Source organism: Streptomyces sp. NRRL F-5755 (genome assembly GCF_001279365.1).
Lineage (GTDB): Bacteria > Actinomycetota > Actinomycetes > Streptomycetales > Streptomycetaceae > Streptomyces > Streptomyces rimosus.
Map to the genome: position 1 here is coordinate 1 of NZ_LGCW01000218.1, position 57,671 is coordinate 57,671.

Annotated in this window: 43 protein-coding genes and 1 pseudogene (1 of these 44 running past the window's edge); 24 read left to right on the forward strand and 20 right to left on the reverse strand. The window is 73.8% G+C overall.

Translation table 11 applies throughout. From position 1 onward, the window contains the following. Positions 1-70 precede the first annotated feature (70 nt). From ADK86_RS17980 to ADK86_RS18000, 5 genes are all read right to left on the reverse strand, one after another. Positions 71-820, reverse strand: a complete 750-nt coding sequence (locus ADK86_RS17980) for a leucine-rich repeat domain-containing protein (RefSeq protein WP_053697494.1) — start codon at positions 818-820, stop codon at positions 71-73. 68 nt (positions 821-888) lie between these two features. Next, positions 889-2,103 carry an RICIN domain-containing protein gene (locus ADK86_RS17985; RefSeq protein WP_050507065.1) on the reverse strand — a complete coding sequence of 405 codons (1,215 nt, stop codon included), beginning with the start codon at positions 2,101-2,103 and terminating at the stop codon, positions 889-891. A 249-nt stretch (positions 2,104-2,352) separates the two neighbouring features. After that, positions 2,353-3,036 carry a hypothetical protein gene (locus ADK86_RS17990; protein ID WP_030651077.1) on the reverse strand — a complete coding sequence of 228 codons (684 nt, stop codon included), beginning with the start codon at positions 3,034-3,036 and terminating at the stop codon, positions 2,353-2,355. A gap of 438 nt (positions 3,037-3,474) precedes the next feature. Beyond that, entirely contained in the window at positions 3,475-4,266 is a 792-nt protein-coding gene (locus ADK86_RS17995) for a DUF2637 domain-containing protein (protein ID WP_030651080.1), read from the reverse strand. A gap of 65 nt (positions 4,267-4,331) precedes the next feature. Beyond that, complete coding sequence (locus ADK86_RS18000) at positions 4,332-4,610, reverse strand: hypothetical protein (RefSeq protein WP_158712160.1); 279 nt, start codon at positions 4,608-4,610, stop codon at positions 4,332-4,334. Between the two features lie 559 nt (positions 4,611-5,169). Between ADK86_RS18000 and ADK86_RS18005 the strand changes: the two genes are divergently transcribed. From ADK86_RS18005 to ADK86_RS18030, 6 genes are all read left to right on the forward strand, one after another. Next, positions 5,170-6,687 carry a cytochrome P450 gene (locus ADK86_RS18005; protein WP_053697495.1) on the forward strand — a complete coding sequence of 506 codons (1,518 nt, stop codon included), beginning with the start codon at positions 5,170-5,172 and terminating at the stop codon, positions 6,685-6,687. Between the two features lie 16 nt (positions 6,688-6,703). Next, positions 6,704-7,891, forward strand: coding sequence for a terpene synthase family protein (locus ADK86_RS18010; protein ID WP_159393879.1), 1,188 nt, complete (start codon positions 6,704-6,706; stop codon positions 7,889-7,891). Positions 7,892-8,041: 150 nt separating this feature from the next. After that, the gene (locus tag ADK86_RS18015; RefSeq protein ID WP_053697497.1) at positions 8,042-9,418 is read left to right on the forward strand and encodes a protoporphyrinogen/coproporphyrinogen oxidase; all 1,377 of its coding nucleotides are present in this window, start codon (positions 8,042-8,044) and stop codon (positions 9,416-9,418) included. A 262-nt stretch (positions 9,419-9,680) separates the two neighbouring features. Then, positions 9,681-12,611 carry an ATP-binding protein gene (locus tag ADK86_RS18020; RefSeq protein WP_053697498.1) on the forward strand — a complete coding sequence of 977 codons (2,931 nt, stop codon included), beginning with the start codon at positions 9,681-9,683 and terminating at the stop codon, positions 12,609-12,611. A 42-nt stretch (positions 12,612-12,653) separates the two neighbouring features. Then, positions 12,654-13,154: a hypothetical protein gene (locus ADK86_RS18025; protein ID WP_003982045.1), complete on the forward strand. Its 501-nt coding sequence runs from the start codon at positions 12,654-12,656 to the stop codon at positions 13,152-13,154. A 16-nt stretch (positions 13,155-13,170) separates the two neighbouring features. Continuing rightward, the gene (locus ADK86_RS18030) at positions 13,171-13,647 is read left to right on the forward strand and encodes a hypothetical protein (RefSeq protein ID WP_053697499.1); all 477 of its coding nucleotides are present in this window, start codon (positions 13,171-13,173) and stop codon (positions 13,645-13,647) included. Positions 13,648-13,698: 51 nt separating this feature from the next. Here the strand turns inward: ADK86_RS18030 and ADK86_RS18035 are convergent, their stop codons facing one another. Both ADK86_RS18035 and ADK86_RS18040 read right to left on the reverse strand, forming a co-directional pair. After that, positions 13,699-15,696: an N-acetylmuramoyl-L-alanine amidase gene (locus tag ADK86_RS18035; protein ID WP_053697500.1), complete on the reverse strand. Its 1,998-nt coding sequence runs from the start codon at positions 15,694-15,696 to the stop codon at positions 13,699-13,701. Positions 15,697-15,953: 257 nt separating this feature from the next. Further along, positions 15,954-17,087 carry an aminoglycoside phosphotransferase family protein gene (locus tag ADK86_RS18040; RefSeq protein ID WP_030373569.1) on the reverse strand — a complete coding sequence of 378 codons (1,134 nt, stop codon included), beginning with the start codon at positions 17,085-17,087 and terminating at the stop codon, positions 15,954-15,956. Between the two features lie 258 nt (positions 17,088-17,345). Between ADK86_RS18040 and ADK86_RS18045 the strand changes: the two genes are divergently transcribed. Then, positions 17,346-18,854, forward strand: a complete 1,509-nt coding sequence (locus ADK86_RS18045) for a hypothetical protein (protein ID WP_053697501.1) — start codon at positions 17,346-17,348, stop codon at positions 18,852-18,854. A gap of 156 nt (positions 18,855-19,010) precedes the next feature. Here the strand turns inward: ADK86_RS18045 and ADK86_RS18050 are convergent, their stop codons facing one another. Further along, positions 19,011-20,471 carry a PP2C family protein-serine/threonine phosphatase gene (locus ADK86_RS18050; protein WP_053697502.1) on the reverse strand — a complete coding sequence of 487 codons (1,461 nt, stop codon included), beginning with the start codon at positions 20,469-20,471 and terminating at the stop codon, positions 19,011-19,013. A gap of 323 nt (positions 20,472-20,794) precedes the next feature. On the opposite strand from ADK86_RS18050, the gene ADK86_RS18055 reads away from it, so the two are divergent. The 3 genes from ADK86_RS18055 (at position 20,795) to ADK86_RS42355 (ending at position 24,746) form a co-directional block, all read left to right on the forward strand. Next, a complete protein-coding gene (locus ADK86_RS18055) occupies positions 20,795-22,219 on the forward strand; it encodes a hypothetical protein (protein ID WP_053697503.1) in 1,425 nt (474 codons plus the stop codon). 101 nt (positions 22,220-22,320) lie between these two features. After that, positions 22,321-23,448, forward strand: a complete 1,128-nt coding sequence (locus ADK86_RS18060; RefSeq protein ID WP_053697504.1) for a glycosyltransferase family 4 protein — start codon at positions 22,321-22,323, stop codon at positions 23,446-23,448. Next, the gene (locus tag ADK86_RS42355; protein ID WP_053697505.1) at positions 23,445-24,746 is read left to right on the forward strand and encodes a glycosyltransferase; all 1,302 of its coding nucleotides are present in this window, start codon (positions 23,445-23,447) and stop codon (positions 24,744-24,746) included. The genes ADK86_RS18060 and ADK86_RS42355 overlap by 4 nt, the downstream gene beginning before the upstream one ends. Here the strand turns inward: ADK86_RS42355 and ADK86_RS42360 are convergent. The 3 genes from ADK86_RS42360 to ADK86_RS18080 are packed head-to-tail and all read right to left on the reverse strand — an operon-like array spanning position 24,643 to position 27,012. Then, positions 24,643-25,701, reverse strand: a complete 1,059-nt coding sequence (locus ADK86_RS42360; protein WP_053697506.1) for a bile acid:sodium symporter family protein — start codon at positions 25,699-25,701, stop codon at positions 24,643-24,645. The two genes, ADK86_RS42355 and ADK86_RS42360, sit on opposite strands and share 104 nt — an antisense overlap. Further along, positions 25,694-26,134, reverse strand: coding sequence for a hypothetical protein (locus tag ADK86_RS18075; RefSeq protein ID WP_053697507.1), 441 nt, complete (start codon positions 26,132-26,134; stop codon positions 25,694-25,696). Before ADK86_RS18075 ends, ADK86_RS42360 begins: the two co-directional genes overlap by 8 nt. A gap of 14 nt (positions 26,135-26,148) precedes the next feature. Further along, the gene (locus ADK86_RS18080) at positions 26,149-27,012 is read right to left on the reverse strand and encodes an isocitrate lyase/PEP mutase family protein (RefSeq protein ID WP_053697508.1); all 864 of its coding nucleotides are present in this window, start codon (positions 27,010-27,012) and stop codon (positions 26,149-26,151) included. Positions 27,013-27,347: 335 nt separating this feature from the next. On the opposite strand from ADK86_RS18080, the gene ADK86_RS18085 reads away from it, so the two are divergent. Further along, the gene (locus ADK86_RS18085) at positions 27,348-31,010 is read left to right on the forward strand and encodes a hydantoinase B/oxoprolinase family protein (RefSeq protein WP_053697509.1); all 3,663 of its coding nucleotides are present in this window, start codon (positions 27,348-27,350) and stop codon (positions 31,008-31,010) included. Here the strand turns inward: ADK86_RS18085 and ADK86_RS18090 are convergent. From ADK86_RS18090 to ADK86_RS18100, 3 genes are read right to left on the reverse strand one after another with little or no spacing between them, the layout of a single operon-like run. Next, positions 30,987-31,874: a biotin-dependent carboxyltransferase family protein gene (locus ADK86_RS18090; protein WP_053697510.1), complete on the reverse strand. Its 888-nt coding sequence runs from the start codon at positions 31,872-31,874 to the stop codon at positions 30,987-30,989. The two genes, ADK86_RS18085 and ADK86_RS18090, sit on opposite strands and share 24 nt — an antisense overlap. Beyond that, positions 31,871-32,506, reverse strand: a complete 636-nt coding sequence (gene pxpB, locus ADK86_RS18095; RefSeq protein WP_053697535.1) for a 5-oxoprolinase subunit PxpB — start codon at positions 32,504-32,506, stop codon at positions 31,871-31,873. Before pxpB ends, ADK86_RS18090 begins: the two co-directional genes overlap by 4 nt. Before the next feature lie 41 nt (positions 32,507-32,547). Beyond that, the gene (locus ADK86_RS18100) at positions 32,548-33,324 is read right to left on the reverse strand and encodes a LamB/YcsF family protein (RefSeq protein ID WP_053697511.1); all 777 of its coding nucleotides are present in this window, start codon (positions 33,322-33,324) and stop codon (positions 32,548-32,550) included. A 253-nt stretch (positions 33,325-33,577) separates the two neighbouring features. Here ADK86_RS18100 and ADK86_RS18105 point away from each other — a divergent pair, with 253 nt between their 5' ends. From ADK86_RS18105 to ADK86_RS18135, 7 genes are all read left to right on the forward strand, one after another. Further along, positions 33,578-34,303, forward strand: coding sequence for a GntR family transcriptional regulator (locus ADK86_RS18105; protein WP_053697512.1), 726 nt, complete (start codon positions 33,578-33,580; stop codon positions 34,301-34,303). A gap of 121 nt (positions 34,304-34,424) precedes the next feature. Then, entirely contained in the window at positions 34,425-35,132 is a 708-nt protein-coding gene (locus ADK86_RS18110; protein ID WP_053697513.1) for a DUF969 domain-containing protein, read from the forward strand. After that, the gene (locus ADK86_RS18115; protein WP_003985617.1) at positions 35,129-36,097 is read left to right on the forward strand and encodes a DUF979 domain-containing protein; all 969 of its coding nucleotides are present in this window, start codon (positions 35,129-35,131) and stop codon (positions 36,095-36,097) included. Before ADK86_RS18110 ends, ADK86_RS18115 begins: the two co-directional genes overlap by 4 nt. A 73-nt stretch (positions 36,098-36,170) precedes the next feature. Further along, positions 36,171-36,824 carry a pyroglutamyl-peptidase I gene (gene pcp / locus ADK86_RS18120; protein ID WP_053697514.1) on the forward strand — a complete coding sequence of 218 codons (654 nt, stop codon included), beginning with the start codon at positions 36,171-36,173 and terminating at the stop codon, positions 36,822-36,824. A gap of 56 nt (positions 36,825-36,880) precedes the next feature. Next, positions 36,881-38,422 carry a hypothetical protein gene (locus ADK86_RS18125; protein ID WP_053697515.1) on the forward strand — a complete coding sequence of 514 codons (1,542 nt, stop codon included), beginning with the start codon at positions 36,881-36,883 and terminating at the stop codon, positions 38,420-38,422. 130 nt (positions 38,423-38,552) lie between these two features. Continuing rightward, positions 38,553-39,449, forward strand: coding sequence for a hypothetical protein (locus ADK86_RS18130; protein WP_053697536.1), 897 nt, complete (start codon positions 38,553-38,555; stop codon positions 39,447-39,449). Positions 39,450-39,530: 81 nt separating this feature from the next. After that, complete coding sequence (locus ADK86_RS18135) at positions 39,531-44,270, forward strand: hypothetical protein (RefSeq protein WP_053697516.1); 4,740 nt, start codon at positions 39,531-39,533, stop codon at positions 44,268-44,270. On the opposite strand, the pseudogene ADK86_RS40965 reads toward ADK86_RS18135, so the two are convergent. From ADK86_RS40965 to ADK86_RS18155, 5 genes and pseudogenes are all read right to left on the reverse strand, one after another. Continuing rightward, positions 44,251-45,387 (reverse strand): annotated as a pseudogene (locus tag ADK86_RS40965) (aromatic ring-hydroxylating oxygenase subunit alpha); the annotation flags it as partial. The gene ADK86_RS18135 and the pseudogene ADK86_RS40965 sit on opposite strands and share 20 nt — an antisense overlap. Continuing rightward, positions 45,384-46,589: an N-methyl-L-tryptophan oxidase gene (solA, locus tag ADK86_RS18140; RefSeq protein WP_053697517.1), complete on the reverse strand. Its 1,206-nt coding sequence runs from the start codon at positions 46,587-46,589 to the stop codon at positions 45,384-45,386. The pseudogene ADK86_RS40965 and the gene solA, both read right to left, overlap by 4 nt. Before the next feature lie 63 nt (positions 46,590-46,652). Then, entirely contained in the window at positions 46,653-49,088 is a 2,436-nt protein-coding gene (locus ADK86_RS18145; RefSeq protein WP_324611400.1) for an FAD-dependent oxidoreductase, read from the reverse strand. Positions 49,089-49,105: 17 nt separating this feature from the next. Further along, positions 49,106-50,191: an S-(hydroxymethyl)mycothiol dehydrogenase gene (locus tag ADK86_RS18150; RefSeq protein ID WP_053697519.1), complete on the reverse strand. Its 1,086-nt coding sequence runs from the start codon at positions 50,189-50,191 to the stop codon at positions 49,106-49,108. Between the two features lie 318 nt (positions 50,192-50,509). After that, on the reverse strand, positions 50,510-51,316 hold the full coding sequence (locus ADK86_RS18155; RefSeq protein WP_030602524.1) for an IclR family transcriptional regulator: 807 nt from the start codon (positions 51,314-51,316) through the stop codon (positions 50,510-50,512). Between the two features lie 173 nt (positions 51,317-51,489). Here ADK86_RS18155 and ADK86_RS18160 point away from each other — a divergent pair, with 173 nt between their 5' ends. Both ADK86_RS18160 and ADK86_RS18165 read left to right on the forward strand, forming a co-directional pair. Next, positions 51,490-51,834, forward strand: coding sequence for a bifunctional 3-phenylpropionate/cinnamic acid dioxygenase ferredoxin subunit (locus ADK86_RS18160; RefSeq protein WP_053697520.1), 345 nt, complete (start codon positions 51,490-51,492; stop codon positions 51,832-51,834). Continuing rightward, a complete protein-coding gene (locus ADK86_RS18165) occupies positions 51,831-53,066 on the forward strand; it encodes an NAD(P)/FAD-dependent oxidoreductase (RefSeq protein WP_078952099.1) in 1,236 nt (411 codons plus the stop codon). The genes ADK86_RS18160 and ADK86_RS18165 overlap by 4 nt, the downstream gene beginning before the upstream one ends. On the opposite strand, the gene ADK86_RS44560 is transcribed toward ADK86_RS18165, so the two are convergent. Next, positions 52,966-53,484, reverse strand: a complete 519-nt coding sequence (locus ADK86_RS44560; protein ID WP_420718861.1) for a hypothetical protein — start codon at positions 53,482-53,484, stop codon at positions 52,966-52,968. The two genes, ADK86_RS18165 and ADK86_RS44560, sit on opposite strands and share 101 nt — an antisense overlap. Positions 53,485-53,777: 293 nt before the next feature. On the opposite strand from ADK86_RS44560, the gene ADK86_RS18170 reads away from it, so the two are divergent. The 4 genes from ADK86_RS18170 to ADK86_RS18185 all read left to right on the forward strand — a co-directional run. Beyond that, the gene (locus tag ADK86_RS18170; protein ID WP_053697521.1) at positions 53,778-56,468 is read left to right on the forward strand and encodes a nitrate- and nitrite sensing domain-containing protein; all 2,691 of its coding nucleotides are present in this window, start codon (positions 53,778-53,780) and stop codon (positions 56,466-56,468) included. Continuing rightward, positions 56,465-56,914, forward strand: a complete 450-nt coding sequence (locus ADK86_RS18175) for a roadblock/LC7 domain-containing protein (protein ID WP_003986094.1) — start codon at positions 56,465-56,467, stop codon at positions 56,912-56,914. The genes ADK86_RS18170 and ADK86_RS18175 overlap by 4 nt, the downstream gene beginning before the upstream one ends. 26 nt (positions 56,915-56,940) lie before the next feature. Next, entirely contained in the window at positions 56,941-57,351 is a 411-nt protein-coding gene (locus ADK86_RS18180; RefSeq protein ID WP_003986093.1) for a DUF742 domain-containing protein, read from the forward strand. A 120-nt stretch (positions 57,352-57,471) separates the two neighbouring features. Next, positions 57,472-57,671, forward strand: partial view of a GTP-binding protein gene (locus tag ADK86_RS18185; protein ID WP_053697522.1) — the 5' portion only. Its footprint extends 412 nt past the window's final position; only the first 200 of its 612 coding nucleotides appear in the window; the start codon lies at positions 57,472-57,474; its stop codon lies beyond the right edge, outside the window.

Consider the following 57,671-nt stretch of genomic DNA (forward strand, 5'->3'; position numbering starts at 1 on the left):
GAGGGGGGGGGGTTCGTCCTCGGGGCGCGTGACGGGGAGTTCGACCTCACCTGAGGTCGCCCCCGGAGCCTCACGCCAGGACGACGCAGCCGCGTTCCCGCAGCGCTCGTAGCGGTGCCGCGTCGTGGTCCACGGTGTTCCAGCGCAGATCCAGCTTCTCCAGGGCCGGCAGGTCGGCCAGCCAGTGCGGTACGTCGCGCAGCTTGTTGCCGCGCAGGTCGAGCCGGCGCAGCAGGGGGAGGCCGCGCAGGGCGTCCGGTATCTCGGGCAGGGCGTTCTCCCGTAGCTCCAGCTCCCGTAGGGCGTGGAGGCCGCTTACGGTCGCGGGCAGCCCGGTCAGCTGGTTGCCGCGCAGCCACAGCTCCCGCAGGCCCGCGAGGCGGCCGAGGGAAGCCGGGAGGCCGGTCAGGGCGGCGTGCTGGGCTCGGAGTTCGTGCAGCCCGGACAGGGTGCCGAGGGAATCGGGCAGTTGGCCCAGCGGGTTCTCGCCGATGTTGAGGTAGCCGAGGCGGTTCAGTCTGCCGAGTGTGGTGGGGAGTTCGGTGAGGCGGTTGTCGTGGAGGTAGAGGCAGCGGGTGAGTCCGGTGAGGTCTCCGATCTGTTCGGGAAGCCGGGTCAGGGCGTTGTGGCCGAGGTCGAGGGTGTGCAGATTCCGCAGACGGGCGATGGCGGGCGGTACGGAGGTCAGGTCGTTGTCGGCGAGGATCAGTGTCCGTAGCCCGGTCCTCGTCCAGGTCTCGGCAGGGACCGAACGCAGCCCGGCCTTCCAGAGGTTGAGTGTGGCGGGCGATGCCGCTGAGGTTCCGGTGCCGGTGGTCATGGACGCAGGTTACGGCGCCGGGTGGCCGGCGGAGACGGCCGCCGGCCACCCGGCCGCGCGCGGCCCCGTTACGCCCACAGCCCCAGCAGGAACGGGTAGGCGTTCAGCACCGGCGCGGGTCCCTGGACGAGATCGCGCAGGGTGAAGACGGTGTACTCGGTGCCCTTGACGGCGAAGAAGTGCACCTCGTCGCCCACCGTCGCGGAGGCGACCGCGTCCGGCTTCTCCCAGCCCTTGGGCAGCTGGCCCAGCGGCATCGGCTGCACCTCGCGCAGGTCCGGCGCGCGGAACCGGCCGTCGATCAGCACCGTGGCCTGTTCGCAGAAGAGCAGGTACTGCGAGTCGTCGGGGCGGGCGGGCGCCGCCTCCAGGACCCGCCCGTACGGCTCCAGTTCGCGGGACGGGAAGTACTCCTCGGTCCGGTCGATGCCACCGTTGCCCTTGTCGGAGAAGGCGATGGTCAGATCGCCCTTCACACCGAGGTAGGTGTGGTCGCGGTGCCGCGGGGCCCGGGTGACGAAGTCGAAGCCGCCGTGGAACTCCTTGGGCAGGTGCGGGAACTGCGTACTGATCTTGCGCGGCCCCGCCTCGACCCGGTTGCGCGAGGAGAACCGGATGACCTCGTCGCCGCGGAAGCCCTCGAACCGTACGAAGGGCGTGGTGTCGCCCGGCACGTACTTGGCGAACGTGCCGAAGACTCCGCCGGCGGCCTCCAGCGACGCCTTGAAGACATGGGTGACCGTGGAGACGATGCCGCCGCCCGGCTCCACCAGGAGTCCGGACAGCGCGTCGAAGACCGGGTCGCCGCCGCGCGGTTCGACCGGCTCGAAGGTCCACTGCTCGGCGGTGCGGTAGACGCCGGTGCTCTCCGTCGACTGCTCGACCACCGCGCCCGTGGCGGCGGAGTGGTCCTGGACGTTCACCCACAGACCGCTGTGCACGTTGGCGATGCGGTACGGGTCCTCGTCGGTGAGCTGCCACGACTGGCTCCGGTACGCCGGGGTGTTCTCCTCCAGGTGCTCCTGGACCAGGTGTGCGCCCTTGTCCTTGCTCCACCTGCGGACCTGGAGGTACCCGCCGCTGTGCTGGTTCTGGATCCGGAAGGTGCGCTCACCGCCCGGCGCCGACTCCAGCCGCCACGCCTGGGCCGCCCGCTGCGGCCAGTCCTGCAGCCGGTCCTGGACGATGTCCGCGGGGGACTGTTTGGCGTGGCCCTTGACGGTCAGGTACAGACCGCTGTTCACGTTCTTGATCAGGTACGTGCCCTTGGCGCTGACGCTCACGGGAACCTCCTGGGAACGGTCGGAAGAATTTCCGATTCCGGCGTTCTCACCCTATGAGCCCGTTCCCGAGGGCGCGACGGTACGGCCATCAGACCCGGCCAAGGTCAGCTCCCGGCCGCGGCCCGCGTGCGCACCGCCCACAAGGCCGGATCCCCGGCGGGCGTCCTCCGCCGATCCGGCCGCCCGCATCAGCAACGACCGGAACAGCACGCCGGGACGGCGGCCGTCACCCGCGCGGCAGGCCGCGCCTCACTGCTGATTGGGGATGGTCGGCGCCCGCTCCAGGGAGGTCGACAGCGGGACGCCGTGCTCGGCGCGCAGCCCCGCGTCGGCGGCACGGGTCGCGTACGCGGTGGCGGGCTCGGCGGGCTGGCCCTGCCGGGGATCGGCCAGGACGGTGGTCGCCAGGTGCCGCAGGACGTCCGCGTGCGCGTGGAGCATCTGGTGGGTGCGGGTGTCCGCCGGGTCGGCCAGCAGGATGCGGGCGGCGGTGTTCACGGCGCGCAGCCGGGGCTTCTGGGCCGCGCGGTGCGCCCGGGGCAGCGAGCGCCAGGCGGTGTTGGCGACGGTGATGCTCCGCCACAGGTCGTTGGTGGCCGGGTCGGTGTCGTAGAACCGCAGGCCGTACCGGCCGACGAGCCAGTACGAGAGGGACAGCGCAACGGCCGCCACGAGGTCGAACGTCAGCCAGGTGCGCGCCATGTGGTCGCGCTCCACGGCCGCGCCGACCAGCAGCGCCACGGCCGCGCCGCCCGCGCCGAAGAGAACCGTGGCGAGTACGCCGAAGAACGCGACCGCCGGAACGATGCCGATGCCGTTCTCACTGTCCACCCGGAGCAGCCCCTGCCAGTGGGGCGCCAGATAGCGGGCGTAGCGGACGGGTTTCGGGGCGGGTTCCGTGACGGCGATCCTTTTCGCCCAGCTCACGGCCATCGCTACTCACTCCTTCGTCGGGGGCACGGACGCAAGGCCACATCACCTCCACCAACGAACAAGGGAATTGCCGGATACGCTCGGCAAGGACAAGCAACGTTTCTGCTGAAGAAATTCCGTCGGACGGCCGGGCGCATTCGGGGGATACCCCGACGGGGCCGCGGCACACCTCCGTGCGCCGCCGCGGAAAAATGCCGCCGAATGCGCCCGGCGGCGCCGGTAAAACCCCCGGGCGGTACACCTGCGCGGCGATCAACGGCTCTTACGGAAATGGCACTTCCGGAAAAACGGCGGCCATGGTGCGGGGATATTCGTCCGCCGCCCGGGGAAATGGCCCCCGGGAAACGGGCCGGGTGCGGAATGCGGGAACGGGGCCGACGGGGCCCGGCGGCCCCCCTGTGGGGCCGGCCGCCGGAGCCCCAGGGAGGCCGCCGGATCTCAGCGGCCGGAACGGTGGCGGTGCGCGCCGCGGTTCGAGTACGCGTGCCGGGTGGCGGGCGTCACCGAAGGGCCGGGTTCGAGCTGGCGGATGAGCTGGTGGAAGCAGAGCAGCGCGGTGACCGGCGGCAGGCCCGCCACCGTGATGCCCGCCGGGGTGGTGGGGGCCTTGGCGATGCACAGCACCGTGGCCACGGCGGCGAAGAAGATCACCACGCACCAGGAGTGGGCGGTGCGCCGCCGGTGGGTGCGGGCCCGCAGGATGGACAGGATGGCGGCCATCCACGGCCCGTAGACCAGCAGCGGCCACAGCTGCGCGATGCGCGGCGACGTGGCCTCCCCGGCCAGTGCCCGCAGCGGCGGGTAGGACGCCACCGCGGCGAGCAGGCCGACCGCCACCACGATCACGGACGTGAGGGCGACGGTGACCACGCTGAGGGTGCGGCGCCAGGACCGGGTGCCGCCCTCCTTGGCGGCGCGGGCGGGGTGCAGGAGGGTCGGCTTGCGATGGCTGTGCGGCCCGTCGGCCGGCAGCTCCTCGACGACGGCGGGCTGTTCGGCGGTGTCCAGCAGCTGCGCCAGCTCGGCGTCGAGGTCGTCGGGGACCCGCATCGGCGCGTCGTGGCCGTAGGCGTCGGCCAGGCTCTCGTGGGCCGGCTGGTCGCGGAAGAGCGGTCCGTCGGCGAGGCCGAAGGCGGCCGTCAGGTCGGGCTCGGTGGTGACTTGGGCGGGGATCCGGTACCCGTCAGCGGTGGACGGCATCAGCAGGTGGAGGGTGGGGGGATCGTACACGGCAACTTCCCTGCGGGCTGGGCGGCGGCGTCGGGGCCCTGGCGGTCAGGCTGCGCTGGCCGCCTTCAGCACCGCCGGGGCCCCGCGCCGCATTCGGCGTCGCCGTGCTGCTGCGACCACAACGTCGCCTTGATCCGGTCGAGTTCCGCGCCGAGCCGGTCCAGCAGGTCTGCGGAGAGTTCCGGGCGGAAGTATTCCCTTTCGCATTCCGGTGCGGCCTGCGGCCGGTCGGTCGCGGGGGAGTCGGGGATGCCAACGGGCTTGAAGAAGCGCCGGCCGATGCGTCGTACCGGCTGTTCCACAGGAGAGTCAGGCATACATTGCGGAACGAACAGGCCGGACACAAGGGGACGGGTACCCGGTGCGAATGAACTCAAGAAGAGGTGGAGGGTACGAAGAGGCGGTGATCGGAAAGGTGGAAAAATCAGCCCGGTTCCGCGGGCCGTTCCCGCGGCGCGGCGCGGGGCGCCGGTGAGCCCCCGCGGACGCCGCCGGGCGGGCCTGCCGGGGCCGGCCGCCGGGGCGCGGGCCCGTGTCACTTGCACGGGGGCCTATACCACCGGCACCCGCCACGCGTCACCACGGCACCGAGCGGCGAGTTTGCCGGGGACGGGTCCGGCCCGCCACCTCCGTCGCGCGAACGGTTGTCCGTCCCAGGGCGCTCACCTCGGAGGCAAATCGTTACTGCCGCCATGGGAGCGGCTCCGGCGCGCGACGGACCGTTTCAGCGTATGCGCACCGGTGAGCTGAATCCCACTCCGACGCGCCCCCTCAAGAAGGTGTGACCACGGGACCTCCAGGGTGGCCCGGGTAGGTAATGGTGCGATTCACCTACCTGTCCTTTCCGGTATCCGGACGCCGTTCGGCGGCGGCCGGAACCCCGGCCCGACGAGGGGATTCCCGATGGGTATACGTGGTGCGGCGGGCGTCCGCACGGCCCGCGGTCCCGCCCCGCACGCCTGGACCGTGTCGACGGCGCCCGGCGGCGTACCGCTGCTGGGACACGCGCTCCCGCTGTGGCGGCGCCCGCTCGACTTCCTCGCCTCGCTGCCCGCGCACGGCGACCTGGTCGCGATCCGCCTCGGACCGCAGCGCGTATGGCTGGCCTGCGACCCGGCGCTGGTGCAGCAGATCCTCATGGACCCGCGCACGTACGACAAGGGCGGCCCGCTCTACGACACCATGCGCATGGTGCTCGGCAACGGGCTGGTCACCTGCACCCAGGACGTGCACCGCAGACAGCGCCGGCTGGCCCAGCCCTGCTTCCGCCCGTCCCGGATCGCCGACTACGCCCAGGTGATGAGCGCCGAGATCGACGCCGCCGTCGGGAAGTGGCGGCCCGGACAGACGCTGGACGTCACCGACGCGATGATGGACCTCTCGGCCCGGGTCACCACCGGCGTGCTGATGTCCACCTCCCTCGACCCGGGCCTCGCCGCCGAGGTACGCGCCTGCCTGTCGACCGTCATGCGCGGCGTCCTGCTGCGCGCGGTCGTCCCGCTCGGCCCGCTCTACAAACTCCCCACGCCCGGCAACCGCCGCTTCGACCGTGCTCTCGCCCGGCTGCACCACATCATCGACGGGATCATCGCCGAACGCCGCGCCAGTACCGCCCGGCACGGCGACCTGCTGGACACCCTCCTGAGTACCACGGACGACGCCTCCGGACCGGACGGCCGTCCCGTACCCGGAGGCAGTGCCCAGGAGTGCCCCCACGCCACCACCGCGCCCACCTCCCAGGAGGCACCCCACGACCAGGAACCGCTCACCGACCAAGAGGCGCACGACCAGTTGATGACCTTCCTCGTGGCCGGCATCGAGACCACCGCGCTGGCCCTCGCCTGGACGCTCCACCTCCTGGCGGCCCATCCCGAGGAAGAACGCCGGCTGCACGCCGAGGTGGACTCCGTGCTCGCCGGCCGGCCGCCCGCGCCGGACGACCTGCCCCGGCTCGGCCACGCCCGGCGCGTGGTCACCGAAGCCCTGCGCATGTACCCGCCCGGCTGGGCCCTGACCCGGGTGACCACCACCGAGACCACGCTGGCCGGCCACCGGCTGGCACCCGGAAGCACCGTCCTGTACAGCGCGTACGTGCTCCACCAGGACCCGGTGGCCTTCCCCGATCCCCAGCGTTTCGACCCCGACCGATGGTTGCCGGAACGGGCAGGGGGCGTTCCGGGCGGTGCGATGCTCCCGTTCGCCGCCGGCAACCGCAAGTGCATCGGCGACCACTTCGCGATGACCGAAGCCGTGCTCGTCCTTGCCGCCATCGCCGCGCGCTGGCGCCTGCGCCCGCCGTCCCCCAGAACCGTACGACCGGTTCCGGCGGCCGTGCTGAGCCCGGGCCCGCTGCCCATGGTCTGCGCCTCGCGCCGCGGACCGGACGGCACAGCGCCGGCCGTGCCATCTGAAGCACCGTGACCATGGAGAGAGAACCATGCAGGCAACAGGCTACGGCGTCCCCGAATCCGAGCTACCGGCCGACCGCTGGGGTCGTGACCCGTTAACGGGCGCCGGCCCGGGGCGCGACGCGGACGACGCCATGGCGGTGCGCGCCACCGTCGTCATCCCCCAGCTGTACTGCCCCATCCCGGCGGCGCGTCACCACGAGACCGCCGGCATCGAGCGGCGCGTCGTGGAGTGGATGGCGCGGTTCGGCTTCTGCGACAACGACTTCCACCACGCCCAGGTCCTGGCCAACCGCACCGCCGAGTGGGCGTGCCGGATCGCGCCCGACGGCAGCAGTCGGCTGCTGCAGATCGGCGCCGACTGGTCCTGCCTGGGCCTGCTGCTGGACGACGTCTATCTGGACGGCGGTCTCTTCAGCCGGCACCCGGAACGTTTCCTCCCGATGGCCGTCCAGGTGATCCACGGCGCCGACCACCCCGAGACCACCGACGGCGGCAAGACCGACCCCTACACCGTGGCGTTCGGCGAGGTCTCGTACCGCTACCGGCGGCACGCCACCGGCACGGTCGTACGGCGCTGGGTCGACGGCGTTGCCGAATGGTTTCTCGCCGCGTGCGTCGGCATGGGCCAGCGGGCGTCGGGCACCGTGCCGAGCCTGGAGGAGTACTTCGTCATCGGCCCGCGGGACCGCGGCACCAAGGCGTCCATCGCCGTCATCGAGATGGCGGAGGGCACCTCACTGCCCAACGAGGAGGCGGAGACACCCCGAATACGAGCGCTGACCCAGGTCGCCTCCGCCCTGGTCACCTTCGCCAACGACGTCTACTCCTACCACCGCGAGGTCAAGGAGCAGTCGCTGGAGTCGAACCTCGTCGGCATCCTGGAACACGGACTGCGCGTGCCGCCCCAGGAGGCCATGACCCGGGCGGCGGCGCTGCACGACCGGCTGATGTGCCTCTATCTCGCGCTGCGGGAGCGGATCGCGGTGCGGGCCACCCCCGAGGTGCGCTGCTACCTCGGGCAGCTCGACCACTTCATCCGCGGCAACCTGGACTACAGCGCCGTCAGCCCCCGCTACCGGGACGACCCGGGCGCCGCCCCCGATCCGGCGCCCGCGTTCGGCGTCTGGGCGGACTCGCCCAGCGATGGGAGCCTCGAACCGCTGCCGCTGCGCACGGTGGCGTGGTGGTGGGACCAGCTGAGCCCCGCGGCGTGAGGCGGCGGTGACGCCTCCCCGTCCGCGGTCACCGAGGGGCCCGTTCCCGGCGGGCCCCTCGGCCTCTCGCTCTTGTCGCAACGTTCCGGTACCGGCGCCGGGCCGCCCCGTGACGGCCCGCTCCGGTACCGGCAGGAAGGGTGAACCGGTGTGAGTGCACAGCCCCGTGTCGTCGTGGTGGGCGGCGGTATCGCCGGCCTGTCCGCGGCCTTCCGGCTCCAGGAGGCCGGCTGCGACGCCGTCGTCCTGGAGAGTGCCGGACCGGAGATGATCGGCGGCCGGATGGCCACCGTCGACGTCTCCGGATTCGCCGTCAACCGGGCGGCGACCATCCTCATCCACAGTTACCGCGAACTGATACGCCTGATCGCCGCGGCCGGCCTGGCGGGCGAGGTCGTGCCCGGCTCCGACCTCTTCGGGCTGGTACGCGACGGGCAGGTCCGCCGGGTGCGCCTGGGATCGCGCCGGCAGCTGGCCACCGGCGGCCTGCTGACCAGCTTCCCCCTCGGCGACGTCGGCAAGCTGCTGCGCGACTACCGGCGGGTGCGCCCGCTGCTGACGCCGCACGACATGTCGCCCATGGCCACCGCCGACTTCGAATCCGTGACCCAGTACGCCACCCGCCGCGGTCTGCGGCCCGAGACGCTGGAGTACCTGCTCGACCCGCTCGTCTCGGGGCTCTGCCTGGGCGAGCCCGAGGAGGTCTCCGCCGCGATGCCGTTCGTCTTCATCGACGTCATCCTGTGCGGCGGCGGCTTCTTCACGTCCAAGGAGGGCGTCGGCTTCCTGCCCAAGGGGCTGGCCCGGCAGCTGACCGTCGAATACCGCGCCCACGTCACCTCGGTCGAGGACCGCGGGGACGAGGTGGCCGTCACCTGGCAGCGGCCGGGCGAGCCGGAGCGCGTCGAGACGGCGGCGGCCTGCGTCCTGGCCGTACCGCCACCGCAAGTACCTCCGCTGTACGCACAACTTACGCCCGAGCAACGGGAGTTCCTGGACGACGCGCCCTACGCCCGCAGCATCCACGTCGCCTTCGGTCTCGACCGGCCCACGCGGGAGCAGGCGATGCTGGTGCAGGCGTCCCGCGTCGAACACCCCGACCTCTGCGCGTTCGTACTGGAGCACAACCTCTCCCCGCAGCGCGTACCGGACGGGACCGGGCTGGTGATGACGCATCTGCGCGGCGCGTGGTCGGACCGCAACTGGGACCTGGGCGACGACAAGGTGGTGGACCACGTCCTGGCGGGCGTCCGGCGGCTGGGCGTCCTGCCCGAGCTGGAGCGCCACACCACGATGACGCACATCTGGCGCGTCTCGCCGTGCCTGATCGGCCGGCGGCCGGGGGACTACCGCGCCATCGCCCGGTTCGCGGCCGGATTCGACCCCCGCGGCCGCGTCCAGCTCGCCGGTGGCGACCACCTGGGGCACTCGACCACCAACAGCAGTGTGTGCTCGGGCGAACGGGCCGCCCGCAATCTGCTGGCCCGGCTGCGCGGCGAAGGAGCGCTCGCGCCGGTGCGCCACTGACCCGCACCCCGGCGGCGCAACTGCCCGCGCTCACAACCGATTCACCCGTAAGAGTGGCTGCTTACGGGTGGATCGGGCGCGCCGCAATGGCTATACACGGGCGCGCTTAGCACACTCCGGCCCGCGGCGCGCGACAAGTCACTCATCCTGGTTACCGCGGGTCCGTATGGGCGTACGCTCTGCGCTATCGCAGGCAGAGTGCGGCCGGACGGGCCCGCACTCGCGGCGGGCGGGAGAAGCAGCGCGGCGAACGGATTCGGTCATGACCCACGGCTGGGAGCACGTACGCGACGTACGGCGGGAGTTGCTGGAGCGCAACGCCGAACTGGACGCGGCGGAACGGGCGTTGTCCCGGCTCCGCGGCACCGCCGGCGGCCCGGTGGCCGCCCAGCGCGGCGGCCTGCTCTCCTTCGCCGGATCGGCCGGGATGGGCAAGACCGCGCTGCTCGCCGAGGTGCGCGCCCGCGCCGCGGCCCGCGGCTGCACCGTGCTCTCCGCACGCGGCAACGAGCAGGAACACGGCATGGCCTTCCACGTCGTACGCCAGCTCGTGCAGCCGGTCCTGGCCGGATACGACGAGGCCACCTGCCGCACTGTCCTGGGCAGCTGGTACGACATCGTCGCCCCGGCCCTCGGCCTGGTGGCCGACGCGGGCGGCAGCTCCCCCGACCCCACCGGCGTACGCGACGGCCTGGACTGGCTGGTGACCCGCCTGGCCGTACAGCAGGCACCCACCGTACTGGTGATGGACGACGCGCAGTGGGCCGACCAGGAGTCGCTGAGCTGGCTGACCGCCTTCGCGCCACGCGCCGAGGACCTGCCGATGCTCGTGGTGGTCGCCTACCGGCCCGACGAACTGCCGCGCAGCGCCGCCGCCTTCCGCAAGCTCGCCGAACGCCACGCCTCCCGGCCCTACGTCCTCACCCCGCTCACCTGCGAAGCGGTCAGCAGCATCATCCGCGACGCGGTGGGCGACGAGGCCGAGGACAAGTTCTGCACCGAATGCTGGGCGGTCACCGACGGCAACCCCTTCGAAGCCGTGGAACTCGCCGCCGGACTGCGCGAGCGCGGCCTCAAGGGCTGCCGGGACGACCTGCCGGCGCTGCGCGAACTGGGCTCGGCCGTCAAGGGCAAGGGCCTGGTCGAGCGGCTGGACCGGCTCGGCGGCGCCGCCGTCCGCCTCGCCTGGGCCGTCGCCGTCCTGGGCACCTCCGCCACCCCCGAAGTCACCGCCGGAGTCGCCGCGCTCGGCAGCGAGTCCGGGGAGGACGTCGTCGCCCAGCTGCGCGAGGCACGCATCCTGGCACCGGACGAGGGCCCGGACGGCATCCTGCAGTTCGCCCACCCGCTGATCGCCACCGCCGTCCACCGCGCGATCCCGACAGCACTGCGCGTCGGCATGCACAACGTCGCCGCCGAAGCCGTGGTGGAAGCCGGCCTCGGACCGACGGTCGCCGCGCGGCACCTGCTGGAGGTGCCCTGCGAGGGCGACGACTGGGTCGTCCAGCGGCTGCGCCAGGCCGCGCAGGAATACGTACGCGCCGGAGCCCCCGACGCCGCCCGCCGCTTCCTGGCCCGCGCCCTGCGCGAACCGCCCTCGCCGGAGGACCGCGCCGCCGTCCTGTTCGAACTGGGCGCCGCCACCTTCCTCGCCGCGCCCGAGGTCACCGTCAACTACCTGCGCGAGGCGCTGGCCGAACCGGACGTCGAGCCCGATCTGCGCGAGGCCATCACCTACCGGCTGGCCCAGGCCCTCGCCCACACCGACCAGGTGGCCGAGGCCGCTGCGGTGGCCGCCGAGGAGGCCCGGCGCACCAGCCTCCCCGCCACCCGGCTGCGCATGCAGGCCGAGAACTTCGTATGGAGCGCCTTCCGGGCCGACGAACCGGACTCCGCCGCCCGCTCCCGCAGGCTGGCCCGGCTCGCCGACCACCTGACCGGCGACGGTCCCGCCGAGCGCTACATCCTCGGCCTGCGTGCCTGGGACTGCGTGGTGCACGGCGAGCCCGCCGCCACCGCCCTGCGCTACGCCGAAGCCGCCCTGATCGGCGGGCTGAGCTGGACGGAGGACAACCGCGGCTTCGAGGTCCCGGTCGCCGTCGCCATGACGTTCATGTACTGCGACCAGCCCGGCCGCGCCGAGGAACTGTTCACCCGCGGCATGGCCGAGTGCGAACGCAAGGGCTGGCGCGGCGCCCACCTGGCCTTCGGCCACGCCCTGCTCGGCTACATCCGCTACCGCCGCGGTGCGCTCGCCGAGGCCGAGGCGCTGGTCCGCGAAGGGCTGCGGATCGCCGAGCGGGTCGGCGGCGCGGTGCCCGCCCAGTGGTACGCCATCGGCATCCTCATCGAGATCCTGCTCGCCCGCGGCCGCGTCGAAGAGGCCCAGCAGATCGCCGACCACTTCGGCTACGGCGAAGTGGTGCCCAACGCCGTGGTCTACCCCGACTCCCGTACGGTCTACAGCGAACTGCTGCTGGCCCGCGGCCTGCACCGGCACGCCGAACACCACCTCAAGGCCGTCGGCAGGCGGCTGGAGGCCCGCGGCATGCGCAACCCCGCCTGGTGCCCCTGGCAGCTGCACCTCGCCCGCGCCACCGCGCTCACCGACAGCCCGCACGCCGTCGAGCTGGCCGAGGAAGGCGTACGCCGCGCCCGCAGGTTCGGTACCGCCACGGCGATCGGCGAGGCGCTGCACTGCGCCGCCAACGTGATCGGCGGCGGCCGGGCCCTGAAGCTGCTCGCCGAGGCCGTACGGGAACTGGAGCACTCACCCGCCGGGTACGCACTCGCCGAAGCCCTGGTCGACCACGGCGCCGCTCTGCGCCGGGCCGGCCTGCCGCAGGACGCCGCCGAGCGCCTGTACCGCGGGCTGGAGGGTGCCGTCCACTGCGGCGCCGACGCGCTGGCGGAGCGCGCCCGCGACGAACTGTCCGCGGCCGGCCTGCGCCCGCTCCAGCTCCACAGCACCGGCACCGACGCGCTCACCTCCCAGGAGCGGGTGGCCGCCGAACGGCTCGCCCTGGGCTGGTCCCCCGGCCGTATCGCCGAGGAGCTGGCCACCCCGGAGACGGTCGTCACCCGCCTGCTGTCCAGCGTCTGCCGCAAGATGGGCACGGACTACGCGGGGCTGCCGCGGCTCCTGGAGACGGCCGACCCGGCCACCGTGGCGGACGGGCCGCCGCGGCGTTGACGCCGGGCCCGCCGGCCTCCGGCGGCCACGTACGATGGCGGTATGTCCTTCCTCCGCCGCCGCAGCGCAGCCACGCCCGCCGGGCCTGACTTCGACGTCCTCGCCATGGACCCCGGGGACTGGCCCGGCAACCTCGGGGCCGGGCTGCTGCCCGCCCCCGACGGCAGCTGCCAGGGGGTCTTCCTGCGCTACGACCTGTTCGGCGGGCGCGGCCCCGCGATGATCATCGGCAACCTCCCGGAGGGCTCACCGGCCCGCGACCTCGCGGACGACCAGGTCCCCTTCGAGGTGGCCCAGCTGCTCGCCGCCCTCGGCAACGACGAGCCGGTCACCGTCGTCGAGACCGAGGACACCCCGGTCATGCACGACGACAACCTGCTGATCGTCAAGCGCATCAAGTGCTCCGAGGGCCGCATCTCCTGCGCCCAGTTCGACCGCAGCGACGGCGTCCTGGTCACCATCGCCAGCTGGGACCGCCCGATCACGGACGACCTCTACGCCCTGCTGAAGCCGCTGCCGGCGGAGATGTTCCAGCAGGGGTGAAGGGCCGGCGCGCATCGTGTTCCTCCACGGCGACAACGGCCTGACGCTGCCACGCGGGGCGACGGGCTTTTTCCGGCGCGAGGACGGACCGCTCCCGGAGACCGATCTCCGCGCGTTCCGTTCCGCTGTGCACACCGCCGCCCGCCTCGCCGGGGGCAGCGTGGACGAGGTCCGGGAACGGGCGTATCCGTCGACCTTCCACTCCGCGACGGTCACCGACCGCGCAGGTGAGCACGCCGTCCGGTGCCACGCCCACCACCCCTGGATCGCCTTCTCGCCGAAGCCCCGGCACGGGGACGGCGAGGAGTTCCACGCGCCACCGGCCTGGGCCCGCGCCTTCGCCGGCGCGGGCTTCGAGGTCCTGGGCATCGAGCAGCTTGCCACCCCGCTCTCCGGCCTGGACGCCTCGGTGCTCACCGAGGACGAATGGCGCGAGGCGCGCTACCACGGCGTCACCACGGTGGGCGAGGTCCTCTTCAACGCGTGGGACTGATGGGCAAGCGGCGCGCGGCGCCCGGCCGTACGCAGGGCGTCACCGCCCCCGCTACCCGTCCGAGGCCCGCATCTCCACATCCGCCGCCCGCACATACCCCACCCGGTGCCCCACCTGGATCTCGTAGTACACGTCCTTGCCGCGGACGACCGCGTGCTTGGACACGTCGTACGTCGGGGCGTAGAAGTACTCGCCGCGCACCCGGTTGCCGACCGCGTAGCGCTGGCCCGCCAGGAGTTTGTACGGGAGCGGGGTGACGGCCTGTACGGGGACGCCTGCCGGGTAGGCCGACTGCTCCGGGTAGGCGCGGCCGTAGACCGGGATGTCCGTCCGGCCCGCCTTCGGGGTGATCACCAAGCCCTTCGCGTCGACCGCGGTGGGCCGTTTCGCCGGGTTGTGGAACCACGCCTTCTGGCCGAGGTACCAGATGGCGGTCCACTCGCCGCGGCGCTCCGCGACCGCGTACCGCTGGCCGGTGGTGGCGCGGGCGCCGGTGTCGTTCACGCCGGTCGTCGAGGGGCTGCCGTCCGGCCGCAGGCCGATGTCCTGGACCAGCGGCGCGCTCCCGCTCGGCCCGGTGTGCAGGCGGACCGCCGTGGAGCCGTGCGGCGCGCACGGCCGGCCGGGCTTGACGCAGTCCGTGTAGACGGGCCGGTGGCGGTCGTAGTCGGGGCGGATGGTGACCAGCCCGCCCCGGGGGCCCGCCGTACGGACGAACGGGCTGCCCAGCAGCCGGAAGTAGTGCGCCCAGTCCCAGTACGGGCCGGGGTCGGTGTGCATGCCCTTGATGGTGGCCGGTGTCGTGCCGGGCACGTTGTCGTGGCCGATGATGTGCTGCCGGTCCAGCGGCAGGCCGTACTTGTGCGCCAGATAGCGCACCAGCCGCGCCGAGGCCCGGTACATCGCCTCGGTGTACCAGGCGTCCGGAGCCGCGAGGAAACCTTCGTGCTCGATCCCTACGGAGTGCGCGTTCACATACCAGTTCCCCGCATGCCAGGCGACGTCCTTCGTCGGCACGTGCTGGGCGATCAGCCCGTCCGCCGACCGGATCGTGTAGTGCCAGGACACATACGTCGGGTCCTTGATGAGCTTCAGCGTCGTCTCCCACGACCCCTCGGTGTCATGGATGACGATGGCGTCCACCCGCTGGTCCCGCGGACGGTCCGCCTTGTCGTGGTTGCCGTAGTCACCGTCGCCGAACTCCTCGTACGGCGCCGGTACGGACACGCAGGAGACCGTGTACGGGCATTCGAGCCGGGACCCGGCGGGCGCGGCGGCGGACCGCAGCCCCAGGCGGCCGAGCTGCGCCCGGTCGGCCGTCAGCCCGGGGGAGGCGGGCAGCGTCACCCGCTGGCCCGAGTCGGTCGTACGGGACTGGCCCTGCCGCAGGACGTCGTACACATCGTCGGCGAAGCCCGCCGCGGTACGGGCGTCGTCCGCGCCCGAATAGCGCGCCACGGAGCCGTACCACTGCGCCGGGTCGGCGGAGAGCGGGCCGAGGCGGCGCTGCTCCGCGGCCAGCAGCGCCGCACCGCCGCGGATGTTCGCCGCCGGATCGCGCCGCAGCCGCTCGGCGGGCAGTCCCGTCAGCCGCGCCGCCCGGTCCAGGGTCCGCAGCCGGGCCGGGAGCGCGGCGGGGGCGGGCGGCTGGGCGCGCACCCGCTTGCGGGCCCGGGAATCGTCGCCGCGCGGGTCCTCGTCGCCCTCGCCGTGGTGCGGCCGCTCGGCCAGCGCCGTACGGGCGTCGGTCAGGTGCATCGGGCCGTAGCCGCCGGAGACGCTGGGCGCGCCGCCGTGACCGTCCCAGCGCGACTCCAGGTAGGCGACGGCCAGCAGCACGTTCGGCGGCACGCCGTACTGTACGGCGGCGTCGGCGAAGGCCCGCTGGAGGGCGCCGGCGGCGGGCTGTGCCGCCGAGGCGCGCGGCTGCCCGGCCGTGCCGGACGGCGCGGCGGAGACCAGGGGCACCAGCAAGGCCGCCGCCGCGACGGCGGTGGCGGCCCTGCGCGCTCTGGAGCGGGGGAGTCTCTTCTCGTCGGATCCTCGCAATGCAGCCTCCTGGGGCCGACCGGGCGAGCCGGGGCGTCTGGCGGATGGTGTGCATACGGTGCGCGTACGGGCGTGCGCGGGAGGGGACCCGAATACAGCTATCGCCTGGCCGACGATCCGTCAATCACCGTGGACCCCACGGGTTTCGCATGTCAGCACGTGTGCCGCAACCCCGTACGAGCGGACGCGACGGAGCCCGCACACACGTGAGCGGCACGCCCGGTGCGGCGTGCCGCTCACATACCCCCCTTGACGGATCAGCGGGTGCCGACCGCCGCCCGCACCGCGCGCCGTGCCATCTGGCAGTCGTCGTGCAGCCGGCGCAGCAGCAGCCGCTGCTCCTCACCCGCCGCCAGCGCACCGGGGTGTCCCGGCCCCGGCGTGCCCGTCGGCGTGGGCTCGCGCATCGTGCGCTGCACGGCGGTCTCGTAACGCCGTATTTCGCGGGTGAGCACCAGCATCAGATTCACCAGGAAGGCGTCCCGCGCGGCCGGCCCGGCGGCCTGCGCGAGCTGGCTGATCTGGCGGCGCGCCACGGGGGCGTCACCGAGCACCGACCACAGGGTGGCGAGGTCGTAGCCCGGCAGGTACCAGCCGGCGTGGTCCCAGTCGAGCAGCACCGGCCCGGCGGGCGACAGCAGGACGTTGTTCAGCAGCGCGTCACCGTGGCAGAACTGGCCCTGGGTGTGGGACAGGCCGTGCAAGAGCTTTTGCAGGTCGCCCAGGTCCCGGTCGGTCAGCAGGCCGAGGCCGTGGAAGTGCGCGATACGCTTGCCGTACTCCAGCGGCATGTCGAACATCCCGGCCGGCGGCCGCCAGAGGTTGACCCGGCAGATCGCGCCGAGCGCGGCCCGGACGTCCGCACGGGGCGGTGCTTCGGTGGGATGCCGTTGGATGCAGGCGATCCGGCCGGGCATCCGCTCGACGACCAGAGTGCAGTTGTCCGGGTCCGCGGCGATGAGCCTCGGTACGCGTACCGGCGGGCGGTGGCGTACGAAGGCCCGGTAAGCAGCTATTTCGTGCCGGAACCGCTCGGCCCACGCGGGGGAGTGGTCCAGTAAACACTTGGCGACCGCGGTCGTGCGGCCAGTGGTGCCCACCAGCAGGACGGACTTGCCGCTGCGGCGGAGCACCTGGACCGGATGGAACTCGGGGCAGATGCGGTGCACGGAGGCGACCGCGGCGCGCAGCTGGGCGCCCTGGGGGCCGGACAAGTCGAGTCTCCCGCTGAGCGGTTGGGGGCCTCCCCCTTGCGTCCGCCGGTTTCTTCCGCCGGCCAGGCCGGACACCGCCCCCGGAGACTGGGAGGGGTCCAGATACGGCCCGCTTCCCGGAGGCTGCGGGCGGTACGGCCGGTTCGGGGCGCTCACGGCGGACGATGCTGCGTACATGGGTGAGGCTGATCCCTTCGTGCGCCGACGAGTTGCGGTGCGGCTCCCGGCCCGATGACCGGGCCCGAGGGCCCGGATCCGGTGTCCGCACCCTGGGGAATGCGGTACCGACACCGGGCCGGGGGCTGCACTCCTAACGGAACACGCGGGCGCGGGTGGCAGACCATCTGGCGCACCCTGGCGAACCCTGGCGAATGCTCGCGGGTGTCCCGGACGGGCCGTTACTGTCAAGCCAGTCGAGGAACCTGGGGGCTTGACGTGGACAGGGAGCCGAACACCCGTCTCGCGGACCTTTTCGGCCTGGCCGGCTGGTCCAAGGGCGAACTCGCGAGACTGGTCAACCGGCAGGCGGCCGCCATGGGGCATCCGCAGCTGGCGACCGACACCTCGCGGGTACGGCGCTGGATCGACACGGGGGAGACCCCGCGGGACCCGGTGCCCAAGGTGCTCGCCGCCCTGTTCACCGAGCGTCTCGGCCGTGTCGTAACCATCGAGGACCTAGGGTTCGATCGTTCCGGGCGCGCGGGGCGGAAACAGGCCACGGACGGCCTCCCGTGGCCGCCCGAGCGGACGGCGGCGGTCCTCACGGAATTCACGGGAATGGACCTCATGCTCAACCGACGCGGCTTGGTGGGCGCGGGCGCGGCGCTCGCCGCGGGCTCCGCACTCAGCAGCGCCATGCACGACTGGCTGCACACCGACCCGGCGCTGGCAGCCGACGCCCCCCGATTCGACGACCCCTTCGCCGACCACACCATCGACCAGATCGGCTTCGACCGCTACGAGGCGGCCCCTGTGGGGTCGCAGGAGATCGACGCGCTGGAGCGCTCGGTCGAGGTCTTCCGCGCCTGGGACGCGGCCCGCGGCGGCGGGCTCCAGCGCAAGGCCGTGGTGGGCCAGCTCAACGAGGTGGGCGGGATGCTCGCCTACCGCCACCCCGAGCATCTCCAGCGCAGGCTGTGGGGCGTGGCGGCGAACCTCGCCGTGCTGGCCGGCTGGATGTCCCACGACGTGGGCCTGGAGCCCACCGCCCAGAAGTACTTCGTGATCGCGGCCCACGCGGCACGAGAGGGCGGCGACCGGCCCCGCGCGGGCGAGGCGCTCTCCAGGGCGGCCCGCCAGATGGTGCACCTCGGGCGTCCGGACGACGCCCTGGACCTGATGAAGCTGGCCAAGTCCGGCTCCGGCGGCGAGACCCTGCCGCGCACCCGCGCCATGCTCTACACGATCGAGGCGTGGGCCCAGGCGGCCAAGGGCCAGGGCCAGGCCATGCGCCGCACGCTGGGCGAGGCGGAGGAACTGTTCGTCTCCGACCGGGGTGACGTTCCGCCGCCGAGCTGGATGCAGATGTTCGACGAGGCGGATCTGCACGGCATGCAGGCGCTGGCCTTCCGTACGCTCGCCGAGCACGACCCGAAGGCGGCGAAGATCGCGCAGGTGCACGCCAAGCAGGCGCTGCGGCTGCGGGACGCCGGCCGGCAGCGGTCGACGATCTTCGACTACCTCTCGATGGCCTCGGCCTGCTTTATCGGCAACGACCCCGAACAGGCCGACCGCTACGCCCGGCTGGCGCTGGTGTCCATCAAGGAGAACTCCTCCCACCGCACCTGGGACCGGCTGCGCGAGATGTACCGGCTCACCAACCAGTATTCCGACTACGCCAAGATCCAGGATCTGCGGGAGGAGATCCAGCGGGTGATGCCCAGGGCCAAGGGCCAGGGGCTGGGACCGGGGCTGGGCCCGGCGGGCAGGAGCCTGCGGATCTGATCCCGGTGTGACGTTCACGGGCCGCCCGGACCCCGCGGTGCCCGTGTAAGCGAACGGAACGCTCCTGAACCGTAACGCTCCTGAACCGTATTGCCCACGCCCAGGGGCCCTGGCGGGCGTCCGGTGCCCCGTGCTCCGTACGGTGCCGCCGCTCCGCTAGCCGCTCACCCTGGCGATCAGCACACACGCGTCGTCCTCGCGCTCGGCGCCGCCGAACTCCTCCGCGATGATGCGGACGCAGTCCTGCGCGTCACGGGCCGCGGCGAACCGTGGTGCCAGCGACAGGAGGCGCTCGGAGCCCTCGTGGGAGGCCAGCGGGCCGTGCGAGCGGCGCGGTACCAGTCCGTCGGTGTGCAGGACCAGCAGATCGCCGGGCGCCAGCTGTTCGCACCGCTGGGTGTAGTGGGCGCCCGTCGTGGCGCCGAGCAGCACGCCCTCCGGCGGGCTCAGCGGGCTGCCGGTGCCGTCGCGGAACAGCAGCGGCGCCGGATGCCCGGCCTGCGCCCAGACCAGTTGGCGGGTGGCCGGGTCGAAGCGGCAGCACACCGCGCTGCCCAGGGCGGGCTGTGCGGAGGTGTCCAGCAGCTGGTTCAGATAGCCCATCAGCGGGCCCGGCTCCTGACCGGACACCGCCATGCCGCGCAGCGCGCCGAGCACCATGGCCATGCCGGAGGTGGCGGTGGCGCCGTGGCCGGTGAGGTCGCCGACGCTCAACAGCGTCTTGCCGTCCGGGAGTTGCAGGGCGTCGTACCAGTCGCCGCCGATCAGGGCGCTGGTGCCGGAAGGGAGGTAGCGGGCGGCCAGGTCGAGGGCGACCGGCCCGCCCTGCGGGAACCGCAGGGAGCCGCGCCACGGCGGCAGCACGGCTTCCTGCAGTTCGACCGCAAGCCGGTGTTCGGTCTGCGCCCGGTGCCGTTGGCGCTGCAGCGAGTCACGGGTCTCGCGCACCGCACGCTGGCTCCGGCGCAGCTCGCTGACGTCCCGCAGCACGGCCCACATGCATGCGGTGCTTCCGTCCGCGTCGAGCACCGGCTCGCCCACCATGTGCACCGTACGCACGCACTGGTCGGCGCGTACGATGCGGAACTCGCCGTCGATCGGCCGGCCGTCCACCAGGCAGTCCGTGACCATCGTGGTCAGCAGCTGCTGGTCCTCGGCGAAGACCAGGGAGGGCAGCTCGTCCAGGGTCAGCGGTCCCTCGGCCGGGTCCCGGCCGAAGATCCCGAACAGCTCGTCCGACCAGCTCACCCCGTCGGTGAGCAGATTCCACTCGGCGCTGCCGACCCGGCTGAGCAGTGAGCCCGGGTGGTCCGCCGGCTCGGGCGGGGCCGCGGGCAGCGGCTCCTCGTCCGGCAGGACGTCGGGGTCGGCGGGCAGGCCCTCCCGGAGCTGGTCCAGGTGCCCGCCGAGGTCGTCGAGGTGGTGGACGGCCAGGTCGCACAGCGCCCGCTGCCAGCGCAGCCGCGGGTCCGGGTGCTCCTCGCCGTCCCCCGAGGTCTCCCGGCGTACGGCGTCCAGTCCGCCGCGCAGCCGGCGTGCTTGCGTGATCAGCGCTTCGACCACGTCGCGCTCGGGTGGCTGGGCGGCTGAACGGTCCGCGAAGAGGTGGGACGGCATACGTACTCCGATATCAGGCGGCGCCGGGGCCAGGTCTGACGGAAGGGCCGGTAACGACTGTTGCACAGGCAGCGACCGCCCGTAAGGGATTTGGCATTACCCGATACGGTGGTGCACTCGGCATATGCCCCCGGCCGCCCTGGAGCAACCCTCCGCCGAATCGGCGGAATGGAGCGTTCCAGGCTAGGCTTCCGCCGCCGTAGCGCGCTCGGGCTCCACCGATCCATGGTGGGAACGACGCATACGACCCGTGGTCACCGGCAAGAATGCCGGTCAGCGGAAATCCCGTTGCCAGCCTGTCCCCCGCACCGGATGCTGACCTCATGTTCGATCCAGACATAGCGCCCAGTGGCACCCTGCTCGGCCTCCTGCAGCGAGGCCGCGGCGACGGGACCCTGCATGCCCTCGCGGCGCCGCGGGCCGAGGCGCTCGCGGCACTGAACGACAGTGTGCTGCGCGACCCCCGCCGCGACTGGCAGGTCGAGAACCGCTCCCTGTACTACGCACGCCTGTACATGCAGCTCGACGGCGGCCTCGAAGAGATCGAACGGCATCTTTTCCACCCCGACGACCTCACCGACCCCGGCGAGGAGCGCACCGGGCTCGCCCTCGCCGTGCTCGGCCACCTCGCCGCGTACGGCCGGGGCGCCGCCCTCCTGCTGCTGCGCAGCTACGCCGCGGCCGGTACGAACTGGCGCTGGGCCCTGGACGAGCTGGCGCTGCGCGACGACGACGCGGGCCTGGCGACCCTCGCCCCCGCCGTCCTCGCCCGCTTCCCGCTGACCCCCGAGGGCGACGCCGAGCTGGCCGCCGCCGTCCGGGACGCCTTCGAGCCCCGCCCGTGGCGGCTGTGGGCCGACGACCCCCGCTACGGCGAGCGCATCCGCGCCGCCCAGGAGCAGGGCTGCTTCGACCGCTGGCAGCGCCAGCTGCGGCCCGGCGGACCGCGCCCCGGCTGGAGCGTCACCGAGATCCTGGACTGGGCCCAGCAGGGCCTGGAGCTGCACCCCGAGGAGTGGCGGCAGGTGCCGGCCGCGCGCTGCCTGGCGGCCGTCGCGGGCCCCGAGGATCGCCCCGAACTGCTGCGCGCCGCGCGTACGGGACCGGACGCCGCCCGCGCCGCCGCCCTGCGCCACCTCGCCGAACGCGGCGACCCCGAGGCCCTCGACCTCATCGAGGCCGCGGCCGCCGACCCCCTCTCCAGCAGGCCGCTCGCCGAGGCCGCGGTCGCCGCCTTCGAGCGGATGCGCGCCGTGGCCGCCATCGAGCGGGCCCGCCGGTGGGCCCCCCGCCCGGACCGCCTGGGCGCCGCCGGCGCCACGATGCTGGCCCGCCGCGGCGGGCGCGCCGACGCCGATCTGGTCCTGGCCGCGCTGCGCCGTACGGTCCGCATGGAGGGCCCGGACGCGGACGGGCTGTGGGAGCTGGTCGACGGGGCGGGCCGCCTGGGCGTGGTCTGCGCGGCGCCGGTATTGCGCCATATTTACCGCGAGACCTCCTCGTCCCACCTCAGGGGCCGCGCCGCTGCCGCGCTGGCCGTCACCGACCCCGGCTTCCCGGCGGGCTTCGCCGTCGAGTGCCTGTGGGACTGCGAGGAGACGACCAGAGAGCTGGCCGCCCGCCACGCGGCGACCGGTGACGACCGGGTCGTGGAGCAGCTGCGCCGGCTGGCCGCCGATCCGGCCGAGGAGGCCGAGGTGCAGACGGCGGTACGGGCCCGGTTCGGGCCGGACGCGCCGGCGGTCTGAGCGGGCGCCGCCCCGGCGCGCGCTCCAACGCTCATGGGACGTTCCCCGGCTGGACAGATCCACGTGGCCGGGGCCACGCCCGGCGGGCCGACAAAAGGTCCATGCGTGTTGTCATCGTCACCGAGTCCTTCCCGCCCGACGTCAACGGCGTCGCGCACTGCGCCCTGGAAACCACCCGGTATCTGGTGCGGCGCGGCCACGATCTGCTCGTCGTGGCCCCGCTCGGGGCCGACGGGGCGCCGGACGGCGGGCGGGGCGGCCCCTGCCCGGTGGTGCGCGTGCCCTCGGTGCCGCTGCCCGGCTATCCGCAGGTCCGGGTGGCGCTGCCCGGCCGCCGGCTGGCCGCCGCGCTGGACGGGCACGGCCCGGATGTCGTGCACCTGGCGAGCCCCTTCATCCTCGGCGCGCGCGGCATGACGGCCGCCGCCCGGCGCGGCGTGCCCGTCGTCGCCGTCTATCAGACCGATCTCGCCCGCTTCGCCCGCGCCTACCTGGGCACCGGCAGCGGCGCGGCCTGGCGGCGCCTGCGGGCCGTGCACGCCGCCGCCGACCGCACCCTGGCACCGTCCAGCTCAGCCCTGCGCGACCTCGCCGCGCACGGCGTACCCCGGCTGCGGCTGTGGCCGCGCGGGGTGGACTCCGCGCGGTTCCACCCCGCCCGGCGCGACGAGGTGCTGCGCAGTTCGCTCGCCGCCGGCCGGGAGCTGCTGGTCGGGTACGTCGGGCGGCTCGCGCCGGAGAAGGAGGTGCGCCTGCTGGCCCCGGTCTCGCGGCTGCCCGGCGTACGGACCGTGGTGATCGGGGACGGGCCCAGCGGCCCCGGCCTGCGCACCGCGCTGCCCGGGGTGCGCTTCCTCGGGCGCCGTACGGGTGACGAGCTGGCCCGCCTGATGGCCTCGCTGGACGTCTTCGTGCACACGGGCCGCCACGACACGTTCTGCCAGACCGTCCAGGAGGCGATGGCGGCCGGGGTGCCCGTCGTGGCCCCGGCCGCGGGCGGCCCGCTGGACCTCGTCGAGCACGGCCGTACGGGCCTGCTGGTGCCGCCGGGCGACGGCGAGGCGGTGCGCGACGCCGTCGGGCGGCTGGCCGGGAACCCGGCGGCACGGGCACGGCTGGGCGCCGCGGGCCGTGCGGCGGTCGAGCACCGCACGTGGGAAGCGGTCGGCGACGAGCTGCTGGGCCACTACGAAGACGTGCTCGCGCGCCGGACGGCGGTGGCCGTATGACGGCGCGACCGGGCACGTCCGCGGTGTACGTCCCCGACCAGGCCCGCTACACGGGCGCCGGGCTGCGCATCGTACGGCTCGCGAACTTCGTGACCCCGGAGTCGGGCGGGCTGCGCACCGCTCTGCGCGCCCTGGGGGCCGGGTACCGCGCCGCGGGCCACGAACCGGTCCTGGTCGTCCCGGGCCCCGCCGTACGCGACGAGACCACCGACCAGGGGCGCGTGATCACCCTGCCCGGCCCGGTGCTGCCCGGGACGGGCGGCTACCGCGTACTGGCCGACCGGCGCCGCGTCCAGCGAGTCCTGGAGGCGCTGGCCCCCGACCGCCTGGAGGTCTCGGACCGTACGACGCTGCGCTGGACCGGCGAGTGGGCGCGGCGGGCCCGGGTCCCGGCAGTGATGGTGTCCCACGAAAGTGTGGACGGCGTGCTGCGGGCCTGGGGCGTCCCGAGCGGACCGGCGCGCGCCGCCGCGGACCGGGTCAACCTCCGGACCGCGCACGCCTACAGCCGGGTGGTGTGCACGACGGAGTGGGCGGCGGCCGAGTTCACCCGGCTCGGTGCGCGCAATGTCGTACGTGCCCCGCTCGGTGTCGACCTGACGGCACGTCACCCCGGCCTGCGCAGCCCGCAGTTGCGGCATAGGTGCGCGGGCGGGGCCGATGTGCTCCTGCTGCTGTGCTCGCGGCTGTCACCGGAGAAGCGGCCGGGACGCGCGCTGGACGCCCTGGCGGAGCTGCGGTGGCGGGGTGTGGACGCGGCGCTGGTGGTGGCGGGGGACGGGCCGCTGCGGCCCCGTCTGGCGGCCCGCGCGCGGGCCGAGCGGCTGCCCGTGGTGTTCCTGGGGCACCTCGCCGATCCGGCCGAACTCGCCGCCCTCCAGGCCGCCGCGGATGTGGCGCTGGCGCCCGGACCGGCGGAAACGTTCGGTCTGGCGGCCTTGGAGGCCCTGGCCTGCGGCACTCCGGTCGTCGCCGGTGCCGCTTCGGCCCTCGCCGGCCTGGTCGGCCGCGGCGGCGACACCGCCCTCGACGACGGCGCCTCGTACGCCGACGCGGTGCTGCGCGTCCTCGCCCGCCCCGAGGCGCACCGCCGGGCGGCGGCCCGGCAGCGCGCGGAAGGGTACGGATGGCAGCCCGCGGTCGCGGCCTTCCTCGCGGCGCACGACGCGGCCGCGGAGCCCGTACAGCCCCTCGTCAGCCCAGCGACTCCTCCGGGCCGAACGGACGGGCCGGAAGCCGCGGGGACGGTTCCGGTACGGCCGGTGCCTCCGGCCGTCGGGCCCAGCGGGCGGCGATGACCGCGCAGACCATCAGCTGGAGCTGGTGGTAGAGCATCAGCGGCAGGATCACCGGGCCCGCCGCGCCGCCGAACAGCACCGCCGCCATGGGCAGCCCGGTGGCCAGGCTCTTGTTCGAGCCGCAGAAGACGATGGTGATCCGGTCCTCCCGGCAGAACCCCAGCCGGCGCGCGGCGTACGAGGTCGTGACGAGCGCCGTGCCCAGCAGGCCCGCCGCCAGGAGCAGCAGGGCCAGCAGCCGGACGGGGGTGACCTGGTGCCAGATGCCCTGGGTCATGCCCTTGCTGAACGCGGTGTAGACGACGAGCAGGATCGAGGCGCGGTCCAGAAGACCGAGCGGTTTGCGGTGCCGGGCGAGGAAGCCGCCGACCCAGCGGCGCAGCACCTGGCCGGCGGCGAACGGCAGCAGGAGCTGGGTGGCGATGGCCGCCAGCCCGGCCGCCGAGAAGCTGAGCGCCGAGCCGATCAGCCAGGCCGCGAGCAGCGGGGTGGCGGCCATGCCGGCCAGGCTGGAGTACGTGCCGGCGCAGATGGCGGCCGGGACGTTGCCCCGGGCCGTGGAGGTCAGCGCGATCGAGGACTGGACGGTGGAGGGGACGACGCACAGGAAGAGCAGTCCCACGTACAGCCGGTCGGTGAGGAGGAACGGGACGAGGCCGTGGGCGGCCAGACCGAGCAGCGGGAACAGGACGAAGGTGCTCGCCCCGGTCAGCAGGTGCAGCCGCCACTGCCGAAGCCCGCGCACCGCCTCCCGGGTGGACAGCCGTGCTCCGTAGAGGAAGAACAGCAGCCCGATGGCGAGGTCGGCGGCGCTGCCGGCGGCCTCGGCGCCGCGTCCGGTCGCGGGCAGCACGGTGGCGAGCAGGACCGTGCCGAGGAGGGCGGCGACATACGGGTCGACCGCCCGCCGCAGCCGGTCCGCCCGCCCCGGACGGGCTCGCGCCCCCTTACTCATCGTCACCGGTCTGCCAGGGCGGGTGCCCGACACGAGCGGGGTCGGCGCCGGGGCCGGTCGCGTCCCGGGTCCGTACGTCGATGGCGCCGCCGCCACCGTCGTGGTCGCTGCCCGCCGTGCCCTTGCCGGCGAGCAGGGTGTTGAGGGTCCGGTCGACCTCCAGCCAGGAGTCCGCCGAGGAGTTGTCGACCACCAGCAGGCCGACGGACGTGCCGCCGCGGGGCTGCGGAGGCGGCTCGTCCTCGTCATCGTCGGGGGAGGCGCACGGCTGCTCGGGCGGGGGCTGCGGGGCGGCCTGGGCGGCGGCGCCGCCCCACAGCACGCCCGTGACCACCGCGACGGCGAGGGCCAGTGTGGACGGGCGCACGGCCCGGGACCGCTGGGCACGGTCCCGGAGCCGTCCGGCGCCGCCCCGGATGGGGTTCGGTGCCATTCGGGAACCTCGTCTCAGACGGGAGTCGGTTCGCGGTGCGTCCGCCGCCTGCTGATGTTGCGCTCCAACAGCTCGGTGGCCGCCGTCAGTTCGACGCTGCCGGTGTGGCCCGTGTCCGGCAGCCGTCCGTCGGCCGCTTTCAGGTCGATCAGCGCGCCTTCGACGGCGCCGTGCGCGGCGAACAGGCACGGGGTGCTGTAGATCGCCACGTCCACGCCGAGTTCGGTCAGTTCGGTGAGCGAGAGGCGGGGTGATTTGCCGCCCGCGATCTGGTTGAACAGCAGGGGTTTGCCGCCCACCACGGACCGGATCTTCTCGATCCACTCCACGCTGCGCACCCCGTCCACGAGGACCACGTCCGCGTCGGTCTCGGCGAGCGCCGCCGCCCGCCGGACGATCTCCGACTCCTCCGTGGCGTCCGTACGCGCCACCACGACCAGGTCCTTGCGGCTGCTGAGCACCAGGTTGAGCTTGTCCAGGTACTCCTCCAGGGGGAGGATCAGCTTGCCTTCCGCGTGACCGCACCGGCGCGGTCTGCGCTGGTCCTCCAGGATCACCCCGGAGGCGCCGCAGCGCTCCAGGCGCTGGACCACGTGGCAGGCGACCTCGTGGTCCACATAGCCGTCGTCGATGTCCACGAGCAGGTGGTGGGCCGGAAAGGCCAGGCGCAGCCGTTCCACGAACTGCACCATGTCCGGCCAGGCGATGAACCCGATGTCGGGCAGACCGTAATGGGACGCGGCGAAGCCGAACCCCGAGACGAACATCCCGTCGTAGTGCTGTGCCGCGATGGAAGCCGAATACATGTCGTAGATGCCGATGAGCGGTGTCGTACGAGGCGATCGGACCGCCTCGCGCAAGGCGCTGCCGTACTGCATGCTTCTCCCGCCTCCCGGACTCGCCGGTCGCGAGCCGTTGGGGTGTCGTGGAACCGACGGTCCCAGGAAACCAAGAGCGAGTAAAAGGATTCCGGGCAGCGGCACTCTTTCGAGGAAACGCGGCAGGTCACAGCGGTATTTGTGGAATTAATATGGAGTGATGGAAGCACTGCTGAAGTGACGTTTCCTCTGAAAGTCAAGGGGGCGTAAAAGAGAAGAGATGAATTACGCCGGAGGGTGCCGCCGGTGCCGGGCGCGCCACCGCGCCGGACCGGGCGGGCACGCGGGCGGGCGGAAATCGCCGGGCCCGCCAACTCCGCTGCCACAATGGCGGTATGACGGGACGCTGGGAGTTCTGGATCGACCGGGGCGGCACGTTCACGGATGTGGTGGGCCGGCGGCCCGACGGGAGGCTGGTCACCGGCAAACTGCTCTCGCACCGCCCGGGCGACGCCGAGGACGCCGCCGTGGCCGGCATCCGGATGATGCTGGGCCTGGCGCCCGGCGCACCGGTGCCCGCCGAGCGGATCGCCGTGGTCAAGATGGGTACCACCGTGGCGACCAACGCCCTGCTGGAGCGCACGGGCGAGCCGACCGTGCTGGTGACCACCGAGGGCTTCCGGGATGCCCTGCGCATCGCCTACCAGAACCGGCCGCGGATCTTCGACCGCCGCATCGTGCTGCCCGAGGCGCTGTACGAGCGGGTGATCGAGGTTCCGGAGCGGGTGGACGCGCGGGGCGCGGTGGTACGGCCGCTGGAGACGGACGCGGTACGCGCGGAGCTGGCCCGGGCGTATGCGGACGGGCTGCGCAGCGCGGCGGTGGTGCTCCTGCACGGCTACCGCCACGCGGACCACGAGAAGGCGGTGGCCGCCCTCGCCAAGGAGGCGGGCTTCGCCCAGGTCAGCTGCTCCCACGAGGTCAGCCCGCTGATGAAGCTGGTGCCGCGCGGCGACACCACGGTGGTGGACGCCTATCTGTCGCCGATCCTCGGCCGGTACGTGGACGGCATCGCGCACCAACTCCCGGGCGTGCGGCTGATGTTCATGCAGTCCAACGGCGGACTGCGGGAGGCGGCGCACTTCCGCGGCAAGGACGCGGTGCTCTCCGGCCCCGCGGGCGGCGTGGTCGGGATGGCCCGCTCCTCCGCCGAGGCCGACGACGGCTACGACCGGGTGATCGGCTTCGACATGGGCGGCACCTCCACCGACGTGTCGCACTACGCGGGTTCCTTCGAGCGGATCTTCGGCAGCGAGGTGGCGGGCGTACGGATGCGGGCGCCCATGATGAACATCCACACCGTCGCGGCGGGCGGCGGCTCCGTCCTGCACTTCGACGGGCGGCGCTACCGGGTCGGCCCGGACTCCGCCGGCGCGGTGCCGGGGCCCGCCTGCTACCGCCGCGGCGGCCCGCTGACCGTCACGGACGCCAATGTGATGCTCGGCCGCGTCCAGCCCGCGCACTTCCCCGCGGTGTTCGGCCCGGACGGCGACCAGCCGCTGGACGCCGCGACGGTACGGGAGCGTTTCGTCCGCCTGGCCGAGGAGGCGGCCGAGGCCACCGGCGACCGGCGCGGCCCCGAGGAGGTCGCCGCCGGGTTCCTGGACATCGCCGTGCTGAACATGGCCAACGCGGTCAAGAAGATCTCCGTACAGCGCGGTTACGACGTCACGCGCTACGTCCTCACCAGCTTCGGCGGCGCGGGCGGCCAGCATGCCTGCGCGGTCGCCGACGCGCTGGGCATCGGCACGGTCGTCGTACCGCCGCTGGCCGGGGTGCTGTCCGCGTACGGCATCGGGGTCGCCGACGCGACGGCCATGCGCGAGCAGGCCGTCGAGGTGGAGATCGACCCGGAGTCGGACGCCACGGCCGTCGCGGAGGTGCACGGCGTGTGCGACCGGCTCGCCGGGCAGACGCGCCGCGACCTGCTCGCCGACGGCGTGCCGGAGGAGAGCATCACCACCCGGGCCCGCGTCATGCTGCGCTACGCGGGCACGGACTCCGCCCTGGCCGTGGCGCTGGACACGCCGCGGGCGATGGCTGCCGAGTTCGTCGGGGCGCACCGCGCGCGCTACGCCTTCACCATGGACAAGCCGCTGATCGCCGAGGCGGTCTCGGTCGAGGCGGTCGGCGCGCCGGGCGGCACGGCCGGGCACGAGATGCCGACGGGGGAGCGGGCCGGGAAGCTGGCGCCGGTCGCGCGGGTCCGGATGTTCGCGCAGGGGCGCCGGCAGGACACCGGGCTGTACGCCCGCGACGACCTGCGCCCCGGCGACACGCTCACCGGCCCCGCGATCATCGCCGAGGACGACGCGACGACGGTCCTCGACCCGGGCTGGCAGGCGCGCGCGGGGGAGCGCGGCCATCTGCTGCTGACCCGGACCCGGCCGCGCGCGGGCGGCCCCGCGGTCGGCACCGATGCCGACCCGGTCATGCTGGAGGTCTTCAACAGCCTCTTCATGGCGATCGCCGAGCAGATGGGCGTGCGCCTGGAGAACACCGCCCACTCGGTCAACATCAAGGAGCGGCTGGACTTCTCCTGTGCCCTCTTCGACCACGAGGGCAACCTCATCGCCAACGCCCCGCACATTCCCGTGCATCTCGGGTCGATGGGCGAGTCCATCAAGGAGGTGCTCAAGCGGCGGCGGGGCGCGGGGGACCTGCGGCCGGGCGATGTGTACGCGGTCAACGACCCGTACCACGGCGGCACCCACCTGCCGGACGTCACCGTCGTCACCCCCGTCTTCGACGAGGCGGGGCGGGAGCTGCTGTTCCTGGTCGCCTCGCGCGGCCACCACGCCGAGATCGGCGGCATCACCCCGGGCTCCATGCCCGCCTTCAGCCGCACCATCCAGGAGGAGGGCGTCCTCTTCGACAACTGGCTGCTGGTACGGGACGGGAAGCTGCGCGAGGAGGAGACGCGCGCCCTGCTCGCCGCCGGGCCGTACCCCTCGCGGGCCCCGGACGCCAACATCGCCGACCTGCGCGCCCAGATCGCCGCCAACGAGAAGGGCATCCGCGAGCTGCGCAAGATGATCGGCGAGTTCGGGCTCGACGTGGTGCGCGCCTACATGGGACACGTCCAGGACAACGCCGAGGAATCGGTACGCCGCATCATCGCGCGCCTGGAGGACGGCGCGTACCGCTACGAGACCGACGGCGGCGCGGTGATCCAGGTCGCGCTCACCGTGGACCGGGAGGCGCGCAGCGCGGTGCTGGACTTCGCCGGGACCTCGCCGCAGCTGCCCGGCAACGCGAACGCGCCCAGCTCGGTGGTGATGGCCGCGGTGCTCTACGTCTTCCGCACGCTCGTCGCCGAGGACATCCCGCTCAACAGCGGCTGCCTGAAGCCGGTGGAGGTCCGCATCCCGCCCGGCTCGATGCTGGCCCCCGAATATCCCGCGGCCACCGTCGCGGGCAACGTGGAGACCTCGCAGGCGGTCACCGGCGCGCTCTACGCCGCGCTCGGCGTCCAGGCCGAGGGCTCGGGCACGATGAACAACCTCACCTTCGGCAACGACCGGGTGCAGTACTACGAGACCGTCGCCAGCGGCTCGGGCGCGGGCGACGGCTTCGACGGCGCGGACGCCGTGCAGACCCACATGACCAACTCCCGGCTGACCGACCCCGAGGTACTGGAGTGGCGCTATCCCGTACGGGTCGAGAGCTTCGCCGTACGGGAGGACAGCGGCGGTAACGGGCGCTGGCGCGGCGGCCGGGGCGCCGAACGGCGGCTGCGCTTCCTGGAGCCGGTGACGGTGGCGCTGCTGACCAACCACCGGCGGGTGCCGCCGTACGGCATGGCGGGCGGCGGACCGGGCGCGACCGGCGCCAACCTGATCCGGCGGGCGGACGGCACGGAGGAAGCACTCCAGGGCTGCGACGTGGCGGAGATCGGCGCCGGGGACGTGCTGGTGATCCGGACGCCGGGAGGCGGAGGATACGGGGAGCCGGACGGCTCCTGGCCGCCCGGCTCAGCCGCGGACGGAGGCGCGTGACGGCCGGGGCACGAACCGCACCGGCGTCCCCGGCACCGCCTGGGCCGCCGCCGCGAGGAACCGCTCCGGCACCACTCCGACGACCGGGTAACCGCCGGTCGTGGGATGGTCGTTGAGGAACAGCACCGGCAGGCCGTTCGGCGGCACCTGGAGCGCCCCCAGCGGCATGCCCTCGCTGGGCAGCTCGCCGTCCTTGCGCCGCTCCAGGGGCGAACCCTCCGTACGCAGCCCGATGCGGTTGCTCGCCGAGGACACCCGGAAGCGCCCGGTGGCCAGCGTGCGCAGGCCCGCCTCGGTGAACCAGTCGTCGCGCGGCCCCAGGACGCACGGCAGTACCAGCTCCCGGGTCGGCAGGCCCGCGCGTACGACGGGGTCCACGCGCGCGGGCGGGCCGTACGGGTCGCCGAGCGGCAGCACACAGCCGTCGGACAGCGGCGCGGGCCCGAGCCCGGACAGCAGGTCGGCGGCGCGGCTGCCGAGGACCGGCTCCGCCGCGACGCCGCCGGCGAAGGCGAGGTACGAGCGGAGTCCGGCGGTGGCGGGGCCGGCGTCGATCACCGCGCCCGCCGGGACCGGGACCGGCGCGCCCCAGGGGGCGGGGCGGCCGTCCACCGTGACGGGGCACGGGGCGCCGGTCACCGCGACGACGGTGGCCGTGCGGACCCGTACGGCACAGCCGGTCAGGGTCGTCTCCAGAGTCGCGGCAGTTTCGGGGTTGCCCACGAGGCGGTTGGCCAGCCGGTGGGCCGGCTCGTCCAGGGCGCCCGCGCGCGGCACGCCGAGGTGGGCGTGCCCGGCGCGGCCGAGATCCTGGACGGTGGTCAGGGCGCCGGCGCGGACGACGCAGAAGGCGCGGTCGGTCATCGGGCCTCCTGGGGTTCCGTCGAAACCGGGATGAAGCGGACGCGGGTGCCGGGGGAGAACAGCGCCGCCGGTTCGCGGTCCGGGTCCCACAGCTCGACATCGCTGGTGCCGATGAGCTGCCAGCCGCCGGGGGAGGAGCGCGGATAGACGCCGGTGTACGGGCCCGCCAGCGCGACCGAGCCGACCGGGACCTTGGTGCGCGGCGTGGCCCGGCGCGGCACGTGGTGGCGCTCGGGCAGCCCCGTCAGATAGCCGAAGCCGGGCGCGAAGCCGCAGAAGGCCACATGGAACTCCGTGCCGGAGTGGATGCGCACCACGTCCTCGGGAGTGGTGCCCCACAGGGCGGCCACGTCGGCGAGGTCCGGTCCGTCGTAGCGCACCGGGATCTCGACGGCCGGGCGGTCGTCGGCGGTCGCCGGCGGGACGTCCCAGCCGGGCAGTTCGGCGGCCAGCCGCCCGGGGTCGGCCAGGCCGTCGAGCAGGACCGTGCGCGCGGCCGGGACGATCTCGCGGACCGCGGGCAGGGTGCCGGCGGCGGCGCGGCGCAGCAGCTCGGCGTGGAACGCCTCGACGGCCGCCGCGTCGTCCAGCTCGACCAGCAGCCCGTGGTCGCCGACCGGCAGCGGGCGCAGCGGCAGCCGGGTACGGCCGGTGCCGTTGGTGCTGTTGGTGCTCACGCGAAGCTGCCGATCCGCACGCCGGCCGCGGTCAGCTCGTCGCGCACCCGCCGGGCGAGGTCCGCAGCGCCGGGAGTGTCGCCGTGCAGGCACAGGGAGCGCGCTTCGATCCGTACGGTGCTGCCGTCGATGGCCGTTACCGTGCCCGCCGTCGCCATGCCCAGCGCGCGCTTGACGACCTCGTCGGGGTCGTGGACGACGGCGCCCGGTTCGCGGCGCGAGACCAGCGTCCCCTCAGGGGTGTAGGCACGGTCGGCGAACGCCTCGCCGATGACGGGCAGGCCGACGCGGCGGGCCGCCTCGTGCAGCTGGGAGCCGGGCAGGCCGAGGATCGGCAGGGGGGTGCCGGCGGTGCGTACGCCCTCCAGGACGGCGGCGGACTGCGCCTCGTCGTGCACACAGCGGTTGTAGAGCGCGCCGTGCGGCTTGACGTAGCCGACCCGGGTTCCGGCGGCGCGCGCGAAGACCTCCAACGCGCCGATCTGGTACGCGATCTCGTCGGCCAGCTCGCGCGGCGGTACGTCCATGGCGCGCCGCCCGAAGCCCGCGAGGTCGCGGTAGGAGACCTGGGCGCCGACGACGACGCCGCGCTCGGCGGCCAGCTCGCAGACCCGGCGCATGGTGCTCGGGTCCCCGGCGTGGAAGCCGCAGGCCACGTTGGCGCTGGTGACGACGGACAGCAGCGCCTCGTCGTCGGTGAGCTGCCAGCGTCCGAAGCCTTCCCCGAGGTCGGCGTTGAGGTCGACGAGGGGGGCGGTCACCGGGTCGCTCATATAAGTCGTACGTCCGTTCCGGAAGCGGCCGCGCGCTGGCGCACGGGCGGCGGGTCACTGACTGCGGGGACCGGTCGGCCCGTATCCGTAGTGGCTCTCCCCCTGAGGGCACTTCGGGCCGACCGGTGATGGGGCCAACGTAGGCGATTGTTCAACGATCCGACAAGAGGTGTGTTGTCTCGTTCTGCCATCTGGGATTGACTGCCGCTCACGGCACACGGGGTGCACACCGGGGCGGAAGGCGGGGTCGGCGATGGCGGGCAAGGTGGCGAAGGACGATCGGCGGCGGCTCGCCGAGGTCTCGGAACTGGCGGGGGACCGGGTGCTGCTGGGGCGCTCCAGCACCGCGGAGCGGGTCGCCGACATTCTCCGGGACCGCATCACCGAGGGCTACTTCCCGCCCGGCGCGCGGCTGTCCGAGGAGAGCATCGGCGGGGCCCTGGGGGTCTCCCGCAACACCCTGCGCGAGGCGTTCCGGCTGCTCACGCACGAACGCCTGCTGGTGCACCAGCTCAACCGCGGGGTCTTCGTGCGCATCGTGACGGTGGCCGACCTGGACGACATCTACCGCGTCCGTACGCTCGTGGAGTGCGCCGCGGTCCGCAGCCTGGGCGAGCCGCCGTACCCGGTGGGCGCGATGGAGGCCGCCGTGCGGGCCGGCGAGACCGCCTTCGAGGAGCGCGCCTGGCGCGACCTGGGCACCGCGAACCTGCGCTTCCACCAGGCGGTGGTGGGACTGGCGGGCAGCCCGCGGATGGACGAGCTGATGCGCGGCGTGCTCGCGGAACTGCGTCTGGTCTTCCACGTCATGGACGATCCGCGCCGCTTCCACGCGCCGTACCTGACCCGCAACCGGCAGATCATCGAAGCGCTCCAGGCGGGGGAAGCGGCGGAGGCGGAGCGGCTGCTGGAGTCCTATCTGGAGGATTCGCGGGCCCAGTTGTCAGGGGCGTACGCCCAGCGCATCGCCGCTCGGTAGGGCGCTCGGAGCGCTCGTATTTCGCTCCTGTCAACCCCTTGTCGGATCGTTGAACAATAACCTAGCCTCCTCGCATCCTCCTCACGGTCCGCGTGAGGTCCCGTATGCGGAAGGCGGACCCATGATCGTGCTTCTCGGCGTGCTCGTGGTCGTGGTCGGCTTCGCCACCAAACGCAATGCCCTGCTCGTCGTGGGCGTGGCGGGCATCGTCACCGGCCTGCTCGGCGGCCTGTCGCCGCGGGAGGTCCTGGCGGCCTTCGGCTCCGGCTTCGCGAGCAGCCGGGCGGTGACGATCTTCGCGATCACGCTGCCGGTGATCGGCCTCCTGGAGCGCTACGGCCTCCAGGAGCAGGCCCGCCGGCTGATCGCCCGCTTCGCCAAGCTCACCACCGGCCGCTTCCTCGCCCTGTACCTGGGCATGCGGCAGGTCGGCGCGGCCGTCGGCCTGACCCATGTCTTTGGGCACGCGCAGACCGTGCGCCCGCTGGCCGTGCCGATGGCCGAGGGCGCCGCCGAGCGCAAGCACGGGCGGCTGACCGAGAAGTCCCGGGAGAAGGTCCGCTCGTTCTCCGCCAGCGCGGACAACGTGGGGCTGTTCTTCGGCGAGGACGTCTTCCTCGCGGTCGGCTCGATCCTGCTGATCACCAGCTTCGTCAACACCACGTACAACACCCACCTGGAGCCGCTGCACCTGGCACTGTGGGCCATCCCGACCGCGCTGTGCGCCCTGGCCGTGCACGGCTGGCGGCTGCTGCGCCTGGACCGGCACCTGGAACGCGAGCTGGTCGCCGCCAACATCGAACCCGTCGCCCAGGGAGCAGCCAAGTGATCAAGGCAGAGTGGTTCTACTGGCTGGTCGGCCTGAGCTTCCTGGTGATGGCCTCCCAGATGCTCACCGACCGCAGCAACCCCAAGCGCTTCGGCACCACCGCCTTCTGGGGCCTGCTCGGCGCCGGCTTCATCTACAGCAGCTGGGTGGTCGAGAAGAAGGCCCCCGCCGAACCGCTGGGCGCGGCCGTACTGGTCATGATCGTGCTGGCCGGCTTCGGGTTCACCGGGCGCGGCACGCCGCGCACCACCACGCCCGAGCAGCGCGAGGCGAGCGCCCTGAAGCTGGGCAACAAGCTGTTCGTGCCCGCGCTGGCCATCCCGGTCGTCGCGCTGCTGTGCGCGGTCGTCGTCAAGAAGCTCTCGATCGGCGGTGAGCCGATCCTCCAGGAGGGCAGCGAGACCATCCTCGGGCTCGGCATCGGCGCCGTCGTCGCCCTCGTCGTCGGCATGATCATGCTGCGCGAGAAGCGGATAGCGGTGCCCGTGCAGGCCGGGCGCTCCATGCTGGAGGCGATGGGCTGGGCGATGCTGCTGCCGCAGCTGCTCGCCACCCTCGGCACCATCTTCCAGCTCTCCGGCGTCGGCACCCAGGTCGGCAAGGTGACCACCTCGATCCTGCCGAAGGACTCCCTGTACGTCGCGGTCATCGTCTACTGCGTCGGCATGGCCCTGTTCACCGTGATCATGGGCAACGCGTTCGCCGCCTTCCCGGTGATGACCGCGGCCGTCGGCTGGCCGGTGCTCATCGAGCACTTCCACGGCAGCGCGCCCGCCGTCCTGGCCATCGGCATGCTCGCCGGTTTCTGCGGCACGCTGGTGACCCCGATGGCGGCCAACTTCAACATCGTCCCGGCGGCCCTGCTGGAACTGAAGGACCAGTACGGCCCGATCAAGGCCCAACTCCCCACCGCGGGCATCCTGCTCGGCTGCAACATCGTGGTCATGGCCCTGTTCGCCTTCTGAGGTCCGCCTGCCGCCCCGCCCGTACCGCGCGCACCTCCTGACAGGTGCGCCGCACGAACCACAGGAACAGCCCATGACGCGGACGACCCGAGTCCTGCTCACCGGATTCGAACCCTTCGAGGGCGAGCGCACCAACCCCTCCTGGGAGGCGGTGCGCGACGCCGCCGCCACCCCGCCCGACGGGCTGGAGATGACCGCCGTCGAACTGCCCTGCGTCTTCGGGCGCTCGCGCACCGCGCTCCGCGAGGCCGTCGCGGCGCACGACCCGGACCTGGTGCTGTGCGTCGGACAGGCGGGCGGGCGCCCCGACCTGACCGTGGAACGGATCGCCGTCAACATCGACGACGCCCGCATCCCCGACGTCTCCGGCGCCCAGCCCATCGACGAGCCGGTCGTCACCGGCGGCCCCGCCGCCTACTTCGCGGCGCTGCCCGTCAAGGCGTGCGTGGCCGCCGTGCGCGAGGCGGGACTGCCCGCCTCCGTCTCGAACACCGCCGGCACCTTCGTCTGCAACCACGTCTTCTACGACCTGATGCACCTGATCGCCACCGAGCGGCCCGCGCTGCGCGGCGGCTTCGTGCACGTGCCGTACGCTCCCGGACAGGTCACCGACCGGTCGCTGCCCTCACTCCCGGTGAGCGCTGTCGCCGAGGGGCTGCGTGTGATCGCTGCCACCGCCGCGCGCACAAATACGGACATCAAGGTCGTCGGCGGCGCCACGCACTGACGTCGGAGCCCGTGCCGTTTCGTCCGTTGTCAGTGTGAGCGCCTACTCTGTGCGACGTGACTTTTCCTGCCCCGGGGACCGCTGCGTCCCAGCTCAACGGCCCGGCCCGGCCCGAAGGCGGCGCCCGGCCCGCGCCGGGCCCGGCCGCCGACGAGGGCCTGGCCCGCCGGCTGCGCGCCCTCGCGTGCACGGCCCCGCTGCACGACCTGGACACGCGCAAGGCCAACCTCGCCGGCGAGTACGGGGTGTATGCGATGGCGGAGGTGGCGCTCGCCGCCATCGACCTGGTCACCCTGCACATGGACTTCGACACCGGCGCCGACCACGAGCAGATAGTGGCCAGGCTGCTGCCGCGCGTCGCCGCGCAGACCCCGCACCGCCCCGCCGCCGAGCACGAGCGCGTCGCCCGCTGGGTGCTGGAGAACCTCATCAACGTCGGCAGCGTCGACCGCGGCTTCCGCGCCGTGTACGGCACCTTCGGCCCCGAGGGCGAGTACATCCGCCGCGACTACGACTTCAAGCTCATCGAGGAGGTCCCCGGGCCCGGCGGCGGTGTCTACCTCCGTACGACCGACGAGGCCGTCAACGTCCTGGTCGGCGCGCTGGACACGGACGTGACGAGCGCCCAGATCGCCGCCGAGGTCAAGCTGGAGGTGCTCATCAGCCGCGGCCGGCTGGCGGACGCCCAGCTCGCCGCCGAGCAGGCCCGCTACCGCACCGTGCAGTACGCCGAAACGCTGCGCCGCACCCTCGACGCCACCCGGCGCAACGTCCGCGCGGTGGACTGGCTGCGCGCCGTCCCCGACATGATCACCGAAGCCCTCGACCACGTCGCCGAGCGCTACCGCCACGAGAACGCCATCCTCACCAACATCCGCAAGGCCCGCGACGAGGCCGAGGACCCGGAGCACAAGCGCCGCGCCGCCGAACTGGTCGACATCGTCAAGGACTGCATCCGCCGGCACACCCAGCTCCAGTCCCGGCTGCTGGAGGCCGGTCCCCTCTTCCGCGCCGAGCAGGACCGCCAGGCGTTCGCGCCGCCCGCCGGGCGCTCCGGCCTCGACCTGTACGGCCAGCTGGTCGCCCCGGTGCTGCCGCTGCCCGTGGAGCAGGCGATCCGGGTCACCGACGCCTTCTTCGCGCGCGGCACCGGCTTCCGTACGGGCACGTCCGTACGGCTCGGCGACCTCGTCGGCCTGCTGTTCCAGCCGCCCGTCGAGCGCGAGCACCTGGGCGCCGAGATGCCCGAGCCCGACCTGATCGCCACCCCGGACGACAGCCGCTTCTCCGAGGAGCAGCTCGAAGCGGCCACCGCGCTGCTCGACCTGCCCGCCGACGCGCCGCGCCGGCTGTCCGGCCTGCTGGCCGAGGCCCGCCGCAGCGACCCCGACCTGCCGTATCTGGTCGCCCTGATGGCGGTGCACGCGGCCAGCCCGCCGGTCGGCACCGCCTACCGCCAGGGCGAACAGCAGCTGCTCTTCGCCGTCGACGACGGCACCGTGCTCGACGACCCGGAGTTCGGCGGCGCCGACCTGATCGTCGGCAAGGCCCTGCTGGACGCGGCGGGCATGGCGGCGGACCGGTCGGAGGTGGCGTGATGCCGGCCGGGCGGAGCGCGCACAGGACGCCAAAGGCAGGGCGTCACAAGGAAGTTGTCATGGAGGTGCGGGCGTGAGTGAGTACGGAACCGGCGCTGGGGACGGCGCCGAGGCCCCGGCGCAGGGGGACCTGACCGGCGCGGCGGACCACCCGGCCTGGTCCGCGCCCGGGCCGGGCCCGGCCGAGCCCGCGGGCCCCGCGCCCGTGACGCCCGCCGACGCCGCGGACGCCGCCCGCCTCGTCTCCTTCGGGCTCCAGCCCAAGCTGCTGCCCGCCCGCGACGCCGAGTACGGCGAACTGCTCCGCAGGTACCGCGACGAGCCCGCCTTCGCGCGCCTGGCCGACGCCGTCGCCACCGGCCTCGGCCTGGTCGTCCTGGAGGTGTCCCCGCGCGCCGGCATGGCCGTCACCGCCGACGAGGACTCCGTCTTCGCCGTACGGATGGGCGACTACGCCCGCCGCGCCTCCGCCGACTCCGCCGACCGCTTCCTGCACGGCCTGGCCCACCTCGCCGTCGCCGCGCTGGCCTTCCCCCGCCCCGAGGACCTCGCCGACGACGGCTATATCGGCCGTATCACCGTCAACGGCGTGGACGCCTTCGTCCGGCAGGCGTGCCGCCGCCTGGAGGAGCGCGCCGAGGAGCAGGGCGAGAACACCGACCCGGCCACCGACGCGCCCGGCCTCGAAGCCGCCTGGCGGACGTACGCGCGGCGCAGCTCCACCGGCGCCACCAAGGACGCGCGGCGGCTGGCCGGTTCGACCACCGGCATTATCGCCAAGGCCGTCGCCTTCCTCGTCGACTCCGGCTTCCTCCAGCGCACCGGCGACGACGCCGGCGGCGCCTACCGCACCACCGCCCGCTACCAGCTCCAGGTGCGCGACATGGCGGGCAGCGCCGCCATGGCCGAGCTGCTGGAGCTGGGTGTGGTCCCCGTCAGCGACGGCGGCGCCACCCTGCTGCCCGCCGAGGACACCGACGACCTGGAGCTGGCCTCCGACGCGGGACTGCCCTTCCACTCCTCCTGACCGCCCGGGGCCGGGCGCACCGGCCCCACCGACCTTCCGTCCACCGACCACCGTCCGCCCACACAACGAGAGTCCGCCGCCATGTACGAGCTGTCCCGGGTCCGCCTCTACTCCATCGGGCCCGCCGGTGCGCGCTACGCCGACACCGTGCTGGACCTGCGGGGAGTCGGCGCGCCGGTGCCCGATCCGGCCCCGGCGCAGGCGGACTTCTTCGAGGACGAGCCGGTCGGCCCGCCCCGCCGGCCCGCCCCCGCCGGCGTCCTCTTCCTGGAGAACGGCGGCGGCAAATCCGTCCTGCTCAAGCTGATCTTCTCGGTGATGCTGCCGGGCCACCGCAACACCCTGGGCGGCGCCAGCTCCGGCGTGCTGCGCAAGTTCCTGCTCGCCGACGACTGCGGCCATGTCGCCCTGGAGTGGCAGCACACCCTCACCGGCGAGTCCATCGTGGTCGGCAAGGTCAGCGAGTGGCGCGGCCGGCAGGTCTCCAACGACCCGCGCAAGTTCGCCGAGGCGTGGTACAGCTTCCGGCCCGGCCCCGGCATGAGCCTGGACTCGCTGCCGGTCGCCGAGGCCACCGTCGTACGGCCGCGCGGTGAGCCGGCGGAGGGCGCCTCGGGGGCCCGGGGCCGCCGCCGTACGATGAAGGGCTTCCGCGACGCCCTGGTCGAGGCCGGCAAGAACTACCCCAACCTGGACGTCTCCTGGGTCGAGATCCACGAGCGGTGGAACGAGCACCTCGGCGAACTGGGCCTGGACCCCGAACTCTTCCGCTACCAGCGGGAGATGAACGCCGACGAGGGCGAGGCGGCCGGCCTCTTCGCGGTCAAGAACGACTCCGACTTCACCGACCTGCTGCTGCGCGCGGTCACCGACACCCGCGACACCGACGGGCTCGCCGACCTCGTGCACGGCTTCGCGCACAAGCTGGGCCGTCGCGCCGAGCTGACCGCCGAGCGCGACTTCACGGCCGGCTCGCTGGACCTGCTGTCCCGCATCGCGGACGCCGCCGAGCAGCGCGAGACCGCCCGTGACGTGCACGCCGGAGCCGAACGCCGCACCCGTACCCTCGCCCAGCGGCTGCACGCCCGCGGCACCGAGGAGCGCGGCCGGGCCGCCGAGTTCGCCGAGCAGGTCGCCACCGCCGCGCACGCGGTCACCGACGCCGAGCGGGTGCGCGAGCGCCGCGCCCTGATCTCCGCCGAGATCGCCTACCGGCACGCCTCGCTCGCGCTGGCCGCCGCCGAGAAGGGCGCCGCGGCCCAGCGCCGCGAGCTCAACGACGCCCGTACGCTGCACTCCGCCTGGCAGGCCGCCGAAACGGTGCTGCGCCACCGCGCCGCCGCCGACCGGGCCACCCGTGTCGCTGCCGCGATCCGCGAAGCCGAGCGGGACGCGGCCCCCGCGCTCGCCGCCCGCTCGAAGGCCGCCGGTGAGCTGGTGCGCGCCCTCCAGGCCGCCGCCGACGTCAGCGAGGGCATCGCCAACGAGCAGGAGGAACGCTCCGCCGCCCTCCAGGAGACCAGCGACACCGCGCACCGCGACGCCACCGCCGCCGCCACCCACGCCCAGCGCGCCCGCAGCGAGGCCGAACATCTCAAGCAGCGGCTCGCCGAGGTCGAGCAGGAGACCGCCGAGGCCGTCAAGGCCGGCTGGCTCGACGACTCGGCGCCGGACGCCGACCCGGCCCGCGCCGCGCTCGCCGCCGCGGACGCGGAGAAGTCCACGGTCGAGGGCTGGGACGCGGCGCGCGAGGCCGCGGCCGGCGCCGCCGACCGGGCCCGGGAGGCCGCCACCCGGCTCGCCGCCGCCGAACTGGCCGCGGCCCGCGCCGAGGACGCCGCCCAGGCCGCGGAGCGGGCGTACGAGGCCGAGCGCCGGGCCGCCGAGTCGATCGGCGCCGAGCAGCGGCTCGCCGACCTGCTGGGACTGCCGCAGGCGGCGCCCAAGGCGGGCGTGCCCGGACCCCGTTCGGGACAGCCCGCGGACACCCCGGAGGAATCCCACCGCGTCCGCCGCCCCGCCTCCGAAGGCCCCCTGACCGCCGAGGAACTCGACCGCAACGCCGACGACCTGCGCGAACTGCTCGACGAGAGCGTGGCCTTTGCCGAGCGCCAGCTCTTCGACCTGCGCACCGCCGCCGCCGACGACGCCCGCATCCTCGGCGCGCTGGGCGACGGCGGCCTGCTGCCGCCGGGGCCCGATGTGCTGGCCGCCGTCGAGTATCTGGGCGAGCACGGCGTCCCCGCGCTGCCCGGCTGGCGCTATCTGGCCCAGTCCGTCGACCCCGCCGACCACACCCGCGTGCTGGCCGCCCGCCCCGAGCTGGTCGACGGCGTGATCATCACCGACCCGGAGACCCACGCACGGGCCCGCGACGTGCTCGCGCAGGCCGCGCTGCTGCCGCGCTCCACCGTCGCCGTCGGCACCGCCGCGGCCCTCCTCGCGCCCACGCCCGCGCCGGACGCCCAGGACAGCGGCGTCTTCCTCGTCCCGCCGAACCCGGCCATGCACGACGAGTCCGCCGCCGACGAGGAGCGCCAGGCGCTGCGGGCGCGCGCCATAGAGCGGGACGAGGAGATCCGCGCGCTGGCCGCCCGGCTGGCCGGTGACCGCGCGCTGGCCGCCCGCCTCTCCTCCTGGCGTACGGGCTGCCCGCCCGGCCGCCTCGCCGAACTGGCCACCGCCGCCGAGGAGGCCCGTACGACCGCGGACACCGCCGCCGCCGAACTGGCCGAGATGCGTGCGGTACGGGCCGAGACCGACGAGGAGGCCGCCGAAGCCGCGCGCGTGCGCGACCAGCGGCAGGAGGCCGCCCAGCGCGCCCGCCGGGTCGCCGACGCCCTCGCCGGGCTTGCCCACCGGCTGCGCGAGCGCGCCAACTGGCAGGCCCGGCTGCGTGAACTCGCCGACGAAAGCGCCGAGTTGGAAGCGCGCGCCGAGGAGTGCGTGGACCGGGCGCGGGCCGCCGACGAGGACCGCCGCACCGCCCAGCGCGCCGCCGACGACGCCCGGCGCACGGCCCACGCGCTGCGCGCCGAGCGCGCCGAGATCGCGGGCGTGCCCGACGACATCGGCGAGGACGGCACCGAGCCCGCCGCCGCTTCCCTGCCCGCGCTCCGCGAGGCGTACCGCGCCGCCTCCCAGCTCTACGAAAAGGTGGGCGTCGGCGCCGACCTGCGCGCCGAACAGGCCCGCGCGGAAGGCGACGAGAGCGCAGCGCTCGCCGAGCTGAACCGTCTCACCAACAAGGTCCGCACCCGCGCCGAACAGCTTCTGGACAGCCCCGACGCCGCCGACGGCCCGTCCCGGCAGGCCGCCGCCGCCCGCGCCGAGGCCCTGGTCTCCCGGCTGGAGTCGCGCGCCTCGGCCGCCAGCGAACAGCTCGGCCGCCTGCGCGGCGAGGCCGAGCGGCTCGCCCCGGCCGACGGCGAGGCGCACACCGAGCTGCCCGAGGACATGATCCCCGCCGACGCGGACCGCGCGAAGGAACTGCTGCGCACCGCGAACGCCGAACTGGCCACCGCCGACGACGCGCTGGAGACCGCCCGCGCCACCCACACCGAGCTGCTGCGCGCCCACCGCGCCGCCGAGGACGCCGCCACCGGCTTCGACGAGATCGCCGCCATGCTGCGCGACCTGTTGCGCGACACCCAGGAGGACGAGGGCGAGCGCCCCGAGCCGTACGCCGGGCGCCTGGAGGACGCGCGGCAGGCCGCGGCCGAGTCCCGCCGTTCGCTGCGCGGCTGCGCGAGCGATCTGTCGGCGGCCGAGTCGGCGGTCCGCGAGGCCAGCGACGTGCTCGTACGGCACGCCAACTCCACCAAGTACGAGCAGGTCCGCACGCCCGCCCGCCAGCAGATCCGCGAACTGCCCGCGGCGGCGCTGCCCGACCACGCCGCCAAGTGGGCCGAGGCCTTCGCGCCCCGCCTGCGGGTGCTCACCGACGAGCTGGAGCAGCTGGAGCGCAACCGCGACAGCATCGTGGACCGGCTGCGCGGCCTGGTGGAATCGTCGCTGGCGACGCTCCGCTCCGCCCAGCGGCTCTCCCAGCTGCCCGGGGGCCTGGGGGAGTGGTCCGGACAGGAGTTCCTGCGCATCCGCTTCGACGACCCGGACCAGGCCACGCTCACCGAGCGGCTGGGCGAGGTGATCGACGAGGCGACCCGCTCGGCGGTCAAGAAGAACAGCGACCTGCGCCGGGACGGCATGTCCCTGCTGCTGCGCGGCGTCAGCGCGGCGCTCCAGCCGCGCGGCGTGGCGGTGGAGATCCTCAAGCCGGACGCGGTGCTGCGCGCCGAGCGCGTGCCGGTCGGGCAGATGGGCGACGTGTTCTCCGGCGGCCAGCTGCTGACCGCGGCCATCGCCCTGTACTGCACCATGGCCGCGCTGCGCAGCAACGACCGCGGCCGCGACAAGCAGCGGCACGCCGGCACGCTGTTCCTGGACAACCCCATCGGCCGCGCCAACGCGACGTACCTGCTGGAGCTCCAGCGCGCCGTCGCCGACGCGCTGGGCGTTCAGCTGCTCTACACCACCGGCCTCTTCGACACCACCGCACTCGCCGAGTTCCCGCTGGTCATCCGCCTGCGCAACGACGCGGACCTGCGGGCCGGGCTGAAGTACATCAGCGTCGAGGAGCATCTGCGCCCCGGTCTGCCGCAGCAGGACCCGGAGTCGGAGCCGGTGCACGGGCAGATCACGGCGACGCGGATGTACCGCCGTCCCGAGGACGAGCAGCCGCAGGACCGGCCGGAGTCCCCTGAGCCTCAGGACAACCAGGAGGCTCGGGAGCACCCGGAGCCCCCGGCAGCAGCCGAATGACCCACCGGTGGAAGTCGGCGATGTGGTGCTCGCTCGGGACGAGCACCCCGCCGGCCCGGTAGGCCCGCGAGTCCATCGCGGGCTGGGTCCGCTCGCAGGCCGCGAAGTCCTGCGTGTTGACCCGGTGGAAGAGCTCCACCGACCGCGACAGGTCGGCCCCCGAGGCCACCACCTCGGGGGCGTAGAGCCAGTCGCACTCCACCACCGTGCGGTCCGCGGCCAGCGGGAACATCCGGTGCACGATGACGTGGTCGGGCACCAGATTGAGGAAGACCTGCGGGCGTACGGTGATGGCGTAGTAGCGGCGGTCCTGGCTCTCCTCGATGCCCGCGATCCGGGCGAAGCCGCCGCTGCCGTCGACGGTGAACCCCTCGGCCTCCTCCGCGAACGCCGCGCCGTGCCCGACGTAGTACTGCGCGGCGTACCCGTCCGCGAACTCCGGGAGCACATCGGTCAGTTCGGGATGGATGGTGGCGCAGTGGTAGCACTCCATGAAGTTCTCGACGATCAGCTTCCAGTTGGCGCGCACGTCGTAGGTGACGCGCCGCCCGAGGTCCAGCCCCGCCATCCCGTACCGCTCGATCGCCTCGACGCCGCCCAGCCGTTCGCCGACCGCACCGGCCACCGTCTCCTCGAACGACGGCGGCTCGTCGGCCAGGCACACCCACACATACCCCAGCCACTCCCGCAGCCCGACCGGCAGCAGCCCGCGTTCGGAGCGGTCCATGTCCGGCATCCGCTGGAGGTTGGGCGCGGCCACCAGCCGTCCGTCCAGGTCGTAGGTCCAGGCATGGTACGGGCACTGGAGGTTGCGCCGCACCTCGCCGGACTCCTCGGTGCACAGCCGGGCGCCCCGGTGGCGGCACACGTTGAGGTACGCGCCGAAGCCGCCGCGCCGGTTGCGGACGACGAGCACGCTCTCCCGGCCCACCTGCACCGTACGGAAGGCGCCCGGCCGCGGCAGGTCGGCGGCGCGTACCGCGCAGAACCACCGGGACTCGAAGATGTGCCGCTGTTCCCGGCGGAAGGTTTCCGGGTCGGTGTAGAAGGCGCCGGGCAGGGTGGTGGTGAGGCTGCTGGCCGGGGTGTCTCCGGCGGTCTCGGGGGCGAGGGTCATCGGACGCCTCCTGGGGCGGACGGGGCGGGGGAGGGGGCGGTGGCCGGGGCGGCGGCGACCAGGCGCTCGGGCGCGAACAGGCCGACCGGGTGCGCGGTGTCCCCGGTCAGCGCCAGATCGGCGAGGATCTCGCCCACCACCGGCACGAACTTGAAGCCGTGCCCGGAGAAGCCGCAGGCCACGGTCACGGCGTCGGGGTGTGCGGGGTGCCGGGCGAGGACGAAGTGCTCGTCGGGGGTGTTGGTGTACATACAGGTGACGGACTTCAGGTGGCGGCCGGGCAGCGACGGCAGCAGCCGCGCCGCCTGCCCGGCCATCGCCCGCACCTCGTCCTCGTGCACGGTCCGGTCGATGGTCTCCGGCGTGCAGACCGTTCCCCGGCGGAAGAACGCCACCTTGGCGCCGCGCCCCGGCCCGTCGATCGCGGGAAAGCCGTAGATCTGTACGCCGGCGGCGTCCTCCCAGATGTAGATGGGGTGCCGCTCCGGGACGTACGGGCCGGTGCCGCCCGCGGGCTCGAACCAGTGCATGATCTGGCGCTCCACGGAGAACGCCACCCCGAGCCCGGCCAGCAGCTCCGGCGCCCAGGCACCGGGACAGATCACCAACTGACCCGCTGTGTAAGCGTCTTCAGGCGTGTGCACCCGAACGCCCCGGCCGCCCGGCAGCGCCTCCCACCGGGTGACCGGTTCCTGGAAACGCAGGTCGGCGCCGCCCTGGGTGGCGAGCTGGAGCTGTGCGGCCACGGTGTTCTCCGGGCGCAGGAACCCGGCGCGGGCCTCGTACAGCGCGACCTCGCCGACGGCCGGCGTCAGCGTCGGGAAGCGGCGCCGGACCTCCCGCGCGTCCAGCATCTCGTGCGGCAGGTCCCAGGTGCGGGCGGAGCGCAGCGACCCGGCGACGGTACGGCTCTCCGGCCGCCCGAGCATCACCCCGCCGCACAGTGTGGCGATCCGCCGCCCGGTGGCGCGCTCCAGTTCCTCGTACAGCTCGTAGGCGCGCAGCAGCAGCGGTACGTACGCCGGGTCCTCGAAGTACGACTGGCGCGTGATGCGCGAGCCGCCGTGGCTGGAGCCGTGCGCGTGCACCGGCCCGAACTTCTCCAGACCCAGTACGCGGGCGCCGCGCGCGGCCAGGTGGTGGGCCGCGGCGCTGCCCATGCCGCCGAGGCCCAGCACGATCACGTCATAGGTGGGGGACAAGCGGACCTCCCGGGTCGGTGGGAACACCCGACGGGCTGCGGGCGACGGGCTACCTGCGGCGGATCATCTGCGGATGCGTTCCATCGCCGGGTCGAACAGCGGCTCGGCGGCCACCGTCGCCGCGGCCTTCTCCCCGAAGTACTCGATGTGCACGGCGGTCCCGGGCACCGCGGCCCGCGCGGGCAGCCACGCGCAGGCGACCGTCCGCCCGACGGAGCAGCCGTAAGCGGCGCTGGTCACATAACCGGCGGGCACGCCGTCCACGAACACCGGCTCCTTGCCCAGCACCACCGCCGCCGGATCGTCCAGCGTCAGGCACACCAGCCTGCGCCGTACGGTCTCCGCCGACCGTCCCTCCAGGGCCGCGCGCCCGGCGAAGTCTCCCTTGTCCATCCGGACGGCCCAGCCGAGGCCCGCTTCGTACGGGTCGTGCTCGGTGGTCATGTCCCGCCCCCAGGCGCGGTACCCCTTCTCCAGGCGGAGGCTGTCGAACGCGCCGCGCCCGGCCGCGATCACGCCGTACCGCTGCCCGGCCGCCCACAGCGTGTCCCACAGACGCAGGCCCAGATCCGCGCTCGTATACAGCTCCCAGCCCAGCTCGCCGACGTACGACAGCCGCAGCGCGGTCACCGGCACCTCGCCGATGAACGCCTGCCGCGCCTTGAAGTAGCCGAACGCACGGTGCCCGAAGTCGGTGCGGGTCAGCGGCTGGACGAGATCGCGGGCGCGGGGGCCCCAGACGCCGATGCAGCAGGTGCCGGACGTGATGTCGCGGACCTGCACGCCGTCGGGGGCGTGCCGGGTCAGGTGGTCGAGGTCCATGCCGCTGTTGACGCCGACCTGGAAGCGGTCGGCCGCCAGCCGGGCCACGGTCAGGTCGCTGCGGATGCCGCCCGCGTCGTCCAGCAGCAGCGTGTACGTCACCGAGCCCGGCTTCTTCGCGAGCTGGTTGGTGGTCAGGTGCTGGAGGAAGTCCAGTGCGCCCGGCCCGCCGACCTCCAGGCGCCGCAGCGGTGTCATGTCGTACAGCGCGACCCGCTCACGGGTGGCGTGCGCCTCGGCCACGGCGATGGGCGACCAGTGGCGCGCGGACCAGGCGTCCCGCTCCGGCAGCGCGATGCCGTCCGTCAGCGGCGCGTTGGCCTCGTACCACTGCGGGCGCTCCCAGCCCGTGCCTTCCAGGAAGTACGCGCCCAGCTCCCGCTGCCGCTCGTGGAAGGGGCTCACGCGCAGCGGGCGCGGGCGGCGCAGCGGCTGGAGCGGGTGGATCACGTCGTAGACCTCGGCGAACTGCTGCTTGCCGCGCTCGGCGACATAGGCGGGGGAGAGCTGGGCCTCCTCGAAGCGGGAGACGGCGCACTCGTGCACGTCGGTGGCGGGCCGCCCCTCGGTGAGCCATTCGGCCACCGCCTTCGCCACGCCCGCCGAGTGCGTCACCCACACCGCCTCGGCCAGCCAGAAGCCGCGCAGCCCGGACACCTCGCCGAGCAGCGGCATGCCGTCGGGGGTGAAGGAGAAGACCCCGTTGAAGCCCTCCTCGATCCGCGCCTCCCGCAGGGCGGGCAGCAGCCAGCGGCTGTCCGCCCAGCTCGGGGCGAAGTCGTCGGGCGTGAAGGGGAGGGAGGAGGGCATGACGGGCGCGTCGTCGAAGGCGGGCACGGCGGCCGGGTCGACGGGCATCGGACGGTGGGCGTACGACCCGATGCCGATCCGGCCCGTGCCGCCGGCGCTGTCCTCCCCATGTTCGCGGAAGTACAGGTCGCGCTCCTGGAAGCGCAGGATGGGCCGCCGGCCGTCCGGACCGGCGAGCGCGGAGGTCTTCGCGTACTGGTGGGCCAGCGGCAGCAGCGGTACGGACACGCCCGCCATCGCCCCGATCACCGGTCCCCAGAAGCCCGCCGCCGAGATCACCACATCGGCGGGGAAGGCACCCCGGTCGGTGACGACCGCCGTCACCCGGTCCGCCTCCCGCTCGATGCCCGTGACGGTGTGCCGCTCCAGGAAGCGGGCACCCCGCGCCCGCGCCCGTGCGGTCTGCGCGCGGGCCGCGGGCAGCGCCCTGGCCAGCCCGTCGCCGGGGGTGTGGAACCCGCCCAGCACCTTCGCGGCGTCCAGCATCGGCCACAGCCGGGCGCACCGGCGCGCATCGATCAGCTCGCCCTCGATGCCCCAGGAGGCGGCCAGCCCGGCCTTGCGGTGCAGTTCGGCCCACTGCTCCTCGGTGGCGGCGAGCTCCAGCCCGCCGACCGCGTCGAAGCACGGCCGTCCGTTCTCGGTGAGCGCGGTGAACTTCTCGACGGTGTACGTGGCGAAGTCGCTCAGCGTTTTCGACGCGTTGGTACGGAAGACCAGGCCGGGCGCGTGCGAGGTGGAGCCGCCGGGGGCGTGCAGCGGGCCCTGCTCCAGCACGGTGACGTCCCGGGCGCCGCGTGCGGTCAGCTCGTCGGCGAGCGCGCAGCCGACGATGCCCGCGCCGATGATCACGATGCGGCGCGGCACGGAACCGCCCCGGGCGTTCACAGGACCACCACCGAACGCAGCACCTCACCGCGCCGCATCCGCGCGAACGCCTCCTCCACGTCCTCCAGCCGGACGGTCTCGGAGACGAACGCGTCCAGGTTGAGCTTGCCGCTCAGATGCAGATCGATCAGGACCGGGAAATCCCGGCTGGGCAGACAGTCGCCGTACCAGGAGGACTTCAGGGACCCGCCGCGCGCGAACACGTCGAGCAGCGGCAGTTCGATGTTCAGGTCCGGCTCCGGGACGCCGACCTGGACCAGGGTGCCCGCCAGGTCCCGCATGTAGAAGCCCTGCCGGAACGTCTCCGGACGGCCCACCGCGTCGATCACGACATCCGCGCCGTGCCCGCCGGTCAGCGCGCGCACCGCCTCGACCGGGTCGGTGCCACGGGAGTTGACGGTGTCGGTGGCGCCGAAGCGCTCGGCGGCGTCCAGCTTGCCGTCGTCGATGTCCACGGCGATCACCCGGCGCGCCCCGGCCCGGGACGCCCCGGCGATGGCGGCGCTGCCCACCCCGCCGCAGCCGATCACCGCCACGGTGTCGCCGCTGCCCACACCCCCGGTGTGCACGGCGGCCCCGTACCCGGCCATCACCCCGCAGCCGATCAGGCCCGCGGCCTCGGGGCGGGCTGCCGGATCGGCCTTGACCGCCTGCCCCGCGGCGACCAGCGTCTTGTCGGCGAACGCGCCGATGCCCAGCGCCGGGGTCAGGGCGGTGCCGTCCAGCAGGGTCATGGGCCGGTCGGCGGTCTGCGAGTCGAAGCAGTACCAGGGGCGGCCGCGGCGGCAGGAGCGGCACCGGCCGCAGGGCGCGCGCCAGGCGAGCACCACGTAGTCGCCCGGCGCGAGGCCGGTGACGCCGGGGCCGGTGGCCTCGACGACGCCGGCGGCCTCGTGGCCGAGCAGGTAGGGGAAGTCGTCGCCGACCGCGCCCTCGCGGTAGTGCAGATCGGTGTGGCACACCCCGCATGCCTGCACGGTGACGAGGACTTCTCCGGGTCCGGGATCGGGGACGAGGATCGGCAGCACCTCGACGGGCGCGCCCTTCTTGACGGCGACGACGGCGCGTGCTTCGTGCGGCATGACTCACTCCTAAACAGCGCCTGCGGGGCAGGGGCGGGTGCGTGGAGCTGGCACGGATGCCGTTATGGGGGATGGCGCGACGTACGGGACCGGCGGGAGGCAGGTGACCGCACGGGACGAAGGGAGAACCGGGGGAGGCGCAGGGAGCCGCGGGAGGCGGGACAACGCCCCTGGGAATCCCCTGTGTTGCTCATGGCGCGCTACGTTGCGCCATGAGAGACATGCTGGAAGTCCGTGAGCGATCCGTCAAGGGGTGACCGGGTGGCCGCCGGGCCCCGGTCCAAACCCCGGCCGGGCGGCGGACGCCCGGCCGGGCTCTCAGCCCGCGTAACCCATCCGCCGGGACAGCTCGGCGGCCGCCTTCACCGCCCGCCCGGCCAGATCCGGAAGCAGCGCCTCCGCCATCCGGTACGCCGGCCCGGACACGCCGATCGCGCCGATCACCGCGCCGTCGTGCGCCCGCACCGGCGCCGCCACCGCGTTCAGCCCGACCTCCAGCTCCTCGCAGGAGCAGGCGTACCCCTGCTCGGCCGCCGCGGTCAGCTGCCGGCGCAGCTCGCCCGGCACGGTCAGGGTGTTCGGCGTGAAGCGGGGCAGCTTGCGCTCGGCCAGGCGCTCGCGGCGCTCCCGCGGCAGGTGCGCGAGCAGCACCTTGCCGCTCGCGGTGGCGTGCAGGGGCGTCCGCCGGCCCAGCCAGTTGTACGCGGTGACCGCCGCGGCGCCGCGCGCCTGCATGATGTTGACCGCCGCGTCCCCGTCCAGGACGGCGATGTTGGCGGTCTCCCCGGTGTCGTCGGCGAGCGCCCGGCACACCGGCTGGCCCTCCTGCGAGATGTCCAGCCGGATGGCGGCGGCGCCGGCCAGCCGCAGCACCCCCGCGCCCAGGTAGTACTTGCCGCGCTCGTGCTCCTGCTCCACGAGTCCGCGGTGCTCCAGGACGCCCAGGATGCGGAAGGCGGTGGACTTGTGCACCCCCAACTCCTCGGCGATCTCGGTGACTCCGGCCTCGCCGAGGCGGGCCAGGATCTCCAGGACGCTCACCGCGCGGTCCACGGACTGGACGGATCCGGCCGCTCCCCGCTTCTCCTCGGACCGGTCGTCGGCCGCCTCGGTCGTCTTCGGCATGGGTTCTAGCGTCACCACCCGTTGGCCCCGGCGGGGCACGTCGGCGGGGGTCCGGCCAAGAAGCGTCGGCGGCCCCTTGACGGCACACTCCCCGGACTGGATTCTGTTGCGCAATGCGCTACGCGATGCGTTATTCAGAACGCCATGATACCGATCAGCGCTGAGGGGGCCAGATGATTCCCGTCTGCCGCACCGAGGACCTGCCCGAAGGCGGGGCCGTACGGATCGAGATCGACGCCACCACACCCGCCATCGCCGTCTTCCGCAGCGACGGCGCCCTCTACGCCCTCGACGACCGGTGCAGCCACCAGGACGCCTCGCTCTCCGCGGGCTGGGTGGAGAACTGCCAGGTCGAATGCCCGCTGCACGCCGCCCTGTTCGACCTGCGCACGGGAAGGCCCAGCTGTCTCCCGGCGCGCCGCCCCGTGCGCACCCACGAGGTCACCGAGGTGGACGGCATGATCCATGTCCGGCCCGCCGCGCGGGAGACCGCCGTACGGGAAGACGCCTACGCATGAGGACCGTCACCGTCGTCGGCGCCTCCCTCGCCGGACTGTACGCGGCGCGGGCACTGCGCGCCGAAGGCTTCGACGGCCGGCTGGTGATCGTCGGCGCCGAGCGCCACCGCCCGTACGACCGGCCACCGCTGTCCAAAAGCTTCCTCACCCAACGCCCGCCAGGAGCCACGGAGTTGGAGGATCTCCGGCTGTGCGACGGGGACGAGGAGGACGCCCTCGCCGCCGAATGGCACCTCGGCACCCGGGCCACCGCGCTGGACACCGTGGGCCGCACGGTCACCGTCGACGACGGCCGTACGGTCCGCGCCCTGCGCACCGACGGCGTCATCATCGCCACCGGAGCCGTCCCGCGCACCCTCCCGGGGCCGCCGCTCGCCGGCGTACACGTACTGCGCACCTACGACGACGCCCACGCGCTGCGCACCGCCCTGCACGACGGCACACCCCGCGTGGTCGTCATCGGCGGCGGCTTCATCGGCGCCGAGGCCGCCTCCTCCTGCGCCGCGCTCGGCCTGCCCGTGACGGTCGTCGAGGCCGCGCCGCTGCCGCTGGTGCCCCAGCTCGGCACCGAACTGGCGCGGATCTGCGCGGACCTGCACGCGAATCACGGGGTGCGGCTGCTGTGCGGCACCGGCGTCGCCGCGCTGCGCGACGACGGCACGGGCCGCGTCCGGGCCGTGGAACTCGCCGACGGGCGGCTGCTGGACGCGGACGTCGTGATCGTCGGGATCGGGGTGCGCCCCGCCACCGACTGGCTGGCCGGGTCCGGGCTGCGCCTGGACGACGGGGTGGTGTGCGACACGGGCGGCGTGACGGACGTGCCGCAGGTCGTCGCCGCGGGCGATGTGGCCCGCTGCGCGGGCACGCGCACCGAGCACTGGACGAGCGCCACCGAACAGCCCGCCACCGCCGTGCGCAACCTGCTCGCGGGCCGCACCGTCGCGCGGCACGAGGCGCTGCCGTACTTCTGGTCGGACCAGTACGGAGCGCGCCTCCAGCTCGCCGGCCGGCCCGGGCCGCGGGACGCCGTACGCATCGTCGAGGGCGACCCAGGCGACCGCAGCTTCCTGGCCGTCTACGAACGGGACGGGCGCACCACGGCCGTGTTCGCCGTCGACCGGCCGCGGCCCTTCATGCGGCTGCGCCGCCGACTCGCGACGGACCCTCCCGGGCCGCACGGGCTCTGCGGGCCGCCCGCCGCGCCTGCCGGCGCTCCCGGCGCAGCCTCCTAGCGGTGCTGCTCGGCTGCGAGCGCACGCCGTTGCGCTGCACCCACACCTGGCGCGTGACCCATACGTCGAGCACCGCCCAGGTCGCCACGACCGTGCTCGCGACCGTGCTGAGCACCGCGGGGAAGGCGAACCAGGCACCGGCCATCGCGCAGAAGAACGCCACCATGGCCTGAATGAGCGTCACCGCCGCGATGATGACGGCGCGCACCGCGGCCGTACGGACCGGATCGGGCATCCGGCGCCGGGCCACCGGCTCCTCGACCCACAGCGGGCGCCTGCCGCCCAGGTAAGCGCCACCGTCCTCGTGATCCATCGTCGGCGTCACTCTCCCCGTACCCGCACGTACCCGCCTGTCACACCAGGTGCCTGCCCGGCTTTCACCCGGCACATGTCTGCTGTCCGCACGCCGTGGCCCCACCTGCGCCGACACCACCACCCATCATGGTCACGAACGGGAACGCCGCCAGGTTCCCGGCCGCTGTGATTTTCGGCCAACCGCTCCGGCGCACCCGCGTGCGCCGGGGAGGTGTTCGAGGCCACATGTGCGGGCGGGTTGTCCGGGAATCAGCCGACAACTGCGGACGATCCGCCCCTGACCTGCGCATCCGGTGTCCGGACAAGACTTCGGCCCGGTCCCTCGTCAGTAGTAGGCTCGCGCCGTTTGTTGACGGAACACCATCCCCGTGCGCCGGGGTTGACGTAGGGGAGGCCATGCGCAGCTTTCGAGGGAAGACGATCACTCGGAAGATCGCAGCGCTGCTGCTGGTGCCGCTGGTGTCCCTCACCGCCATGTGGGCCTTCGCCACGTACCTGACGGGACGCGAGGCCAACCAGCTGCTCGGCGTCGGCAATGTCGTCGCCAAACTGGGCTACCCGGCCGAGGACGCCGTCCAGGCGCTCCAGCAGGAGCGCCGGCAAAGTCTCGTCTTCCTGGCCGACCGGCGCGGCGCCAACTCACTGGCCGCTCTGCGCGAGCGCACCCGTGAGACCGACAAGGCCGTCGCCAAGCTGCGCGACAACGCCGACGACCCGGCTGTGCGCGACGACCTCGACGGCGTCGCAGGCGCCCGGATGGACGACATCGTCCGGGGCCTGAACCGGCTCTCCCCGCTGCGCGCCCGGATCGAGGACAACACCATCTCCCGCGACGCGGCGTTCGAGGCGTACAACGACCTCGTCGACCCCAACTACGAATTCCTCGCGGCCCTGCACGCGCTGGAGAACGTGGAGATGGACAAGCAGGGCCGCGCCCTGGTCAACGTCACCCGCGCCCGCGAGGCCGTCGCCCGCGAGGACGCGCTGATGTCCGCGGCGCTCGTCTCCGGCACCATGGACAAGGACGGCCTGCGCGCCTTCTCCGACCGGGTCGCCGAACGCCGCGTGCTGTACGACACCAGCCTGCCCCTGCTGCCCGGCGAGGAGCGCAGCACCTTCGCCGACTACTGGCGCTCCGCCCCCGGCGCCGAACTGACCTCCTACGAGGACCGCATCATCGGCGCCGGCCCGGCCGCGGCCCCCCGCGCCGTCAACGCCGAACGCTGGAACTCCGCCGCCGGCAAGGTCCTCGGCGACCTCCAGCGCATGGGCCGGGAGGCCGGCGACCGCTACAAGGAACGCGTCGAGCCGGCCGCCATGAGCGTCCTGCTCAAGGCCGGCGTCGCGGGCGTCCTCGGCTTCGTCGCCCTGCTGGTCTCGGTCATCGTCTCCGTCCGCATCGGCAGCAAGCACGTACGGGACCTGATCCGGCTGCGCAAGGCCGCCCACGAGGTCTCCGGCGTCCGGCTGCCCAGCGTCATGCGCCGCCTGGCCGCCGGCGAGCAGGTCGACGTGGAGGCCGAGGCGCCGCGCCTGGAGTTCGGCCAGAGCGAGACCGAGCAGGTCGGCCAGGCGCTCAACACCCTCCAGCGGGCCGCCGTCGAGGCCGCCGTCAAGCAGGCCGACATGCGCCGCGGCGTCTCCGAGGTCTTCGTCAACCTCGCCCGCCGCAGCCAGGTCCTGCTGCACCGCCAGCTGACCCTGCTGGACGCCATGGAACGGCGTACCGAGAACGCCGACGAGCTGGCCGACCTGTTCCGCCTGGACCACCTCACCACCCGTATGCGGCGGCACGCCGAGGGCCTGGTGATCCTCTCCGGCGCCGCACCCTCGCGGCAGTGGCGCAAGCCCATCCAGCTGATGGACGTGGTGCGTGCGGCGGTCGCCGAGGTGGAGGACTACGAGCGCATCGAGGTGCGCCGGCTGCCGCGGCTGGCCGTCCAGGGCCCCGCGGTCTCCGACCTCACCCACCTGATCGCCGAACTCCTGGAGAACGCCACCGTCTTCTCGCCCCCGCACACCGCGGTCCAGGTGGTCGGCGAGCGGGTCTCCAACGGCTTCACCCTGGAGATCCACGACCGGGGCCTGGGCATGGCCCCCGACGTGCTCCTCGACGCCAACCTGCGGCTCGCCGAGACCCCCGAGTTCGAACTGTCCGACACCGACCGGCTCGGCCTGTTCGTGGTCAGCCGCCTCGCCCAGCGCCAGGGCGTACGGGTCTCGCTCCAGCCCTCCCCGTACGGCGGCACCACCGCCGTCGTCTTCATCCCCTCCGCCCTGCTGACCGAGGGCGAGCGCGAGGACGGCGCGGACACCGGCAGCCGGCGCATCGACGGCCGCCGCACCGGGGAGATCGAAGCGCCCGGCGGCAAACTCGCCGCGCTGGCCCAGGTGCCGGTGCCGCTGCCCGAACCGGACAACCGCCGTCCCGAGGCCGTCGACGGACCCGTCGAATTGGAGCCCCCGCTGACCTCCGCCGACCGCATACGGCGCGCGGACTGTGACGGCACCGACGAGGACAGCGTCTTCCGCGGCACCGGCCGGGCACGGCCCCGCCGCGACGGCGCGGCGCCGGTCGCCCCCGTACCGTCGCCCGGCGCCCCGGAACAGCACCAGCAGACCCGCGACCAGGCGCCCGGCGGCGACGGACCCGCGCCGCTGCCGCGCCGGCACCGCCCGCCCGTGCTGGTCTCCGACCACGGCAGGCCGGTCGACGCGGCGGCACGTGCCGACGTACGCTCCGACGCGGAAACCGACGGCGACACGGATGCGGACATGGACACCGGTACGACGACGGACGCGGGCCGCGCCCCGGCCGGCCGGCCCGCGACGACGGCGGGCGGACTGCCCCGCCGCGTACGGCAGGCCAGCCTCGCCCCCCAGCTGAAGGCGGAGCCGGTCGCCGAGGACGGGCCCGGCGCTCCGGCCGGCCCCGCCGACGACCGGGACGCCGAGGACGTGCGCGCCCGGATGGCCTCGCTCCAGCGCGGCTGGCAGCGCGGCCGCCGGGAGGGCGGCGAGGACGACGGGCGGGACGGCAGCCCGGACACAGCACCAGGAACCACATCGGGAGGGGACGGTCGATGACCGCACCGAAGGCAGCAGCGGCCAGTGCCGAGTCGAAGGGCCCGCAGGGGTCGGGCGAGCTGAACTGGCTCCTCGACGAGCTGGTCGACCGGGTGGGCAGCATCCGCAAGGCGCTCATCCTCTCCAGCGACGGCCTGGCCACCGGCGCGTCCCAGGACCTCACCCGGGAGGACGCCGAACACCTCGCGGCGGTCGCCTCCGGCTTCCACAGCCTCGCCAAGGGCGTCGGCCGGCACTTCGAGGCGGGCCGGGTGCGGCAGACGCTGGTCGAACTGGAAGAAGCGTTCCTGTTCGTCAGCGCGGCGGGCGACGGCAGCTGTCTGGCCGTCCTCGCCGACGCCGACTCCGACGTGGGCCTCGTCGCGTACGAGATGACGCTGCTCGTCAAGCGGGTGGGCGCCCACCTGGGCACCGCGCCCCGGGCCGGGCAGCCCGCCGGCGGCTGACCGGAGGATGACGGCACGGTGACGCCATGACCACGGACGGCCCGGCCCGGACCGGGCGGCCGGACACCAGTTGGTACGACGACGACGCGGGCCCGGTGGTGCGCCCCTACGCGATGACCCGCGGGCGCACCAGCACCGAGGCCGAGGAGCGGCTCGACCTGATCGCGCTGGTGATCGCCGAGGACCGGCAGGAGGAGCCGCTCGACGACCAGACCCTGTCGCCGGAGCACGTGGACATCGTCGGCCTGTGCCGCGACGCGCCGCTGTCCGTCGCGGAACTGGCCGCCGAACTCGACCTGCCGCTCGGCGTCGTACGGGTCCTCATCGGCGATCTGCTGGACGCGGAGCTGGTCCATGTGAGCCGGCCCGTGCCACCGGCCGAGCTGCCCGACGAGAAGATCCTGCGCGAGGTGATCGACGGACTCCGGGCGCTGTGACGGCACCCGGGAGCCGACGCGCCGCCGTCCCGGCACCGGGCGGGCCGCGCGGACCCACGAACGGCAAGGACCGAGAGATGCGAGAGATCAGCACCAGCGGCGAACCGGGAGAAGACGGCCATGGTCTTCGGGCGCTCTGAACGACGCCGCAAGCACGACGCCCCCGACCCCGTCACCCTCAAGATCCTGGTGGCGGGCGGCTTCGGGGTGGGCAAGACGACCCTGGTGGGCGCGGTCAGCGAGATCAAACCGCTGCGTACCGAGGAACGGCTGACCGAGGCGGGCCGCCCGGTCGACGACCTGGTGGGCGTGGAGGGCAA

Excerpts from the sequence above, each read along its gene's own strand:
- ADK86_RS17980 (WP_053697494.1), bottom strand. The coding sequence starts at position 820 with ATGACCACCGGCACCGGAACCTCAGCGGCATCGCCCGCCACACTCAAC.
- ADK86_RS17990 (WP_030651077.1), bottom strand. The coding sequence starts at position 3,036 with ATGGCCGTGAGCTGGGCGAAAAGGATCGCCGTCACGGAACCCGCCCCG.
- ADK86_RS18005 (WP_053697495.1), top strand. The coding sequence starts at position 5,170 with ATGGGTATACGTGGTGCGGCGGGCGTCCGCACGGCCCGCGGTCCCGCC.
- ADK86_RS18010 (WP_159393879.1), top strand. The coding sequence starts at position 6,704 with ATGCAGGCAACAGGCTACGGCGTCCCCGAATCCGAGCTACCGGCCGAC.
- ADK86_RS18020 (WP_053697498.1), top strand. The coding sequence starts at position 9,681 with ATGACCCACGGCTGGGAGCACGTACGCGACGTACGGCGGGAGTTGCTG.
- ADK86_RS18025 (WP_003982045.1), top strand. The coding sequence starts at position 12,654 with ATGTCCTTCCTCCGCCGCCGCAGCGCAGCCACGCCCGCCGGGCCTGAC.
- ADK86_RS18040 (WP_030373569.1), bottom strand. The coding sequence starts at position 17,087 with ATGTACGCAGCATCGTCCGCCGTGAGCGCCCCGAACCGGCCGTACCGC.
- ADK86_RS18050 (WP_053697502.1), bottom strand. The coding sequence starts at position 20,471 with ATGCCGTCCCACCTCTTCGCGGACCGTTCAGCCGCCCAGCCACCCGAG.
- ADK86_RS18055 (WP_053697503.1), top strand. The coding sequence starts at position 20,795 with ATGTTCGATCCAGACATAGCGCCCAGTGGCACCCTGCTCGGCCTCCTG.
- ADK86_RS18060 (WP_053697504.1), top strand. The coding sequence starts at position 22,321 with ATGCGTGTTGTCATCGTCACCGAGTCCTTCCCGCCCGACGTCAACGGC.
- ADK86_RS42355 (WP_053697505.1), top strand. The coding sequence starts at position 23,445 with ATGACGGCGCGACCGGGCACGTCCGCGGTGTACGTCCCCGACCAGGCC.
- ADK86_RS42360 (WP_053697506.1), bottom strand. The coding sequence starts at position 25,701 with ATGAGTAAGGGGGCGCGAGCCCGTCCGGGGCGGGCGGACCGGCTGCGG.
- ADK86_RS18075 (WP_053697507.1), bottom strand. The coding sequence starts at position 26,134 with ATGGCACCGAACCCCATCCGGGGCGGCGCCGGACGGCTCCGGGACCGT.
- ADK86_RS18080 (WP_053697508.1), bottom strand. The coding sequence starts at position 27,012 with ATGCAGTACGGCAGCGCCTTGCGCGAGGCGGTCCGATCGCCTCGTACG.
- ADK86_RS18085 (WP_053697509.1), top strand. The coding sequence starts at position 27,348 with ATGACGGGACGCTGGGAGTTCTGGATCGACCGGGGCGGCACGTTCACG.
- ADK86_RS18090 (WP_053697510.1), bottom strand. The coding sequence starts at position 31,874 with ATGACCGACCGCGCCTTCTGCGTCGTCCGCGCCGGCGCCCTGACCACC.
- ADK86_RS18100 (WP_053697511.1), bottom strand. The coding sequence starts at position 33,324 with ATGAGCGACCCGGTGACCGCCCCCCTCGTCGACCTCAACGCCGACCTC.
- ADK86_RS18105 (WP_053697512.1), top strand. The coding sequence starts at position 33,578 with ATGGCGGGCAAGGTGGCGAAGGACGATCGGCGGCGGCTCGCCGAGGTC.
- ADK86_RS18110 (WP_053697513.1), top strand. The coding sequence starts at position 34,425 with ATGATCGTGCTTCTCGGCGTGCTCGTGGTCGTGGTCGGCTTCGCCACC.
- pcp (WP_053697514.1), top strand. The coding sequence starts at position 36,171 with ATGACGCGGACGACCCGAGTCCTGCTCACCGGATTCGAACCCTTCGAG.
- ADK86_RS18135 (WP_053697516.1), top strand. The coding sequence starts at position 39,531 with ATGTACGAGCTGTCCCGGGTCCGCCTCTACTCCATCGGGCCCGCCGGT.
- ADK86_RS18150 (WP_053697519.1), bottom strand. The coding sequence starts at position 50,191 with ATGCCGCACGAAGCACGCGCCGTCGTCGCCGTCAAGAAGGGCGCGCCC.
- ADK86_RS18155 (WP_030602524.1), bottom strand. The coding sequence starts at position 51,316 with ATGCCGAAGACGACCGAGGCGGCCGACGACCGGTCCGAGGAGAAGCGG.
- ADK86_RS18160 (WP_053697520.1), top strand. The coding sequence starts at position 51,490 with ATGATTCCCGTCTGCCGCACCGAGGACCTGCCCGAAGGCGGGGCCGTA.
- ADK86_RS18165 (WP_078952099.1), top strand. The coding sequence starts at position 51,831 with ATGAGGACCGTCACCGTCGTCGGCGCCTCCCTCGCCGGACTGTACGCG.
- ADK86_RS18170 (WP_053697521.1), top strand. The coding sequence starts at position 53,778 with ATGCGCAGCTTTCGAGGGAAGACGATCACTCGGAAGATCGCAGCGCTG.
- ADK86_RS18175 (WP_003986094.1), top strand. The coding sequence starts at position 56,465 with ATGACCGCACCGAAGGCAGCAGCGGCCAGTGCCGAGTCGAAGGGCCCG.
- ADK86_RS18180 (WP_003986093.1), top strand. The coding sequence starts at position 56,941 with ATGACCACGGACGGCCCGGCCCGGACCGGGCGGCCGGACACCAGTTGG.